The 55,770-nt window shown below is 34.6% G+C and carries 73 protein-coding genes (2 of these 73 cut by a window edge); 10 read left to right on the top strand and 63 right to left on the bottom strand.

What is annotated here, in order from left to right; translation table 11 throughout:
* The 26 genes from CaldiYA01_RS04035 to CaldiYA01_RS03910 all read right to left on the bottom strand — a co-directional run.
* A protein-coding gene (locus CaldiYA01_RS04035) for a KOW domain-containing RNA-binding protein (protein ID WP_013412367.1) crosses the window boundary here: on the bottom strand, positions 1–10 show its 5' end (the start). Its footprint begins 260 nt before the window's first position; only the first 10 of its 270 coding nucleotides appear in the window; it begins with the start codon at positions 8–10; its stop codon lies off the left edge, out of view.
* Positions 11–23: 13 nt separating this feature from the next.
* The gene (map, locus tag CaldiYA01_RS04030; RefSeq protein ID WP_207181678.1) at positions 24–767 is read right to left on the bottom strand and encodes a type I methionyl aminopeptidase; all 744 of its coding nucleotides are present in this window, start codon (positions 765–767) and stop codon (positions 24–26) included.
* A 16-nt stretch (positions 768–783) separates the two neighbouring features.
* On the bottom strand, positions 784–1,431 hold the full coding sequence (locus CaldiYA01_RS04025; RefSeq protein WP_207181669.1) for an adenylate kinase: 648 nt from the start codon (positions 1,429–1,431) through the stop codon (positions 784–786).
* Between the two features lie 37 nt (positions 1,432–1,468).
* Positions 1,469–2,776, bottom strand: coding sequence for a preprotein translocase subunit SecY (gene secY, locus CaldiYA01_RS04020; RefSeq protein ID WP_207181667.1), 1,308 nt, complete (start codon positions 2,774–2,776; stop codon positions 1,469–1,471).
* A gap of 1 nt (position 2,777) precedes the next feature.
* Positions 2,778–3,221, bottom strand: coding sequence for a 50S ribosomal protein L15 (rplO, locus tag CaldiYA01_RS04015; protein WP_207181665.1), 444 nt, complete (start codon positions 3,219–3,221; stop codon positions 2,778–2,780).
* 17 nt (positions 3,222–3,238) lie between these two features.
* The gene (gene rpsE / locus CaldiYA01_RS04010) at positions 3,239–3,745 is read right to left on the bottom strand and encodes a 30S ribosomal protein S5 (protein WP_207181663.1); all 507 of its coding nucleotides are present in this window, start codon (positions 3,743–3,745) and stop codon (positions 3,239–3,241) included.
* 20 nt (positions 3,746–3,765) lie between these two features.
* The gene (gene rplR / locus CaldiYA01_RS04005; RefSeq protein ID WP_207181661.1) at positions 3,766–4,134 is read right to left on the bottom strand and encodes a 50S ribosomal protein L18; all 369 of its coding nucleotides are present in this window, start codon (positions 4,132–4,134) and stop codon (positions 3,766–3,768) included.
* Positions 4,135–4,150: 16 nt separating this feature from the next.
* Positions 4,151–4,699 carry a 50S ribosomal protein L6 gene (rplF, locus tag CaldiYA01_RS04000; protein WP_207181659.1) on the bottom strand — a complete coding sequence of 183 codons (549 nt, stop codon included), beginning with the start codon at positions 4,697–4,699 and terminating at the stop codon, positions 4,151–4,153.
* 30 nt (positions 4,700–4,729) lie between these two features.
* The gene (rpsH, locus tag CaldiYA01_RS03995; protein WP_013429976.1) at positions 4,730–5,128 is read right to left on the bottom strand and encodes a 30S ribosomal protein S8; all 399 of its coding nucleotides are present in this window, start codon (positions 5,126–5,128) and stop codon (positions 4,730–4,732) included.
* A 27-nt stretch (positions 5,129–5,155) separates the two neighbouring features.
* Complete coding sequence (locus tag CaldiYA01_RS03990) at positions 5,156–5,341, bottom strand: type Z 30S ribosomal protein S14 (protein WP_011917778.1); 186 nt, start codon at positions 5,339–5,341, stop codon at positions 5,156–5,158.
* 26 nt (positions 5,342–5,367) lie between these two features.
* Positions 5,368–5,910, bottom strand: coding sequence for a 50S ribosomal protein L5 (gene rplE, locus CaldiYA01_RS03985; protein WP_207181657.1), 543 nt, complete (start codon positions 5,908–5,910; stop codon positions 5,368–5,370).
* Positions 5,911–5,939: 29 nt separating this feature from the next.
* Positions 5,940–6,272: a 50S ribosomal protein L24 gene (gene rplX, locus CaldiYA01_RS03980; RefSeq protein WP_013290161.1), complete on the bottom strand. Its 333-nt coding sequence runs from the start codon at positions 6,270–6,272 to the stop codon at positions 5,940–5,942.
* A 22-nt stretch (positions 6,273–6,294) separates the two neighbouring features.
* Positions 6,295–6,663 carry a 50S ribosomal protein L14 gene (rplN, locus tag CaldiYA01_RS03975; RefSeq protein ID WP_207181655.1) on the bottom strand — a complete coding sequence of 123 codons (369 nt, stop codon included), beginning with the start codon at positions 6,661–6,663 and terminating at the stop codon, positions 6,295–6,297.
* 41 nt (positions 6,664–6,704) lie between these two features.
* Positions 6,705–6,965 carry a 30S ribosomal protein S17 gene (gene rpsQ, locus CaldiYA01_RS03970; protein WP_307729591.1) on the bottom strand — a complete coding sequence of 87 codons (261 nt, stop codon included), beginning with the start codon at positions 6,963–6,965 and terminating at the stop codon, positions 6,705–6,707.
* A gap of 28 nt (positions 6,966–6,993) precedes the next feature.
* A complete protein-coding gene (gene rpmC / locus CaldiYA01_RS03965; RefSeq protein ID WP_207181653.1) occupies positions 6,994–7,212 on the bottom strand; it encodes a 50S ribosomal protein L29 in 219 nt (72 codons plus the stop codon).
* On the bottom strand, positions 7,199–7,642 hold the full coding sequence (rplP, locus tag CaldiYA01_RS03960; protein WP_207181651.1) for a 50S ribosomal protein L16: 444 nt from the start codon (positions 7,640–7,642) through the stop codon (positions 7,199–7,201). The genes rpmC and rplP overlap by 14 nt, the downstream gene beginning before the upstream one ends.
* On the bottom strand, positions 7,642–8,310 hold the full coding sequence (rpsC, locus tag CaldiYA01_RS03955; RefSeq protein WP_207181641.1) for a 30S ribosomal protein S3: 669 nt from the start codon (positions 8,308–8,310) through the stop codon (positions 7,642–7,644). The genes rplP and rpsC overlap by 1 nt, the downstream gene beginning before the upstream one ends.
* A 23-nt stretch (positions 8,311–8,333) precedes the next feature.
* A complete protein-coding gene (gene rplV, locus CaldiYA01_RS03950) occupies positions 8,334–8,696 on the bottom strand; it encodes a 50S ribosomal protein L22 (protein ID WP_207181635.1) in 363 nt (120 codons plus the stop codon).
* Between the two features lie 59 nt (positions 8,697–8,755).
* A complete protein-coding gene (rpsS, locus tag CaldiYA01_RS03945; protein ID WP_013290154.1) occupies positions 8,756–9,040 on the bottom strand; it encodes a 30S ribosomal protein S19 in 285 nt (94 codons plus the stop codon).
* Between the two features lie 46 nt (positions 9,041–9,086).
* Positions 9,087–9,917 carry a 50S ribosomal protein L2 gene (rplB, locus tag CaldiYA01_RS03940; RefSeq protein ID WP_207181626.1) on the bottom strand — a complete coding sequence of 277 codons (831 nt, stop codon included), beginning with the start codon at positions 9,915–9,917 and terminating at the stop codon, positions 9,087–9,089.
* A gap of 38 nt (positions 9,918–9,955) precedes the next feature.
* Positions 9,956–10,246 (bottom strand): 50S ribosomal protein L23, encoded by a 291-nt coding sequence (gene rplW, locus CaldiYA01_RS03935; RefSeq protein WP_207181618.1) that lies wholly within the window; start codon positions 10,244–10,246, stop codon positions 9,956–9,958.
* Position 10,247: 1 nt separating this feature from the next.
* Positions 10,248–10,874: a 50S ribosomal protein L4 gene (rplD, locus tag CaldiYA01_RS03930; RefSeq protein WP_207181616.1), complete on the bottom strand. Its 627-nt coding sequence runs from the start codon at positions 10,872–10,874 to the stop codon at positions 10,248–10,250.
* A 29-nt stretch (positions 10,875–10,903) separates the two neighbouring features.
* Complete coding sequence (gene rplC / locus CaldiYA01_RS03925) at positions 10,904–11,536, bottom strand: 50S ribosomal protein L3 (RefSeq protein WP_207181613.1); 633 nt, start codon at positions 11,534–11,536, stop codon at positions 10,904–10,906.
* A gap of 6 nt (positions 11,537–11,542) precedes the next feature.
* Positions 11,543–11,863, bottom strand: coding sequence for a 30S ribosomal protein S10 (gene rpsJ / locus CaldiYA01_RS03920; protein ID WP_013290149.1), 321 nt, complete (start codon positions 11,861–11,863; stop codon positions 11,543–11,545).
* A gap of 336 nt (positions 11,864–12,199) precedes the next feature.
* Positions 12,200–12,361: a hypothetical protein gene (locus tag CaldiYA01_RS03915; protein ID WP_013402921.1), complete on the bottom strand. Its 162-nt coding sequence runs from the start codon at positions 12,359–12,361 to the stop codon at positions 12,200–12,202.
* Positions 12,362–12,420: 59 nt separating this feature from the next.
* Positions 12,421–12,927, bottom strand: a complete 507-nt coding sequence (locus tag CaldiYA01_RS03910; protein ID WP_207181611.1) for a ferritin-like domain-containing protein — start codon at positions 12,925–12,927, stop codon at positions 12,421–12,423.
* A 220-nt stretch (positions 12,928–13,147) separates the two neighbouring features.
* On the opposite strand from CaldiYA01_RS03910, the gene CaldiYA01_RS03905 reads away from it, so the two are divergent.
* Positions 13,148–14,326 carry an HD-GYP domain-containing protein gene (locus CaldiYA01_RS03905; RefSeq protein ID WP_207181601.1) on the top strand — a complete coding sequence of 393 codons (1,179 nt, stop codon included), beginning with the start codon at positions 13,148–13,150 and terminating at the stop codon, positions 14,324–14,326.
* 6 nt (positions 14,327–14,332) lie between these two features.
* Here the strand turns inward: CaldiYA01_RS03905 and CaldiYA01_RS03900 are convergent, their stop codons facing one another.
* On the bottom strand, positions 14,333–15,697 hold the full coding sequence (locus tag CaldiYA01_RS03900) for a sensor histidine kinase (RefSeq protein ID WP_207181599.1): 1,365 nt from the start codon (positions 15,695–15,697) through the stop codon (positions 14,333–14,335).
* Positions 15,681–16,385, bottom strand: coding sequence for a response regulator transcription factor (locus tag CaldiYA01_RS03895; RefSeq protein ID WP_207181596.1), 705 nt, complete (start codon positions 16,383–16,385; stop codon positions 15,681–15,683). The genes CaldiYA01_RS03900 and CaldiYA01_RS03895 overlap by 17 nt, the downstream gene beginning before the upstream one ends.
* A 140-nt stretch (positions 16,386–16,525) precedes the next feature.
* Between CaldiYA01_RS03895 and CaldiYA01_RS03890 the strand changes: the two genes are divergently transcribed.
* The 6 genes from CaldiYA01_RS03890 to CaldiYA01_RS03865 all read left to right on the top strand — a co-directional run bounded on the left by CaldiYA01_RS03890 (position 16,526) and on the right by CaldiYA01_RS03865 (position 20,758).
* Positions 16,526–17,917 carry a phosphoglucomutase/phosphomannomutase family protein gene (locus tag CaldiYA01_RS03890; RefSeq protein ID WP_207181594.1) on the top strand — a complete coding sequence of 464 codons (1,392 nt, stop codon included), beginning with the start codon at positions 16,526–16,528 and terminating at the stop codon, positions 17,915–17,917.
* Between the two features lie 323 nt (positions 17,918–18,240).
* Positions 18,241–18,585, top strand: a complete 345-nt coding sequence (locus tag CaldiYA01_RS03885) for a radical SAM protein (protein ID WP_207181592.1) — start codon at positions 18,241–18,243, stop codon at positions 18,583–18,585.
* A 143-nt stretch (positions 18,586–18,728) separates the two neighbouring features.
* Complete coding sequence (locus CaldiYA01_RS03880) at positions 18,729–18,950, top strand: hypothetical protein (RefSeq protein ID WP_207181582.1); 222 nt, start codon at positions 18,729–18,731, stop codon at positions 18,948–18,950.
* A 106-nt stretch (positions 18,951–19,056) separates the two neighbouring features.
* The gene (locus CaldiYA01_RS03875; RefSeq protein WP_207181580.1) at positions 19,057–19,284 is read left to right on the top strand and encodes an SPASM domain-containing protein; all 228 of its coding nucleotides are present in this window, start codon (positions 19,057–19,059) and stop codon (positions 19,282–19,284) included.
* A 23-nt stretch (positions 19,285–19,307) separates the two neighbouring features.
* Positions 19,308–19,457, top strand: a complete 150-nt coding sequence (locus CaldiYA01_RS12260; protein WP_238480587.1) for a hypothetical protein — start codon at positions 19,308–19,310, stop codon at positions 19,455–19,457.
* Between the two features lie 119 nt (positions 19,458–19,576).
* Complete coding sequence (locus CaldiYA01_RS03865; RefSeq protein ID WP_207181566.1) at positions 19,577–20,758, top strand: MFS transporter; 1,182 nt, start codon at positions 19,577–19,579, stop codon at positions 20,756–20,758.
* Between the two features lie 61 nt (positions 20,759–20,819).
* Here the strand turns inward: CaldiYA01_RS03865 and CaldiYA01_RS03860 are convergent, their stop codons facing one another.
* Positions 20,820–22,247 carry an aminopeptidase gene (locus CaldiYA01_RS03860; RefSeq protein ID WP_207181564.1) on the bottom strand — a complete coding sequence of 476 codons (1,428 nt, stop codon included), beginning with the start codon at positions 22,245–22,247 and terminating at the stop codon, positions 20,820–20,822.
* A 210-nt stretch (positions 22,248–22,457) separates the two neighbouring features.
* On the opposite strand from CaldiYA01_RS03860, the gene CaldiYA01_RS03855 reads away from it, so the two are divergent.
* Positions 22,458–23,672: an Nramp family divalent metal transporter gene (locus CaldiYA01_RS03855; RefSeq protein WP_207181555.1), complete on the top strand. Its 1,215-nt coding sequence runs from the start codon at positions 22,458–22,460 to the stop codon at positions 23,670–23,672.
* Positions 23,673–23,730: 58 nt separating this feature from the next.
* On the opposite strand, the gene CaldiYA01_RS03850 is transcribed toward CaldiYA01_RS03855, so the two are convergent.
* From CaldiYA01_RS03850 to CaldiYA01_RS03825, 6 genes are all read right to left on the bottom strand, one after another.
* The gene (locus tag CaldiYA01_RS03850) at positions 23,731–23,931 is read right to left on the bottom strand and encodes a DUF6485 family protein (protein WP_013290141.1); all 201 of its coding nucleotides are present in this window, start codon (positions 23,929–23,931) and stop codon (positions 23,731–23,733) included.
* Positions 23,932–23,950: 19 nt separating this feature from the next.
* Positions 23,951–25,561 (bottom strand): B12-binding domain-containing radical SAM protein, encoded by a 1,611-nt coding sequence (locus CaldiYA01_RS03845; RefSeq protein ID WP_207181546.1) that lies wholly within the window; start codon positions 25,559–25,561, stop codon positions 23,951–23,953.
* Positions 25,562–25,685: 124 nt separating this feature from the next.
* The gene (locus CaldiYA01_RS03840) at positions 25,686–26,162 is read right to left on the bottom strand and encodes a DsrE/DsrF/DrsH-like family protein (RefSeq protein WP_207181538.1); all 477 of its coding nucleotides are present in this window, start codon (positions 26,160–26,162) and stop codon (positions 25,686–25,688) included.
* 17 nt (positions 26,163–26,179) lie between these two features.
* Positions 26,180–26,404 carry a sulfurtransferase TusA family protein gene (locus tag CaldiYA01_RS03835; protein ID WP_207181536.1) on the bottom strand — a complete coding sequence of 75 codons (225 nt, stop codon included), beginning with the start codon at positions 26,402–26,404 and terminating at the stop codon, positions 26,180–26,182.
* 181 nt (positions 26,405–26,585) lie between these two features.
* Positions 26,586–26,843 carry a metal-sensitive transcriptional regulator gene (locus CaldiYA01_RS03830; RefSeq protein WP_207181534.1) on the bottom strand — a complete coding sequence of 86 codons (258 nt, stop codon included), beginning with the start codon at positions 26,841–26,843 and terminating at the stop codon, positions 26,586–26,588.
* A 10-nt stretch (positions 26,844–26,853) separates the two neighbouring features.
* Positions 26,854–27,057: a 4Fe-4S binding protein gene (locus CaldiYA01_RS03825; RefSeq protein WP_207181532.1), complete on the bottom strand. Its 204-nt coding sequence runs from the start codon at positions 27,055–27,057 to the stop codon at positions 26,854–26,856.
* Positions 27,058–27,260: 203 nt separating this feature from the next.
* Here CaldiYA01_RS03825 and CaldiYA01_RS03820 point away from each other — a divergent pair, with 203 nt between their 5' ends.
* Positions 27,261–28,373, top strand: a complete 1,113-nt coding sequence (locus tag CaldiYA01_RS03820; RefSeq protein WP_207181530.1) for a S1C family serine protease — start codon at positions 27,261–27,263, stop codon at positions 28,371–28,373.
* A gap of 30 nt (positions 28,374–28,403) precedes the next feature.
* Positions 28,404–30,272, top strand: a complete 1,869-nt coding sequence (locus CaldiYA01_RS03815) for a hypothetical protein (RefSeq protein WP_207181528.1) — start codon at positions 28,404–28,406, stop codon at positions 30,270–30,272.
* Between the two features lie 80 nt (positions 30,273–30,352).
* Here CaldiYA01_RS03815 and CaldiYA01_RS03810 read toward each other — a convergent pair whose 3' ends face one another.
* The 28 genes from CaldiYA01_RS03810 to gpr all read right to left on the bottom strand — a co-directional run.
* Complete coding sequence (locus CaldiYA01_RS03810) at positions 30,353–31,471, bottom strand: THUMP domain-containing class I SAM-dependent RNA methyltransferase (RefSeq protein WP_207181525.1); 1,119 nt, start codon at positions 31,469–31,471, stop codon at positions 30,353–30,355.
* Positions 31,468–31,779, bottom strand: coding sequence for a YerC/YecD family TrpR-related protein (locus tag CaldiYA01_RS03805; protein ID WP_207181523.1), 312 nt, complete (start codon positions 31,777–31,779; stop codon positions 31,468–31,470). Before CaldiYA01_RS03805 ends, CaldiYA01_RS03810 begins: the two co-directional genes overlap by 4 nt.
* 100 nt (positions 31,780–31,879) lie before the next feature.
* A complete protein-coding gene (gene ytxC, locus CaldiYA01_RS03800; protein ID WP_207181521.1) occupies positions 31,880–32,776 on the bottom strand; it encodes a putative sporulation protein YtxC in 897 nt (298 codons plus the stop codon).
* Positions 32,777–32,864: 88 nt separating this feature from the next.
* Positions 32,865–33,617 (bottom strand): DUF6873 family GME fold protein, encoded by a 753-nt coding sequence (locus CaldiYA01_RS03795; RefSeq protein WP_207181519.1) that lies wholly within the window; start codon positions 33,615–33,617, stop codon positions 32,865–32,867.
* Positions 33,614–34,168 carry an ECF transporter S component gene (locus CaldiYA01_RS03790; protein WP_207181518.1) on the bottom strand — a complete coding sequence of 185 codons (555 nt, stop codon included), beginning with the start codon at positions 34,166–34,168 and terminating at the stop codon, positions 33,614–33,616. Before CaldiYA01_RS03790 ends, CaldiYA01_RS03795 begins: the two co-directional genes overlap by 4 nt.
* Before the next feature lie 141 nt (positions 34,169–34,309).
* Complete coding sequence (locus CaldiYA01_RS03785) at positions 34,310–35,860, bottom strand: methyl-accepting chemotaxis protein (RefSeq protein WP_207181516.1); 1,551 nt, start codon at positions 35,858–35,860, stop codon at positions 34,310–34,312.
* Positions 35,861–35,891: 31 nt separating this feature from the next.
* The gene (locus tag CaldiYA01_RS03780) at positions 35,892–36,374 is read right to left on the bottom strand and encodes a chemotaxis protein CheW (RefSeq protein WP_207181514.1); all 483 of its coding nucleotides are present in this window, start codon (positions 36,372–36,374) and stop codon (positions 35,892–35,894) included.
* 9 nt (positions 36,375–36,383) lie between these two features.
* Complete coding sequence (locus tag CaldiYA01_RS03775; RefSeq protein ID WP_207181513.1) at positions 36,384–38,285, bottom strand: chemotaxis protein CheA; 1,902 nt, start codon at positions 38,283–38,285, stop codon at positions 36,384–36,386.
* Positions 38,286–38,305: 20 nt separating this feature from the next.
* Positions 38,306–38,659, bottom strand: a complete 354-nt coding sequence (locus CaldiYA01_RS03770; protein ID WP_013290864.1) for a response regulator — start codon at positions 38,657–38,659, stop codon at positions 38,306–38,308.
* A gap of 137 nt (positions 38,660–38,796) precedes the next feature.
* Complete coding sequence (locus CaldiYA01_RS03765) at positions 38,797–39,615, bottom strand: purine-nucleoside phosphorylase (RefSeq protein ID WP_207181511.1); 819 nt, start codon at positions 39,613–39,615, stop codon at positions 38,797–38,799.
* Positions 39,616–39,632: 17 nt separating this feature from the next.
* Positions 39,633–40,802 (bottom strand): phosphopentomutase, encoded by a 1,170-nt coding sequence (locus CaldiYA01_RS03760; protein ID WP_207181509.1) that lies wholly within the window; start codon positions 40,800–40,802, stop codon positions 39,633–39,635.
* 41 nt (positions 40,803–40,843) lie between these two features.
* Positions 40,844–41,506 (bottom strand): deoxyribose-phosphate aldolase, encoded by a 663-nt coding sequence (deoC, locus tag CaldiYA01_RS03755; RefSeq protein WP_207181507.1) that lies wholly within the window; start codon positions 41,504–41,506, stop codon positions 40,844–40,846.
* 21 nt (positions 41,507–41,527) lie between these two features.
* Positions 41,528–42,853: a pyrimidine-nucleoside phosphorylase gene (locus CaldiYA01_RS03750; protein WP_207181505.1), complete on the bottom strand. Its 1,326-nt coding sequence runs from the start codon at positions 42,851–42,853 to the stop codon at positions 41,528–41,530.
* An 18-nt stretch (positions 42,854–42,871) separates the two neighbouring features.
* Positions 42,872–43,042: a XapX domain-containing protein gene (locus CaldiYA01_RS03745; RefSeq protein WP_207181503.1), complete on the bottom strand. Its 171-nt coding sequence runs from the start codon at positions 43,040–43,042 to the stop codon at positions 42,872–42,874.
* A 50-nt stretch (positions 43,043–43,092) separates the two neighbouring features.
* Positions 43,093–43,509 (bottom strand): cytidine deaminase, encoded by a 417-nt coding sequence (gene cdd, locus CaldiYA01_RS03740; protein WP_207181501.1) that lies wholly within the window; start codon positions 43,507–43,509, stop codon positions 43,093–43,095.
* 3 nt (positions 43,510–43,512) lie between these two features.
* Positions 43,513–44,244 carry a GntR family transcriptional regulator gene (locus CaldiYA01_RS03735; protein ID WP_207181499.1) on the bottom strand — a complete coding sequence of 244 codons (732 nt, stop codon included), beginning with the start codon at positions 44,242–44,244 and terminating at the stop codon, positions 43,513–43,515.
* Between the two features lie 20 nt (positions 44,245–44,264).
* On the bottom strand, positions 44,265–45,194 hold the full coding sequence (locus CaldiYA01_RS03730; protein WP_207181497.1) for an ABC transporter permease: 930 nt from the start codon (positions 45,192–45,194) through the stop codon (positions 44,265–44,267).
* 2 nt (positions 45,195–45,196) lie between these two features.
* Positions 45,197–46,270: an ABC transporter permease gene (locus tag CaldiYA01_RS03725; protein WP_207182717.1), complete on the bottom strand. Its 1,074-nt coding sequence runs from the start codon at positions 46,268–46,270 to the stop codon at positions 45,197–45,199.
* Between the two features lie 6 nt (positions 46,271–46,276).
* Positions 46,277–47,788, bottom strand: coding sequence for an ABC transporter ATP-binding protein (locus CaldiYA01_RS03720; protein ID WP_207181495.1), 1,512 nt, complete (start codon positions 47,786–47,788; stop codon positions 46,277–46,279).
* Between the two features lie 19 nt (positions 47,789–47,807).
* Entirely contained in the window at positions 47,808–48,542 is a 735-nt protein-coding gene (locus CaldiYA01_RS03715) for an S-methyl-5'-thioadenosine phosphorylase (protein ID WP_207181493.1), read from the bottom strand.
* 103 nt (positions 48,543–48,645) lie between these two features.
* Positions 48,646–49,668 (bottom strand): BMP family lipoprotein, encoded by a 1,023-nt coding sequence (locus tag CaldiYA01_RS03710; protein ID WP_207181491.1) that lies wholly within the window; start codon positions 49,666–49,668, stop codon positions 48,646–48,648.
* Positions 49,669–49,839: 171 nt separating this feature from the next.
* On the bottom strand, positions 49,840–50,568 hold the full coding sequence (locus tag CaldiYA01_RS03705; RefSeq protein ID WP_207181490.1) for a type 1 glutamine amidotransferase: 729 nt from the start codon (positions 50,566–50,568) through the stop codon (positions 49,840–49,842).
* Positions 50,549–51,913, bottom strand: coding sequence for a MurT ligase domain-containing protein (locus tag CaldiYA01_RS03700; protein ID WP_207181488.1), 1,365 nt, complete (start codon positions 51,911–51,913; stop codon positions 50,549–50,551). The genes CaldiYA01_RS03705 and CaldiYA01_RS03700 overlap by 20 nt, the downstream gene beginning before the upstream one ends.
* Positions 51,914–52,006: 93 nt before the next feature.
* Positions 52,007–52,882, bottom strand: coding sequence for a site-specific tyrosine recombinase XerD (gene xerD / locus CaldiYA01_RS03695; RefSeq protein ID WP_207181486.1), 876 nt, complete (start codon positions 52,880–52,882; stop codon positions 52,007–52,009).
* A 53-nt stretch (positions 52,883–52,935) separates the two neighbouring features.
* Entirely contained in the window at positions 52,936–53,499 is a 564-nt protein-coding gene (locus CaldiYA01_RS03690; RefSeq protein ID WP_207181484.1) for a hypothetical protein, read from the bottom strand.
* Positions 53,500–53,551: 52 nt separating this feature from the next.
* Entirely contained in the window at positions 53,552–53,866 is a 315-nt protein-coding gene (locus CaldiYA01_RS03685; RefSeq protein ID WP_238480586.1) for a hypothetical protein, read from the bottom strand.
* Between the two features lie 8 nt (positions 53,867–53,874).
* Entirely contained in the window at positions 53,875–55,008 is a 1,134-nt protein-coding gene (spoIIP, locus tag CaldiYA01_RS03680; RefSeq protein ID WP_207181479.1) for a stage II sporulation protein P, read from the bottom strand.
* 100 nt (positions 55,009–55,108) lie between these two features.
* Positions 55,109–55,770, bottom strand: partial view of a GPR endopeptidase gene (gene gpr, locus CaldiYA01_RS03675; RefSeq protein WP_207181477.1) — the 3' portion only. It continues 322 nt past the right edge of the window; the window shows 662 of its 984 coding nt (coding positions 323–984); its start codon lies off the right edge, out of view — the gene reads right to left on this strand; the stop codon is at positions 55,109–55,111.

Here is a 55,770-nt window from a genome sequence, read left to right as displayed (position 1 = left end):
GAAGATCCATCTCTATTAACACCTCATAATGTAATTATCTCTGGTAAACTCTCTGTTATAATTATTGTATTTTCATAATGAGCAGAGAGCCTACCGTCGATCGTCTTTACAGTCCAACCGTCCTTGTCAGTATACACTTTGTAACTTCCTTCATTTACCATAGGTTCAACTGCCAAGGTCATGTTCTTGATAAGCCTTATCCCAACTCCAGCCTTGCCAAAGTTAGGGACCTGAGGTGACTCATGAAATTTTCTACCTATTCCATGCCCCACCAAATCCCTCACAACACTGAAGCCACGGCTTTCAACATATGTTTGTATACTATTTGAAATATCTCCAATTCTCTTGCCAGCAACCGCGTTTTTAATACCTTCAAAAAAGCTTTCTTCTGTAACCTTTATCAAAAACCTTGCTGTCTCAGAAATCTTTCCAACAGCAAAGGTTCTTGCAGCATCAGCATGAAGTCCGTCAACACAAACTCCTACGTCTATACTGATAATATCTCCATCTTCCAGCCTTCTCATACCTGGAATTCCATGAACTACCTCGTCGTTGACTGAGGTACATATGGAGGCAGGATACCCATACAATCCCTTAAATGATGGTATCCCGCCATTTTTAATTATATACTCTTCAGCGAATTCATCAAGCTCTTTTGTAGTGATACCTGGCCGTATCAGTTTTTCCAATTCTTTTAAAACCATAGCAACAATTCTGCCAGCTGCTCTCATACTATCAAGCTCAGCTTCTGATTTTATAGTAATCATTTTCGGTCTTTGCTCCTTATTCTATGCCAAGTGCTTTTAAGACCTCTTTTGTTGTATCAGCTATTTCTTCCTGACCATAAGCCACAACAAGCAAACCTTTTGCTTTGTAATAATCAATCACTGGCTGTGTTTGTGCATGGTAAACTTCCAGTCTCTTTTTGACAGTTTCTTCTTTATCATCTTCTCTTTGATAAAGCTCTCCACCACATACATCACATACACCTTCTTTTTGTGGTGGCCTGTAGATGACATGGAAGCTTGCACCACAGTTTTTGCAAATCCTTCGTCCAGACATTCTCTCTAAAATCTTTTCGTCCGGAACTTCAATGCTCAAAACTTTATCAATTTTTTGACCAATTTCTTCAAGTACCTTATCAAGTGCCTCTGCTTGAGCAATAGTACGTGGAAAACCATCTAGTAAAAATCCGTTTTTGCAATCTTCTTTTGAAAGTCTATCCTTGACAATCTCAATCACTATCTCATCCGGTACCAAAAGACCTTTGTCCATATACTCTTTTGCTTTTTTGCCAAGATCAGTTTCGTTCTTTACATTTTCTCTTAAAATGTCACCCGTTGAGATATGAGGTATCGAGAATCTCTTGCTCAAAAATTCTGCCTGAGTACCCTTTCCAGCACCAGGTGCACCTAAAAGTATGAGTCTCATATTTACTATACCTCCATACTAACAATAATCTGCTTTTTTAGCTCAAAAATCCTTTATAATGCCGCATCAACATTTGAGCTTCCATCTGTCTTATTGTCTCCAGTGCAACACCAACAACAATCAGCAAGCTTGTTCCACCAAAGTATATGTTAAGTTGGTGTTTGAACATGATACCAACCAAAGTTGGCAAAATGGCAATGAAGGCTAAAAACAACGCACCCGCAAAGGTAACTTTTGAGAGCACTCTTGTTATAAAATCTACAGTTGGTTTACCAGGTCTAATACCTGGAATGAACCCTCCATTGTTTTTCAAATTGTTAGCAATCTCAACAGGATTAAATACAATTGCTGTGTAAAAATAAGTAAACCCTATTATGAATAGTGCATAAAAGAATGTATACCAGAACGAACCTGATGAAAAGTATGCTTTCACAAACTTATAAAAGCCTGAATTTGGGAAAAATTGAGCAACTGTTGTTGGAAGCATCACAAGTGAAATTGCAAAGATTATAGGAATAACACCAGCAATATTGACCTTTATAGGAATATGTGTGCTCTGTCCACCATATACTCTTCTTCCAACCACTCTCTTTGCATATTGTACAGGTATTCTTCTTTCTCCTTCCTGAATAACGATGATAAACACAATAATTGCAAGTGCCATTACTATAAATAGAATTACACCAATAATACTTGTAAGTGAAAACTCGTTTAGTTTTGCAACATAGTTCCAAAGAGATACTGCTCCATTTGGAATTCTTGAAATAATACCTGCAAATATCAAAAGCGAAATACCATTTCCTATACCATTTTCTGTTATCTGCTCGCCAATCCACATTAAAAACACAGTTCCAGCTGTAAGTGTAATAGTAATGGTAATAAAACCTAAAAATCCTTGACCCTGCTCTGTAATAACAGGAACGCCCCCGGTAAGCCCACTTGCATTTTTAAGTCCAAAATAGATACCAACAGCCTGAATAAATGCCAGAATGGCAGTTCCATATCGTGTCCATTCTGCAAGTTTTTTTCTTCCTTCTTCGCCCTGTTTTGCTAGTTCTTCAAGTGCAGGTATCGCAATTGTCAAAAGCTGCATAATGATGGAGGAGTTAATGTATGGAGTTACGCTCATGGCAAATATACTCATATTTTTAAATGTTCCACCTGCAACTACGTCAAAAAAACCAAGCATTGTAAGGTCGTTTATAACCTTTGCCAAAGCATCCCTATCAATATAGGGGACTGGGATAAACGCCCCCAGTCTGAAAACAAGTATCATGAAAAGTGTAAACAGAATCTTTCTACGAAGGTCAGGCAACCTCCACGCGTTCTTTATAGTTTCAAACACTTTAAATCACCTCTACCTTTCCTCCGGCAGCTTCTATCTTCTTCTTTGCACCTTCTGAAACTTTCTGTACTCTCACTATCAACCTCTTAGTCAGTTCTCCTCTTCCAAGTATCTTCACACCATCTTTTTCTATCTTACTTATAACCCTTTCTTTCAAAAGAAGCTCAGGTGTGATTACTGTGTCGTTGTCAAACCTCTCAAGTTTTTCTACATTAACTTCAGTATACACCTTTTTATTTATATTTTTAAAGCCCCTCTTAGGAATTCTTCTGGTAAGTGGCATCTGCCCACCTTCAAAACCAGGTCTAACGCCACCGCCAGAACGTGCCCACTGACCTTTGTGGCCTCTTGTTGAGGTCTTACCGTGACCAGAGCTTTCCCCACGGCCTACTCGTTTTCTGCTTTTCTTTGAACCTGGTGCAGGTCTGAGTTCATATAGCTTCATAGCAAAAGCCCTCCTTTTTACTTGAGTATCTCTTCTAATGTCTTTCCTCTGATTCTTGCAACCTCTTCTGGACGTCTGAGTTGTTTTAATGCCTCAATTGTTGCATGAACAACATTTGCAGGATTATTAGAGCCAAGGCTCTTTGTTCTTATATCTTTTATTCCAGCAAGCTCACATACTGCTCTCACAGCACCACCTGCAATAACACCAGTACCCTCTGGAGCAGGTTTTATTAAAACTTTTGATGCTCCAAAATCACCTATTGCCTCATGTGGAATTGTAGTTCCAACCATTGGAACCTCAATTAGATGCTTTTTGGCATCCTCGATAGCTTTTCGGATAGCATCAGGAATTTCCGCAGCTTTTCCATGTCCTGCACCAACATGACCATTTTCATCGCCAACAACCACTATAGCAGAAAACTTTAGTCTCTTTCCACCCTTTACAACCTTTGCAACTCTGTTTATGTTTACAACTCTTTCTTTTAAATTTAACCCTTTTGGATCAATTCTTCTTTGCGCCAAGCCATATCCCTCCTTTAAAATTAGAACTCAAGACCGCCTTGCCTTGCAGCTTCAGCAAGCGCTTTTACTCTTCCATGATATGGATAACCGCCTCTGTCAAACACAACCTTAGTAATTCCCTTTTCTTTTGCTCTTTCAGCTATTATTTTTCCTACATACTCTGCTGCTTCAACAGATTTTGTTGAAGATAATCTTGATTTTATTTCAGGCTCAAGTGACGATGCTGCAACAAGTGTGTGACCTTTCTCATCGTCGATTATTTGAGCATAAATATATTTCAAGCTTTTGTAAACACAAAGTCGAGGTCTTTCACTTGTGCCAAAAACCTTTTTTCTAATTCTTTTGTGACGTATTAGTCTTTTTTCATTTCTATTCACCTTTTTATACAAGCCCAATCACTCCCCTCTATTTCTTACCGCCTTTGCCGGCTTTTCCTTCTTTGAGTCTTAAAACTTCATCAGCATATTTGATACCTTTTCCAAGATATGGGTCTGGTTCTCTTACCTTTCTAATATTTGCAGCAAAGTTACCAACCTGTTGTTTGTCAATTCCCTTTACAATTATTCTGTTTTGGTCAGGAACTTCAATAGTAATGCCAGCAGGCTCTTCAATTTCAACAGGGTGTGAATATCCGACATTGAGTATAAGTTTCTTGCCCTGTTTTTGAGCTCTGTAACCTATCCCGACAACTTCTAATACTTTTTCATAACCTTTAGTTACCCCTTCTACCATGTTTGCAATAAGTGTTCGAGTAAGACCATGTAATGCCTTGTGGAACCTCTCATCAGACGGTCTTTGCACTATAATTTGGTTATTCTCAATTTTAACAATCATATCAGGATGTACTTCCTTTGTCAGTGTCCCTTTGGGGCCTTTTACTGTAATAACATTCCCATCTATCTTAACATCAACACCGCTGGGTATATCAATAGGTTTTCTACCTATTCTTGACATCATTTCACCTCCAACAAAAATAAAGTGTTGTTACCACACATAGCAGAGAACCTCTCCGCCAACTCCTTCTTTCCTTGCTTTTTTATCTGTCATTATTCCTTTTGATGTAGAAATGATTGCAATACCAAGTCCACCTAACACTCTTGGAAGCTCATCTTTTCCAGCATATACTCTTCTTCCTGGCTTTGATATTCTTTTTAGTCCTGTTATTGCTCTTTCCTTATTAGGACCATATTTTAGTCTTATTCTGATAATCCCATTCTTTCCATCATCAATTATCTCATAATCTTTTATAAACCCTTCTTCTAACAAAATTTGGGCAATTGCTTTCTTCATTTTTGATGCTGGAATGTCTACAATTTCATGGCGAGCATTGTTTGCATTTCTAATACGTGTAAGCATATCTGCAATCGGGTCTATTACGTACATCTTATTACCTCCTTCCGAATTAAAAAATTACCAGCTCGCTTTCTTAACACCCGGTATCTCGCCATTGTGTGCAAGCTTTCTAAAGCACAGTCTGCAAACACCAAATTTTCTTAAATATGCTCTTGGTCTTCCGCATATCTTACATCTATTATAGTACCTCGTGGAGAACTTTTGAGGTCTTTGCTGTTTTATAATAAGAGCTTTTCTTGCCATTTATAATATACCTCCTCTTTCATTTCTTAACTTGCAAATGGCATTCCTAAAAGTCTCAAAAGCTCTTTAGCTTCTTCATCAGTCTTTGCTGAGGTTACAATAGTAACTTCAAGTCCTCTTATCTTATCTACCTTATCATAATCAATCTCTGGAAAAACAAGTTGTTCTTTAAACCCTATTGAATAATTTCCTCTACCATCGAAAGACTTGTCTGATACACCTCTAAAATCCCTTACTCTTGGAAGAGCAAGGTTTATCATCTTATCCAAAAACTCATACATTCTATCGCCTCTTAACGTTACCATACATCCTATAGGCATTCCTTTTCTGAGCTTGAAGTTTGCTATAGACTTTTTTGCACGTGTAACCACTGGTTTTTGTCCAGTAATTGCCATCAAATCATTTACTGCTGCTTCCAAAGCCTTAGGATTGTCTTTACCTTCTCCAATACCAATATTAACAACAATCTTTGCAAGTCTTGGAACTTGCATAACATTTTTGTATCCAAACTTTTGCATCATAGCAGGAACAACTTCTTGAAAATACTTTTCTTTGAGTCTTGGTGCCATGAACAATTTACCTCCCTTCACTTTGCCAATTAGTCAATTATCTCACCACATTTTTTGCATGTTCTAACCTTTCTTTCCTCTTCACCTTCTTGGATAAATCTGTGACCAATTCTTGTTGGCTTACCACACTTTGGACATACAAGCATTACCTTGCACGCCCAAATAGGTGCTTCTTGAGTTATAATACCACCCTGTGGCATTTTTGGATTTGGTCTTACGTGCTTTTTAACTATGTTAACACCCTCAACTACCACTTTTTTATCTTTCGGCAGTACCGTAAGCACCTTGCCTTGTTTGCCTTTATATTTGCCAGAAATAACTACAACAGTGTCTCCTTTTTTTACATGAACCTTGTTCGGCATAACCTTCCCTCCTCAAAATAGCTTATAGAACTTCTGGTGCAAGAGATACTATCTTCATAAAATCCTTGTCACGGAGTTCTCTCGCAACAGGCCCAAAAATACGTGTTCCTCTTGGAGTCCCATCTTCCCTTATTAACACTGCAGCATTATCATCAAATCTTATATATGTTCCATCTTCTCTTCTTATACCTTTACGAGTCCTGACTATAACTGCTTTTACTACATCACCTTTTTTAACAACGCCACCTGGTGTTGCATCTTTGACAGAACAAACTATTACATCTCCTATATTTGCAAACTTCCTATTCGAACCACCTAAAACCCTTATACACATTACTTCTTTAGCACCCGTGTTGTCAGCAACCTTCAGTCTTGACTGTGGTTGAATCATCTTTTACTTTCCCTCCTTTTAAAAGCTAAGCTGTTATTTAATTATTTTGCTCTTTCCAAAATTTGAACAACTCTCCATCTCTTTTCTTTTGAGAGTGGTCTTGTCTCCATAATCAAAACCTTATCTCCAACTCGACATTCATTGTTTTCATCATGAGCTTTAAACTTTGTTGTTCTTTTTATAGTCTTCTTATAAAGAGGATGTTGAACAAGCCTTTCAACTGCAACTACTACTGTTTTGTCCATTTTGTCACTTACAACAAAACCAACTCTTGTTTTTCTCATACCTCTTTTTTGTTCCACTTACATTCCCTCCCTACTCAATTCTACTTTACTTTGCATTTTTATTTGATTTTTCTTGTTCAATTTCTCTTTCTCTCATTATTGTTTTTATTCTTGCAATTGTTCTTTTTACCTCTCGAATTCTCATTGGGTTTTCAAGTTGATTTGTTGCAAGCTGGAACCTTAAATTGAAAAGCTCTCTCTTTAGCTTCTTAAGTTCATTATGAAGTTCTTGTGTTGTCATCTCTCTAATCTTAGACGCCTTCATTTACCTCACCACCCACTTTAGCTTCTTCTCTTGAAACAATCTTACATTTTATAGGCAATTTGTGTATTGCAAGCCTTAAAGCCTCTTTTGCAACCTCTTCGTCGACACCACCAACTTCAAACATCACTCTTCCTGGCTTTACAACTGCAACCCAATACTCAGGTGAACCTTTACCAGAACCCATACGAGTTTCTGCAGGTTTTCTTGTAACAGGCTTATCAGGGAATATCTTTATCCACACTTTTCCGCCTCTTTTAATATGTCTTGCAATTGCAACTCTGGCTGCCTCAATCTGGTTGCTTGTAATCCAGCCAGGTTCAAGTGCCATGATACCAAAATCACCATACGCAACAAAGTTACCCCTTGTTGCTTTTCCTTTCATTCTACCTCTTTGCTGTTTTCTCCACTTAACACGCTTTGGCATAAGCATTACTTATCTCCCCCTTTTTCAGAAGCTGCTGCTTTTTGTGGCAGGATATCACCTTTATATATCCATGTTTTTACACCAATTCTACCATATGTTGTATGAGCCTCTGCAAAGCCATAGTCGATATCTGCCCTGAGAGTTTGGAGAGGAATTCTTCCTTCCTTGTACCACTCTGTTCTTGCAATGTCAGCACCACCAAGCCGCCCAGATACCATTGTTTTGATACCTTTTGCACCACTTCTCAAAGCTCTTGCCATCGCCTGTTTCATAGCTTTTCTGAAAGACACTCTCTTTTCAAGCTGAGCAGCAATATTCTCAGCAACAAGCTGAGCATCAAGCTCCGGTACTTTAATCTCTTTTATATCAAGTGATATTGTCTTTCCACCTGTTAATTTTTCAAGTTCTTTTCTAAGAGCTTCAACACCAGAACCTGCTCTTCCAATAACAATACCTGGTTTTGCAGTGTGGATAATAACCTTTACTCTCTTTGCTGCCCTTTCTATCTCAATTCTCGAAATACCTGCATGGTAAAGTTTTTCTTTAATGTGACGTCTGATTTTAAAATCTTCAAGAACATACTTTTGAAAATCTTTGTCATTTGCAAACCATCTTGAATCCCAGTCTCTAATAATTCCAATTCTAAACCCCTTTGGATGAACCTTTTGACCCATTTATTTCCCTCCTTTTTAAAAGTTTACTCTCTTTCTTTGAGGACAACAGTAATATGGCTTGTTCTTTTTCTTATTAAAAATGCTCTCCCCTGTGCTCTCGGTCTAATTCTTTTGAGCATTGGTCCACCATTTGCATAAATCTCTGCTATATATAGCTTATCAACATTCATATTGTGATTGTTCTCTGCATTTGCAATCGCACTTTTTACAAGCTTTTCTACTATTCTTGCTGCTCTTTTAGGTAAAAATTTCAAAATATTCAACGCTTCATTCACAGGTTTATTTCTTATAAGATCAATGACAACTCTAACCTTTCGTGGAGATATCATAGCATACCTCAATGTTGCCGTTGCCTTCTTTACTTCTGTATTTATAGCCTTTTCCAATAGCTTCTCCTCCCTTCTAAATCACAATTAAACTAAATTTACAAAAGCTTGTGAAAACTTTATTTCAAAGCTGTTGACCTCTCAGTATGATGACCATGACCTTTGAATGTTCTTGTCGGAGCAAACTCACCAAGTTTATGTCCAACCATCTCCTCAGTTATATATACAGGAACATGTTTCCTGCCATCATATACAGCTATTGTATGACCAACCATCTGTGGTAAAATTGTTGATCTTCTTGACCATGTTTTAATAACCTTTTTTTCGTTGTTTTGGTTCATCTTTTCAATCTTCTTTAAAAGTTTTGGGTCACAGTATGGACCTTTCTTCAAAGACCTTCCCACACTCAATCCCTCCTCAAGCAATCTTTATTAAGAATGTGCACAAATTTTATTTTCTTCTCTTGACAATAAACTTATTTGAAGGTTTGTTTTTCTTTCTGGTCTTGTAACCAAGTGTTGGTTTACCCCATGGTGTAAGTGGTCCTGGATGACCAATTGGTGCCTTACCTTCACCACCACCGTGTGGATGGTCAACCGGGTTCATTGCAGAACCTCTCACAGTTGGCCTGATTCCCATCCATCTCTTACGTCCAGCTTTTCCTATTCTGACATTTTCATGGTCTAAGTTGCCAACCTGACCAATTGTAGCCCTGCACTCTTGGCTCACATACCTGAGCTCACCAGACGGAAGCTTTATTAGAGCATATTTTCCTTCCTTTGCCATGAGCTGAGCAACGCTACCTGCTGAACGGCAAAGCTGTGCACCTCTTCCTGGCTTTAGCTCAATGTTGTGTATCATTGTACCAACAGGAATGTTTTTCAGCGGCAGTGCATTTCCAACCTTAATATCTGCATCTGGTCCAGACATAACAGTATCGCCAACTTTTAAACCTTCAGGTGCTATAATATATCTTCTTTCACCATCAGCATAGCACAAAAGTGCCAGAAAAGCTGTTCTATTTGGGTCATATTCAATTGCCTCAACCTTTGCAGGAATTCCATCTTTATCTCTCTTGAAATCTACAATTCTTATCTTCTTTTTATGACCGCCACCTCTGTGACGAACAGTTATTCTGCCTTGATTGTTTCTACCTGCCCACTTCTTTTCTGTAAAAACCAATGATTTTTCAGGTTCTGTCTTGGTTATGATCTCTTTGTAGTTTAGAAGCGATGCATTTCTTCGTCCTGGTGATGTAGGCTTGTAGACTATTATACCCACTTTTGTTTCCCTCCTTAAACTCAGCATTTATATTGGCATTAGATCAAGCTATCAAAGAACTCTATTGTTTTGCTTCTATCTGTCAACTTCACAATTGCTTTTTTCCATGCCTTTGTTCTTCCTTCAAATCTTCCCATTCTTTTTCTCTTTGGTTTTACATTCATTGTCCATACTTTTTCGACCTCAACACCAAAAAGCTGCTCAACAGCTTTCTTTATTTCAATCTTGTTAGCTCTTCTATCAACCTCAAATGTGTATTTTTTCTGAGGAATCATGCTCATACTCTTTTCTGTAATTATAGGTCTTTTGATTATTTCTTCTGGCAACATATTATGCGTACACCTCCTCAACTTTCTTCACTGCATCCTGGAGGATAACAAACTTGTCATATTTGAGTATGTCAAATACATTTAAGTTACCAACCTGCAAAGTTTTTACCTCTGGAAGATTTTTTGTTGACTTTTGCAAATACTCGTTTTTCTCAGGAATGACAATAAGCGCTTTTTGGTTTTCAAGCCCTAAATTTTTCAAAACTCTTAAAACCTCCTTTGTCTTATACTGGTTCATATCCCACCTATCAAGCACAATAAGATTGTTTTCTTTTACCTTTGATGACAGCGCACACTTTAGAGCAAGTCTTTTTACCTTCTTTGGTAAGTCTATTGAGAAATCTCTCGGCTTTTTAGCAAATACAACGCCACCTTTTCTCCATGTTGGAGCCCTGATAGAACCTTGTCTTGCTCTACCAGTTCCTTTTTGTCTCCAAGGTTTTCTTCCACCACCGCGAACTTCTGCTCTTGTCTTTGCAGCAAACGTTCCTTGACGTCTGTTCGCCAAGTGTGCAATAACAGCTTGGTGCAGAACATGGGTATTTATCGGTACATTGAAGATTGAGTCATTTAGCTCAATTTCACCAATCTGCTGCCCTTCTATATTGTAAACCGGCACCTTTGCCATTCTGTTTCCTCCTTCCTAAAACTCAAAACTTATTTACTTTTGACAGAATCTCTGATGATTAAAAGAGAATTCTTATTTCCGGGAACACTTCCCTTAACAAGCAGCAGGTTTCTTTCTGGATCAACCTTTACAACCTGCAAATTCAAAACTGTGACCCTTTCACCGCCCATTCTACCAGGCATTTTCTTGCCAGGGAATGTTCTTGCTGGGAATGTGTTTGAACCCATTGAACCAACTCTTCTGTGATACATGGAACCATGACTCATAGGACCTCTTTGCTGGCCATGTCTTTTGATAACGCCCTGAAATCCTTTTGCTTTTGAAATTCCAGTAACATCTACTTTTTCACCTGGCTGGAAAATATCAACTCTTATCTCCTGACCAACTTCATACTTATCCGCATCTTTAAGTCTTAATTCTCTCAAAAATCTTTTAGGTTTTACCCCATGTTTCGCAAAATGACCTCTTAATGGTTTATTAAGTTTACTTTCTTTTATATCCTCAAAACCAACTTGAATTGCAGAGTATCCATCTTTTTCAATAGTTTTCTTCTGAACAACAACACATGGCCCTGCTTCAATTACAGTAACAGGTATTGCTCTTCCTGCTTCGTCAAATATCTGGGTCATACCTATTTTTTTGCCAAGTATCCCTTTTGTCATTTACATCTACACCTCCTTCAGCTTAATCTCGATGTCTACACCTGCTGGAAGTTCAACACGCATCAGTGCATCAACAGTTTTTTGTGTGGGCTTGATTATGTCAATAAGTCTTTTGTGAGTTTTGATTTCAAACTGTTCACGTGAATCTTTGTACTTGTGCGGAGCTCTGATGATTGTAATTACCTCTCTGTCTGTTGGCAGAGGAACTGGACCTGATACCTCTGCTCCTGTGTTTTTAGCTGTTTCAACTATCTTTTTTGCTGACTGTTCTAACAACTTGTAGTCAAATGATTTAAGCTTTATTCGCATTCTCTGTGCTTTTGACATACATTCCCCTCCTCTAGAATAATGTAATTCTAAGATCTTTCAAGCTATTTGCGACAGGGGAACTTTGCAACTTAGCCGTGTGTATCCACAACCTTTATATAAAAATACCCGGAGTTTTTTTTTCGGGCATAAAAACACCGGGCATGAAATATTCGTTCATACCTTCCCCGTGTCGCCCGTCTCAAAGGACAAGACATACTCAGCAAAAATTCCCTGCAAAGTGGCTTTGCACCTTGCAGCAACCTTTTGCCTCATCGCAGTATATAAATATTATTTTTCACCCACACAACGACTTTATAATTTTATAATAAAAAAAGGCGGTTTGCAAGAGAAATTTTAATAAGTTGCCCCGCCTTCTTGATAGATTTTTTTAATTAGCTCAACATCAACTTCATCCGCCCTAACAAAATGGTTTGGTTCAGCACCACAGTATGGACAGGGGGAATTTAAATCTACAATTTCATAACCACAAATGCCGCACACATATTTTTCTTGCATATCGAAATTCCCTCCTCAGTATATTGTACTTCTTTTGTTATTTATTTAATACCCACAAATCAAAACTTTCTATCAAGATAATCTTTTAACAATTTTATGTGTTTTTCCTCATCTAAAATTATTCTTTCCAACAGTTTTTTGATGTACCTATCATCTATCATTTCAATGTGTCTCTTGTAATTCTTGATAGCCTCTTTCTCCGATTGGATATCAATCCTTATCATATCTTTTAAATCTTTATCGTAGTTCACAAAGTATCCGTTCCAGTACTGACCATAGGTTGTGTAAGAACCTCTATACTTTGGCAGTGCACCAAGTAGATAAATTGTTGTGCCAAGAAGGTCCAAATGTTTCATCTCAACCTGAGCAATACCAATTATTAGGTCTGCAAAATCTCTGTGTTTTACATCGCTTATAAAATGCTGATACGAATATAGAGCAATTGCGGTAAACTCACTCGCGTATCCTGCATAGTCATCAAGCAAAATTTCTGCATAGTGTCTATTGGGTTCTTCTACCTTGGGTTCAGGATAAGGTGCATCATATGCAAATTTCGTTAAGTCCATTTTAATTTTTTACCTCCTCTATCCACACAGTTTGTGCTTTTAATACATTATATTGTCTAAAGAGATTTTTGCTACCCAAGTTACTTTTCAGTTGTGCAAAGTCTTAAATAAAAATTGAAGTGAAAATTTAAAAAAATTTGTCAAAAAATTTTTGAGCTTTTGAGTTATAATATGCTTACGAAAAAACAGTACTTTATGAAAAGGTGGTTGGTCTTTCAATATGAAAATTAGTGTTGGAAATCTTCTTTCAGCTATATCACATCTTATCGACATAGCCCAAGGAAGAAGAGAACACGCACCAAAAGTTACATATATATCTTTACAGCTTTCAAACCTTTTAGGACTTAAGCCTGTTGAAAAAAAGAAAATATACTATGCAGCTTTTTTTCACGACATAGGAATAACAGTTGCAGATAAAAAATTTATCACATCCCATATTGACCTAAACCTTGCTAAAAATCACTGTCTACTTGGCTATGAATTTTTACAAAAACTTCCTATAGATAAAGATATTGCTGATTTTGTAAAATATCATCATGAATTTTATAATGGTTCTGGTGCATTTGGATATGACCACTCGACTACACCGTTTGCATCTCAGATTATAAACCTTGCTGACCAGATTGATATTACCTTAGATTTTTCACACCCATATTTTCAACAGATTGAGGAGATAACAAACTGGGTGTTAAAAAAGAAAGGCGAACTTTTCAACCCTATCATTGTTGAAGCTTTTTTGGAGCTTTCTCAAAAAGATAGATTCTGGTTGGACCTTTACAACCCTCATTTGAGGCAAATTGTAATGGCTTTATCACCTGAAGATGAGATTTATTTTGATATAGAGCAAATGCTAAAGTTCTCTGAAGCAATTTCTTTGCTTATTGACAACAAAAGTCCTTTTACTCATGTTCACTCCCAGCAGCTTTCACAAACAGTTTATACAATCGCTAAAATTATAGGGTTGGATAAAGAGACAGCAAACAAACTTAAAATCGCAGGTTACCTACACGATATTGGTAAAATGGTTGTTCCAAATGAAATTCTTAACAAAGAAGGGAAGTTAACAAAAGAGGAGTTTTATATCATAAAATCCCATCCTTATTATACAAAATTGATTCTTTCTCAAATCCCAGCTTTTAAAGATGATATTGCCAACTGGGCAGGAAATCACCACGAGAGGGTAGACTCAAGTGGGTATCCCGAAAAACTTGGAAAAGATGAGCTCTCGCTTTTAGATAGAATAGTAGGCATTTGTGATGTTTATCAGGCTTTAATAGAGGATAGACCCTACCGAAGAGGACTTCCACAATCTACAGCAGTTAGCATTATTTCTGACATGGTCAAAAATGGTTTATTTTTAGAAGAAGAATTTTTGCTTCTACAAAGAGCAATAAGCTAAAAAAACTTACTGCTCTTTGTAGATTTCTCCTTTTATTCTAAAGCGTGCACCTTTATTTATTTTGTTCTCAGCTTCTATCACAAACCCATGTTTGTCGAATATTGCTTTTGCAATTGAAAGTCCAAGTCCGCTTTCGCCTCTTTTTCCTTTATAAAATCTTTCAAAGATTTTATCAATTTCTTCTTGCCCAAAACCCTCTCCGTCATCCTCAATTATCACCTCAAACTCTTCTTTTTCAGACTTTATCTCAATTGTAACCTTATTATTCGCATATTTTATACAGTTTGAAATAATATTTGAAAAAGCTTCTTTCAATCTAAGCTTGTCGCACAGAACACAAGTGTTTGTCTGCGGGACAAATTCGATAACTACTCCTTTAGAAAGTCCATAACCTTCATTTTCCAGAATGCTTTCAAAAATAATCTCTTCGAGCACATTTTTCTTAAAATTAAAATAGTTCTCAAGTGACTCAATCTTTGTAAGATCTATAATTTGGTTTATCAATCTTTTTAATCTATCAACATGCCAAATTATTTTCTCTGCAGCAGATTCCATCTTGCTTTTTTCTAAAATTCCTTCTTTAAGCATCTCTGCATATCCTCGCACTGAGGTAAGAGGAGTTTTGAGTTCATGAGAGATATTTTGCAAAAACCTTATCTGTGCTTGATTATATTCATCAATCTTTTCTATAAGTCTATTAAATTCAGTGGCAATTAAACCAATTTCGTCTTTTGAAGTTACTTCAACTTTTTTGTTGAACCTAAGCTGAGAAGCCTGCTTTATTGCCTCTTTGAGCTGTAAAAGCCCTCCAATCATCCTACGGGATATAAAAATTGCAACAGTAGCAGCAAATAGGCTACTCAGACCAGCTGTTTGCAAAATGAGAAGAAAAAACCTTCTCTCAAAGCTCAAAACTCTTTCAAGATCAGTGATAATAATTACAAAAATACTTTTTGATTTTCCGCCATATATTGTAAACAAACAGGGCTTTTCCCTAATACTGCCCACTTCAAATCCATATTGAGCATCTTTATTTTCGTCAAAAAGTTTCATTATTTTTACCTTTGCCTCAATGTCCAGCTCTTTATTTGAATATTCTATTACACCGTCATTACTGACAATTATAATATAGTCCTGTAACATTTTTGATTCAAAGCTTTCAAAGTACAACTCAAATGGTTTCAAATTAACTCTGCTCTTGTTTTGGGTTGTTACAACAAATTCTATAAGCTTTGCGAAACGAAGGTTATCTTCTTTCATCTGGTCAACCAAACTTTTTTCAAACCAAGCATAAAAAAGGATAACAAAAACTATAAATATGAATAAAATTATACCCACATACGACAAATAAATCTTAATTCTTATGCTCATCTTTTTTCTCCTCAAGCTTGTATCCTAAACCCCACATTGTCTTTATCTCAACAGGCAGGTTGTATTGCAAAATCTTTCTCCTGATCCTTTTGATAACATCGTCAACCATCCTTTCATCATATAAAGCAGGGTCTCCCCATATTCTTTCTAATATATATCTTCTCTTTAAAACCTTGTTTGACTCTCTTAAAAGAAGTGCAAATGTTTCAAACTCCTTCGGTGAAAGTTCAATCTGTGTGCTATTATAAAAAATATTTCGCTGATTAAAATCAACCTTTATACCAAACGTTTCTATAACATTATCTTGTTTTATTGAACCTTTATTTACCCGTCGCAAAATTTTTTTTATTCTTGCTTCAAGTTCTGAAAGAGAAAACGGTTTTGATATGTAATCGTCACTTCCAAGTTCAAGTCCCAAAACTTTGTCAAGTTCTTCGCCTTTTGCAGACAGCATTATTATCGGTACTTCGCTATTTTTTCTTATTCTTTTACAAATCTCATAACCATCAATGTCAGGAAGCATAATATCAAGTATAACTATATCAGGCTCACTTTTTTCAAATTCCCTAAGAAAGCTTTCACCATTCTCAAAGATTTTAACAGCATAGCCTTTTTGGGTCAAATACTCACAGATAAGTTCTAATATATCCTTTTCGTCATCAACTACAAACACAGTATAAGCAGACATCTTAAAATTCCCTTTCTTTATAAAATTTTAGACAATTCCTTTCAAATATTTGAAAAAATTCTGAAACTCTTGTATACTATATAGTGGTTTCAAGATTTATTATAGCACAATCACTATTTCTTTGCAGGAGGTGAAGAATCATGATAAAATTTGGCACGGATGGCTGGAGAGCTGTGATTAGCAAAGATTACACCTTTGACAATGTAAAGATTGTCGCCCAAGCAATTGCTGATTATATCAAAGAAATTGATGACAAAAGACCTATTTTGGTAGGATATGACACAAGGTTTATGTCGGAAGAGTATGCTCGGCTTTGTGCAGGGGTTCTTGTTGCAAATGGGATAAAGACATATCTTACAAAAAAGCCAACACCCACACCTGTTGTATCATTTACTGTCAAGAACATGAATTTAGCAGGAGCTATAATGATTACAGCAAGCCACAATCCACCCCAGTGGAATGGTATAAAATTTAAAAGTGATTATGGTGGGTCTGCTCTTCCGTCTATTATTAGCGAGATAGAAAAACATTTATATAAAAATAAAGCAAAATTTGTTGAACCCGAAAGTAGTGATATTTTTTCTTATATAGACCCTGACAAAGAGTATTTTGAACACATTGAAAAGCTTGTAGATTTTAATCTAATTGCAAAAGTAAAGCCATTTGCAATAATCGACCCAATGCACGGCGCAGGAGTTGGATATGTTAAAACCTTGTTAGAAAAATATGGAATTAAACACATCCAGATAAGAGATGAGCGAAACCCGTACTTTGGTGGAGTCAACCCAGAACCTATTTATAAAAACCTTGGAAAATTGATTGATACTGTTGTCCAAAACAAAGCAGACATTGGCCTTGCAACAGATGGAGATGCAGATAGAGTTGGCGCTGTTGATGAAAAAGGAGAGTTTATTGATTCACACAGAATATATGCACTGCTTCTGAGACATTTAGTTGAAGTAAAAGGTTTAAAGGGTGGTGTTGTAAAAACATTTTCAACAACCAATATGGTTCCTATTTTGGCAAACAAGTACGGGCTCAAAATCTACGAAACACCGATTGGTTTTAAATATATCTGCGAACTTTTCTTAAAAGAAGACATTCTCATTGGTGGCGAGGAAAGCGGAGGTATTGGAATTAAAAATCATATACCTGAAAGAGATGGAATTTTGTGTAGCTTGCTGCTTCTTGAGATTATGGCTTATTATCAAAAACCAATTGGTCAAATACTTGATGAACTTTTTAAGGAAATTGGCTACCATTACTATGACAGGGTTGACCTGCATTTGCCAAACGAAATTAAAGAAAAGACGTTGAAGATGATTTCCCAAAACACAGAGTTTGCAGGCAGAAAGATTAAAGAGATTCAAACATTGGACGGCTATAAATATATCTTTGAAGATGGCTCATGGATACTCTTTAGGGCATCTGGCACAGAACCTGTTTTGAGGGTCTACACAGAACAGTTTTCCAAAAACGAGGTCAAAAGACTTTTAGATGAGGCTGTGAAGTTGATAGAGGAGATGAAATAAAAAGGATTTAATAATTGGTCTATTAGTTCTAGATATGCAGCACAATAAATATATCTATAATTTATGCATTTTGTATATTGCTTTTTTTTTTTACAATTATTATGTAAAACTATTGAACTGCTGAATATTAAAGCTTAAAGTCTATATCAAAAGGAAGGAGTGGGGTTTGATGAAAAAACAACCTATTATTGTAGAGATGTTTGCAGGTTGTGATAATATACATTAAATTATGCATACTTTCTTCAGGAGGTTCGCACCTTTAACGAACCTCCTTCTTCACAAAAAAATCAACAATTATTTCAAATTGAGGAAGTGAAAATACAATGAACAGAATTTTAAGAGCTCCAGAACTTGCAAGTTGGGAAATAACAAATCAATGCAATTTAAGATGCAATTATTGTTCAAATGATGATAATTTTTATGCTTCATCCCTATCTCTTTCTATTGAGGATTGCAAAAAAGTTATAGATATTCTACATAAAACCGAAGTCTTTAGAATAAACATTGAAGGCGGAGAACCTTTTTTGAGAAACGATCTGTTAGAAATAATAGGATATTTAAATGAAAAAGGCTATATCCCTAAAATAACAACAAACGGAACATTAATTACAAGAGAATTAGCTAAAGAGCTTGCAAATTATAAAATATTAACATTACAAATAAGTTAGATGCCCCAAATAAAGAATGCTATTCTAATATAAGAGGTTCAGAAACTTATTTTGATAGAATTTTAGAAAGCATTGAATATTTAAAAGAATTTAAAATCCCGATTTGCCTTTCAATGGTATTGTTGAAGACGAATATAAATTTAGTGGAGGATTTTATAATATTTGCTAAAAAAATTAAAGTAAATAGTGTTAGATTTATAGATTTTATCCCTAATTCAAATGAAAAAATGATGTTAGTTCCTTCAAACGAAGAAATTAAAAAAGCTTATATTACAATGAACAAATTTGAAAATACACCTGAGTTTAAAATCATAAAACCATATAAGTTACTAAGCACTTTAGTATTTGACAAAAAAATGAAATAAATTATTCGAACTTTACTTTACTGCAATGGATTAACAGGGAAAAAAAGGTTATATGTGAAGCAGCAAATATTATAGTTCACATAAAAGCTAATGGAGATATTACACCGTGTGTTTTTTTTTTAGAGAAAAAAAATTTATTGCTGGAAACATACTGCAAAATGATTTTTTATCTATATGGAACCATTCCCAAGTCTTTAATCTCTTTAGAGAACTTTCCAATGACAATTGCCCCCTTTGTGCTCATTTTAGTACTTGTATGGGTGGTTGTAGGGCTCTTGCTTATTATGTTAATAAAAATCTTAATGGTATTGACAGTCGATGCTGGCATAATTAATATGAATGGAGGAACAAATTGAAATGTTTAAGAAAAATGAATTTATCAATGTAAGGCAAGAAACTGAAGAAGAGTATATTTTCTTTAATACAAAAACAGGTGAAACTTTCTTACTAAATGATATAGGGTATATCATTTTTGAGTGTGCTCTCAAATCCAAGAGTATGCCTTAACTGGTAAAATTTGTATGTCAAAAGACTAACGATGATATTAAAGCGGCTACTAAAACTATAGAAAACTTTATAAAAATTCTATTAGAGAAAAACATTCTAATTCAGGGAGATACTAAAGAATGAAAAAGAATAGAAATGCTATTAACTTGTTATGCTCTCAATTTATATCAGAGATTGGAAATTGGATTGATAGGGTTGCTTTACTTACATTAGTGTATAACGTTAGTAAGTCAAGTTTACAAATGTCTATTCTTTCTATTTTAATATTATCACCTGCTATTATATTTGGTATTCCATTTGGGAAAATAATTGATTTATCAAACAAAAAAACAATTTTGGTATTTGGAGATATTTCGAGAGCGTTATTAGTAATATTATTGCCATATTTCACCAATTATGTGTTTTTGATTGTGTTTATTATATCTTCTGTCACCGCTATTTATGAAAATACAAGAAATAGTATTATACCAGAACTAACCACCAAAGAAGAAATACGTAAAATTAACAGTCTCAGTAGCTCATTAAATTCCATTATGATGGTTATTGGTCCCTCAATAGGTGGGTTATTAACTTCTTATCTTAATTTGAAATATTGTTTTTTTATTGATTCATTTACCTTTCTTGTTTCTGCCATTTTTATTTCTCAGATTTCGTACCATAAATATGAAAGCACTGAAAATAAAAGTAAAAACATAAGATATTTGGAATTTTTAAAATATTTGAAATCTAACTTTATCATAAAAAGTTTAATAATTCTCAATGGTTTGATTGGTTTATTTGCAGGAATTCTAAACGGACTGTTAATCGTTTATGTGATTAACTATTTACATACTGATTCAAAAGGATATGGTTTTATTCTGACATCAAAAGGAACTGCAATGGTTATTACCTCACTTTATGTTTATAAATATATAAAAACAATAAAAAATGAGACTCTCCTTTTAACAGGAGTAATAGGTATTGGTATTTCTACTACTTTATTCTCATTAAGTAATATTTTTGTCTTTGCTCTTTTCATCCATTTTGTGAATGGAATATGTAATTCATTTTATGCTATTGCTCGAACTACTATAATCCAAGAAAATTGTAACAAGAAACTATTAGGAAGAGTTTTTAGCTTTAATTCAATCGTGGGAAATATCTCCTCAATTATTTCATTATTAATTGGAGGAATTATATCTAATACTATATCTGTTAAGATAATCTTCTTAATCTGCGGAATTAACATCACATTAATAGGAATGGTTTATTTTATTAACTTATCAAAAAACTATTATAAAATACTTCAGCACAGTAGATAAAATAATATAAATCTTTTTAAACAGCGAGGCTACACAAATAATTTGTAGCCTCGCAAAACTTTCATTCAAACTTTCTCAAAAACTGGTTATAAAACTTGTATGTCATATAAACATCAACCTTACTTGTTATCTCAAATGTTGAGTGCATAGACAGAACTGGAACGCCTGAGTCTATTACATTTATCATTTTTCTTGCGATAAACATAGCAATTGTACCTCCACCGCCTTGGTCAACTTTACCTAAAAGCCCTGTCTGCCAGCAAATGTTATTTGAGTTCAAAAAGTTTCTGATTTTGCCCACATACTCTGCTGTTGCTTCAGAACCACTGTATTTGCCTCTAACTCCTGTATACTTCTCAATTGTAACACCGTGGCCAATTAGCGTAGAATTGAGCTTATCATAAGCACCTTCATATGTTGGGTCAAGGGCTGCTGCAACATCACCCGAAATTGCTGCTGAGTTTTCAAAGCAAAGAGCCAAATCAAGGCTATTCTCGTACTCACCCAAAGCTTTCATTAGCTTTGCAACTGATATATCAAAAAAGCTTGCCTCAGCGCTTGATATTCCTACACTTCCTATTTCCTCTTTGTCAACCAAGTAGACTATCGCAGCCTTTTCGGGAATTTCATCAATTGAGAATATAGCTTCTGCTGCCAAAAAACTGCATGCTCTGTCATCCTGACCATATGCGCCAATTAGGCTTCTGTCAAGCCCCACATCACGTGCTTTTGCAGCCGGCACAACTTCAATGTCCGCTGAAATAAGATCTTCTTCTGTAATACCATATTTTTCATTCAGAATCTTCAAGACATTAAGTTTTACTTTTTCTTTCACCTTCTCATCATTAAACGGCATACTTCCTATAAGCACATTCAAGTTTTCAGCTGGAATTACCTCACTTGCCTTTTTCTGAAGCTGATCAGAAGACAAGTGAACAAGAAGGTCTGTTATATAAAAAACAGGGTCATTTTCATCTTCACCAATTGTAATCTTTACTTTTGAACCATCACTTTTCACAACAACTCCGTGGATGCTAAGTGGTACATTTACCCAGTGATATTTTTTAATGCCACCATAGTAGTGGGTCTTCAAAAGTGCAAGTTCATTTGACTCATATAGTGGTTTTGGCTTTAAGTCAAGTCGTGGAGAATCTATATGGGTACCTATCAGATTGAATCCTTCCTTTAAAGGTTTTTTCCCTATATGAGCAAGCAAAATGCTTTTGTTATTGTTGACAAAATATACTTTATCACCTGGCTTTAATTCTTGGATATTATTGTTAAATTCTTTATATCCTTTTTCTTTAGCTCTTTCTATGAAATATTCAACTGCTTCTCTTTCTGTCTTTGCACAGTTCAAAAAGTGCTTATACTTTTCTGCCAAATCAAAAACAAAAGGCTTTTCTTCTTCTTTTAAAACTTCCCACGCATTTTTAGAAGTGTAGGATAGCTTTTCGTAAAGCTCTTGGCCGTAAGACTTTTCGATCATTGTTCTACCTCCAATATTTTAGTGTTCAAAATGTCCAGTTCCCATTTAAATATTTTTAGCTTCATACAAACTATGATATCACAATCATCTTTTTTTGGGTATTAATTTTAATATAAGAGCTTGAGATAAGATTTACTATTTATCTATTCACCACTTTAGAAGATATTTCATAAAATTACTTGAGAAGAAAGGTGTGAAAGGCAGCACAAAATGAAAAACGCAAGGGAAATACTCAAATACATAGGACCGGGCCTTCTTGTCACAGTGGGATTTATCGACCCTGGAAACTGGGCATCAAACGTGGCTGCAGGAAGCCAGTTTGGTTTAAAACTTTTGTGGGTAGTTTTACTATCAACCTTAATTTTGATAGTACTTCAGCACAACGCAGCTCATCTTGGCATTGCAACAGGTCTTTGCTTGGCTGAAGCAACTTCAATCTATCTTAATAAATCTCTTGCCACAGTGGTGCTTTCATCTGCCATGCTCGCAACAGTCTCAACTGCTATGGCAGAAATCTTAGGCGCGGCAATTGCCCTTGAGATGCTTTTTAAAATTCCTATTAAGTTTGGGTGTTTAATCATCCTGCCTTTTACTATATTTTTCTTATTTTCTAACTCATATAAAAAGGTTGAAAGGTGGATAATTGCGTTTGTGTCGCTGATAGGTCTTTCCTTTTTGATAGAGCTTTTTCTTGTGAAGGTCCCTGTAAAAGATGTGGTCTTTGGCTGGATAACTCCAAGCATACCTTCTGGTTCACTGGTTGTTGTTCTTTCAATACTTGGTGCGGTTGTCATGCCACACAATTTGTTTTTGCATTCTGAAATAATTCAGAGCAGGCAATGGAACACTCAAGATGAAAAGGTAATAAAACATCAGCTCAAATTTGAGTTTGTTGATACACTTTTTTCAATGTTTATAGGATTTTTAATTAACAGCAGCATGATTATAATAGCTCACGCAACCTTTTACAAAAAAGGTATCCTTGTTGAATCGCTACCACAGGCTCAGCAGATGTTAAAACCCATTTTGGGAAGTTTATCTGCAACAATTTTTGCATTTGCTCTATTGCTTTCTGGCATATCCTCAAGCATCACAGCTGCATATACAGGTGGAACAATCATGGCAGGCTTTTATAGAAGACCTTACAACATAGAAGAGTTGCCAACTAAGATTGGAATTACCATTCCATTAGTTTTAGCATCCATTATCATACTTTTTATTTCCAACCCATTCAAAGCTCTGATAATCTCACAGATGCTATTGAGTGTTCAGCTGCCAATTACAATTCTTCTTCAAATTTATCTGACGTCATCCAAAAAAGTCATGGGTAAGTTCGCAAACTCTTTAGTTGATAAAATAATTCTTTTGACAGTGGCAGCTTTAGTAATTGGACTTGATGTTTTTTTACTTGTTGCATCTTTATAAAGAATAAAAGTGGGCAGATGAAAACAAAAATAGTTTGTCTGCCCACTTTTTTTAATTTTTATTTTCTCGAAGAATAGTCACGAATGAAGTTTTCTATTGAACGGTCATATGTCCTTTCTGCTTCTTTTGAAAAATAGCAAGCAGGAAGCTGTCCATTTTTCCTGTGATAGTGCAAACACTCGCAACATCTTCCCTTTCTTGAACACGGCTCATAAGTACATGTGCAGATAGAAAGATTTTTGGAAAGTGTACACTCCATATTACCCTTTTCCCCCTTTTTACTGAAGTTTTATTTTCTTTACTTTCTCTTCGAAAAAGATGTATAAAAAATCTCCCTTTTCAATACTATTATCTTCTATAAACTTTTCAATGTCAAATTCAAATATACAAGCTCTAGATCTTCTTAGAATCTCTTTTGGTTCTCCAATATCTTGGTATTCTGGGCTGACTCTGTATATTGCTTGTTTAATTTTCTCTTTTTCCTCTTTCGCCACTGTCAATTCTTCAGGCAAAAATTCTTCTGGAAATCTTCTTAGAATGTCAAATCTGAACAAGCTATCAAATACATCCTTGTCAAAATCAAAATTCTCTTTTATGGCGCTGTAAAGCTCTTTTATAAACTCCCTTGTGTTTAAATTGCTATTCACTTTGCTTGAGAGCTTTTCAAAAAATTCTGAGGGAGAGATTTTTTGAAAGATGTATCTTAAAGTAAAATAGAGGTACTGCCTATTGTAAACTTTGTCTATCAAATCTTCTATCTTTTTAAGCTTATAAATCTCTTCAAAGCTAATAAAGCTATTTGAGATAACCTCATACGGTGGGTCTTTGAAAAATTCATAATTGTATTTAGTTGCTTCATTTCTTATCTTTGTTCCTTTTAACATTTTTAAAAACCCAAGCTGAACTTCATCGGCAAAATACAATATGGTCTTGTCAAGACTTCTTTTAAAACTCAAAAAATCTTCATATGGCAGGCCCGCTATCAAGTCAAGATGAACAATGGCCTTTTTGTTTTCCATAAGCTTTTTCAAGTTTTTATCAATTTTATCTATATCATGAAACCTATCTATTGCATCAAGAGTTTGTGGGTTGAAACTCTGAAGACCTATTTCAAGTCTGAAAAGGTTATCTTTAGAATCATTTATTGCAGTGATAATGTCACTATCTAAAAGTGTTGGGTCTATTTCAAAGTGTACTTGAGTAGACTGCGACTTTTGTTTGCAAAACTCTATTATTTTTATTGCTCTTTCTTTGTTTGTGTTAAATGTCCTGTCAACAAACTTTATGAGTCTCACTTGCTTTTTAAAAAGATAGTCAAGCTCTTCAAAGACCTTTTCAAGAGGTGCAAATCGAACACCTTTTTCAATGGAAGAAAGACAATACGAACATCTAAAAGGGCAGCCTCTGCTGCTTTCATAATAATAGATTCTGCTTTGGTCTAACTTCTCGTCCTTGTATGCAAAAGGAAGCTTGTTCAAATCAAACGGAGGATATTCTTTTTGAGTATATTGCCTCCCAGCTGCAAGATGATTACATAAATCTAAAAAAGGATGCTCTCCCTCTCCTCTGATTATAAAGTCCACAAACTTCCATTCATCAAGGCTGTCAAAATATACCTCTGGCCCGCCAAGAATTATTTTTATCCTTTTTTGTGCCTTTTTTAATCCTTCAACAAGTTTTTCAACATAACTTCTGTTCCAGATATATGTTGATATTGCAACATATTCAGGTTTTTTACTCAAAATCTCATAGATCACATCATGCAAAGGCTGATTAATATTAAACTCAATATACTCACATGGATAGTTTTCTTTGCACAGCTGATAAAGGTATCTGACTGCTAAATTTGTATGAACATACTTTGAGTTTATCGCCACAAGCAAGATCATAGCGATTTTCCTTTCTGATACTAATAATTATCGTTCCACTATTATATCACAGTTTTTTTCAAAAGTGCAAAAAAAATAAAAAGGCAGGTTTTCTCCTGCCGCTATTAATTAAGGTTTCCATGATTCAGATAAACAGATTCACACCTGCTTCACTTGCCTCACCAAGGTATGTGGCAACACCACCAATTTCAACACCATCGATTAACTCTTCTTTCTTTATTCCCATAACATCCATAGACATTGAACAAGCTACCATCTTTATACCAAGCTCCTGTGCCTGTTTTATCATCTCAGGTAACATCATCACATTTTTCTTTCTCATCATATATTTCATAAGTTTTGGACCAATTCCTAAAAAGTTCATCTTGGAAAGTGGAAGCTTTTCAACCCCTTTTGGCATCATAGCACCAAACATTTTCTCCAAAAAAGATTTTCCCTGTGCTTTCTTTTTAGCATCTCTTAGAACATTCAAACCCCAGAATGTAAAGAACATTGTAACCTCATCACCCATCGCAGCAGCACCAGTTGCAATTACAAATGCTGCCATAACCTTGTCCATATCGTTTGAAAATACAATAATTGTCTTTTTGTCTTCTCTCATAATCATCTCACTTCCTTTTATCCTTTTTTAATCTTTGCTATAATTACACTGTTTTCTTCTTTTAATTCTAAAAGTTCATTCTTAGTCTTTTTACACCAGCTCTCAATATCACGCTTAAAACCTTGGTCTGTCACTTCAATTGTTACAACATCGCCACTTTGTGCTTCCCTCATCTGTTTAAAAAGCTGGGTAATAGGCCCTGGACACTGAAGACCTTTAGCATCAATAAAATATTCTGCCATCTTGACCGCACCTCCATAAATTTTTATTTTTACCTTTTATATTGTTACCCTATTTGCATGAGATTTATTAAAAAACTTATGAAAAAATTTCTTAAAATCAGATTGTTAAAATAATAACATTTTTGAACACAAATACTTTTAAGCACTCACAAAAGAGAAAAATAAATATCAACTTTACCTTTCAACTTAAAAATTTCATCATTATATTCAATATTTTTTGGACTTGAGCCTTGTTTTCAACATCAGACAAACACTTTTCAGCATGGCTTTCAATAATATAATACCCTACTTTTTCCAAAGCTTTCTTAACAGCAATTATCTGAAGCATTATATCTTCACATTCTTTTTCTTCTTCTACCATTTTAATAATTCCTTCTATGTGCCCTTTGATATTTTTAAGTCTTGAAAGAACCTCATCTTTCCTTTCATTCTCAGACACAAAGAATCACCTACTCTTCAACCATCTTTATAGCCCCTTGCGGACAAAACCTCGTACATACACCGCATCCTGTACACTTTTCTTTGTCAATTACAATTTCTACATCAAAAAATCCTCTTACATTTCTTTTTATTGCACCAAACTTACATGACCGCGAAGCAGGACAAAAAGGAGACCTATCACACATTTCTTTGTCCAATACTGCTTTTCTCATTACTCAGAATATTCTCCTTCCTCAGCAAATTTATCCCTATACCATGGGGGTGTATTGCATTTACAAGTATATTATAAAGCAAAAGATAAAAATAATCAAGTATAAAAATTGCAACCAAAATTTTTTATTTTAATAGATAACATTTTTGGCTAAAATACGTTATAATTATATAGTGACAAATTATTGGTATGGGAGGTTCTGCTATGAAAAATATTGCTAAAATGTTTATTTTTGAGCTTATTGTAATATTTATTCTCTCAAACATTGTATTCGCCCAAACTATTGTAGTTACTCCAAAAGAGATTGACGGAAAAACCTATGTTGATATTGACTCTTTAAAAGATTTCTTAAACTTTGATTACACCAAAATGCAAAATAGCTTGATAATTCAGAAAAAAGACCTGTCCATAAGTGAAGTAATTGACAAAGTGAACAAGTCTGTTGTAGCAATCATTGGTGATAGTAAAAAGATAAAAGCTGATGACTTTTACTACAGTAAAATTCCAGCGGGACTTTCTCATGGCTCTGGCGTTGTAGTTGACAAAAATGGACTAATTTTGACAAACAACCATGTAATTGAAGACTTAAAACAACCTTATGTTATCTTCTACGATGCCAAGGCTTACAAGGCAACTGTACTTTATAGCGACAAAGAAATTGACCTTGCAATTTTGAAAGTCAACCGAAGCAATCTTACCCCAATTGAAATTGAAAGCCCTAAAAATATTTATGTAGGTCAGGAAGTTTTGGCAATAGGCACACCGCTTTTTTTGGGATGGCGAAATAGCGTCACAAAAGGAATAATTAGCGGGCTTAACAGACCTGTAGATGAAGTCTATACATTTTTGCAAACAGATGCAAGTATCAATCCAGGCAACAGCGGCGGTCCACTTGTTAACATGCAGGGAAAACTTGTAGGAATAAATACTCTCGGTATTGATTACTGGCAAGGAATTAACTTTGCAATCCCTGCAGAAAATATACTTTATTTTCTTGACCATTACAAAAAGTTTGGTAGAATCAGAAGATGTTACTCAGGTCTTGAGTTTGAAGACAGTTGGCTCTCGTATGTTGGGCTTCCGTCTAACCTTGGTCTTAAAATTATAGATGTAAAAGCAGATAGTCCTTTAAAAGGATTTGCTCAAGAAAATGATATACTTGTTTCAATTGACAACTACCCTATCAATTCAATTGCAGAATACAATCAAACCCTTATGAAATATCTTCCTGGTGACAAGGTAAAGATAAAAATCAAAAGAAACGGCAAAATTCTCGAAAAAGAAGTTATTTTGAAAGAGTGGCCAACAAGCAAATAGTTAAAAACATATAGAAAGGGTGATAGTTATATGTCAAAAAGGTTTAAAATAGCAATTTGCATTTTTACAATAGTTGCTTTCGTTCTCACATCTTCTAGCTTCGCACTTGCACAAGAAGATAGTGGTGTTATTGACTTTTACACAGTCTTTTCAAAAGATGACATCAATAAGAACAGGGTTGGAAACAGTGTTTACAACTGGTCTATCTATATGCCACAGGATGCCTATATAAACAAAGACCCAAAAGGAAGCTATTTTTCAATGTCAAGCAATAGCTACAAGGCAAATATCAATGTTGAGGCAATTTTAAACAAAGAAGGCTACACATCATTAGATGAGATTTTGCTGTATGGTCAAGACCTGATTTCAGGTTATTATTCTGGTTCAAAGCTATATTCGCTCAAAAAAGGAAAAGACAAGCAAGGCCAAGAATATATTGAAGCTACAAGTGTTTATACCGACTCCTTTTATGTATTTGTTGACGAAGAAGAAAGTTCTGGCACTTTCAATCTCATGCGAATATACTTGAGCAAAAATAAGAGATACAACTACATTTATAGACTTACGATTAGCATGGATTTAAATTTCTATTCACAACACCAAAATCTTTTATACAAGATTGCTGATTCTTTTGAAACAAACTTTGACAGAAACAATCCCAACATAAAAGATTTAGCAGACAACGTAACATCGTGGAGAGTTCACAAAAACACAAGTTATGGATGGCAGATTGATCTTCCACCCTATTGGAAATCTACAGACATTTATAATCTTGAGTACAATTCATCAACACAATCATTTGCTCCACTTTACACAGATGAGGAGATGGGAATCTCAACCCAAAAACAGCAGCAGGATACCTCAAGTATAATACCTTCAGATAGCCAGCAAGAATATGACGAATATCTATCTGTCAGTTTTGTGACAAACTCGAATGTCAGTTTTGACAAATGGGTTTCTCAGGAAATAAAAAGTATTGAACTTTACAACAAAGAGCTTTTAAAAGTCATCTCAACCAAAAGCTTAAATATTGGAACAAGTAATGCAAAAATTTATGACCTCAGAATTAGAAAAAGTCTTAATAAGACATTCGTTGAAAAAAGACTTTATGTTGACTCAAATAATAATAAATATGTGGTAAGATTGTATGCTGCAGAAGATAAATATAACAAAGATAAACAAAAATATGAGAGGATAATTAATTCGTTCAAAGTATTGCCAGATAAAAGCAGATATTTTGATATTATTCTTTGGTCTGGAAATTTAAAACCACAAAGCAATTTAAAAACAATAAAGCTCAACAAAGCTCCATTTGAAATGAAGATTTCAAAGGATTACAAAACAAATATGCCATATTACTACTATAGCTACTTTAGTCAGATAATAGGATCCTCAATTCCATCTGCACAGGGTATTTCAGACATTGAAACAGTGATGCTTTACAATACTCCATACTCAATCTTGACAATAAATGGTGGAATAAACGTAGACCCTGCCGAAAAAATTATAAAAAATACTATGCAAGCATGGGTTGAAAGCAATGAATATAAAAGTAAAACTGTGAATATGAGCCTTTTAAAATATGCTGACAAAAATCTTTCTATTTATAAGTTTACTTATGTGTATAACATTTCTAAGCTTTCAGAACTCGCAAAGGGAACTCCAAATAGAGACTTCAATTTCATGAACCTTCAGAATAGAATTATTTATATGGTAAAATACAATCAATATTATTACACCATCGACCTGTCAATTCCTGTTTTGTATTATAACAGCTTTACAGTTTCTGACTTTGAAAACTTTGTGAAAAGCATAAAGATAGACAAGATTGAGTTTTCAAAGCTGAATATAAAATTTGTAAAAGAGGATTTGGAAAAATTCAAGAAAAAAGAGGAATAAAACTATACAGGGCTTGCCAAAAATACATATGCTTTTTCAGATGGCAAGCCCTTTTTATTTACTCCCGGTAAAAACTCATTTTATTTTAAAGTGAAATAGAAATAAAGATAAGTTTTTATCTTCCCATTATAAATCTTCCTGTTTTTATCTGCTTTTCTGCCAAATGCTTTTTCAATTTTGCTATATGCCGATAACACAAAAAAGCGCCAGTTATCAAATGTTTTAAGACATCTGCCAAAATCCCTATAAAGCTCAAATATATCCATGTCGTCAATCCTCTGTCCATACGGCGGGTTTGTTACAATTATACCTTTATTTGATGGTTTTTTAATTTTCCTTGCATCTGCCCTGAAAAATCTTATGTCTTTATCTACACCAATCTCCTTTGCGTTTGCCTTTGCAATGTGTATCATACTCTCCTCAATATCAGAAGATAGTATCTCAAACTTTTTTTGATAATCAATCCTTTCAATTGCCTCAAGCCTTGATCTTTTCCATTCCTGCTGTGAAATAAAGCCATTTTTTTCAGCCAAAAATGTCCTGTTAATCCCAGGAGCTATGTTTCTGGCAATCATTGCTGCTTCAATCGCTATGGTTCCACAGCCGCAAAATGGGTCCCAAAATACTTCTTCATCGTCTTGCCATCTGGTAAGAAAAATTATAGTTGCTGCAATGTTTTCTTTCAAAGGCGCTTTAGAAATAAGTTTACGATAACCTCTTTTGTGAAGAGAATCGCCTGTTGTATCAAAAAGCAGATAAGCCCAGTCATTTATCATGGCAATTTCTATCTTGAATAGCTGTCCAGTCTCTTCAAGCAAGTTTACATTGTATTTTGATTTTAGTTTTTCAACTATTGCTTTTTTAGTTATAGATTGACATGACCTTATACTAAACAGTTTGGATTTTTCTGTTCTGCCAGTTACCAAAATCTTCGCATCTTTTGGTAGTATTTCGTGCCAAGAGTAGCTGTACACTCCATCAAATAGTTCATCAAAAGTCTGAGCCTTGAACTTATCCAAGATAGCAAAAATTCTATTTGGCGTTCTTAAATTTATATTGAGCTTTGGAATGTCTTCAAGCTCAGCTGACACAAAAATTCTCCCATTTTCAACTTTTAAGTTTTTATACCCCAACCTTATTAGCTCTCCCCTTGTAACTGACTCTGTACCTAAAGGCGTCGCCACAAAAAGTTCTATCACTTTTCATCATCCAATCCTGATTTTTGTTTAAGTCTGATAAGCACAGTTCTGTAGCCGTCAGCTCCATAGTTTAGACACCTGTTTACTCTGCTAATTGTAGCAGGAGATGCACCTGTTCTTTTTGTAATGTCACTATACTTTGTACCCTCAAATAGAAGTTTTGCAACCTCAAATCTTTGAGAAAGCTCCTGAATCTCCTTTACCGTACACAAATCTTCAAAAAAATTATAACATTCCTCTATTGTCCTCAGTTCAAGTATTGCTTCAAAAAGATGATCTGTCATCTCACTCTTTAGTTTTTCATTCATGCGCTTTTACACCTCTTTGTAACTACACTTGTACCATTCCTCTTTAAGATTATATCACTTTAAATAATTGAAGTAAACATGAGAAAACAAAAGTGAGGAACTAATCCTCACTTTTAGACGAAAAACTATCTACATATTTTTTCTTACAAGAAGAGCAAAATTGAAGTTTCTTATCAAATACAAGAGAAAGAATCTCAAGTACATCAGATGGAATAGTTACATCATGGTGATTGTGAAAAACAATATTTTGAGGGGAGAGCGAAATTAGTCTACTTAGAAGTATATCTTCTTTTGAAAGATTTAATTTGAAATTTCTTGATAAAATATCATAAAACTCGTCTTTTATCTCATTTCCTTCCTTGTCAATAATCAAATACATTTTAGTAGTCGGAATGACATCTACATACTCTATTTTCGATTCTTGAACGTCGGTAAAATATCTCAAAAGATTTATAAATTGAAAATATTCCCTTTCCAGCAGATATTTATTTGTAACATCTTCCACAATACTTTGAATTGTCTTTATATATTCTTTTAATCTGAAGGTCAAGAAACCTTCAAAATTAAATTCAAAATTAGAGTCTAAATAGTCAAGAACCTTCTTTATTATTTCAAACTTTACCTTTGAAAAACTCTGTGAATGTGTCAGTTCATTTAATCTTTTTTGACTTTCTTGAAATATTTTTTTCGCTTCTATTTCGTCTAAAAAATAATAATCTTGCTTTATAAGTTTAAAAAGAAACTTTTCTCTGGTGTACTCAATAATTACATTTGCTATAGCATCAGCAATAAAATATTTTACTCTCTCATAAGCATTTAAATCGAAATTTTTTTTGAGTTCATCGTCGCTTAAAAAAATACCATAAAACGTAATACTACCACATTGATTTGGCTCAATGAAAAGTCCTTTTACATTTTCGTTTCTATCCAACTGTCTTTTTAAACTCTCATATACAAAAACAGGGTCATCTGCCACTCCCAAACTCAATATTTGCATTTTCTTCACATCCCTGAATATAAGCTTTAACTTTTTAGCACAATAATAAATATACCCTCAAATAATCTTTTTCAATATGCTCTTTTTTCTACTCCTGACACAAAGGAATGATAGAACCTATATCTGAAAGCTGCAAACCCGCAACACTCAAGATTTCAATATCATACTTTTTAAGAAAATTCTTTATACTCAAATAATCTGGATGCATTGAAATATCACCATTAAAAGCCATAAGATTTTTGTTAATTAATCCCCCACATCCACCAATAAAGCCATAGTTAAGTCCTTCCAATTTAATAAAACCGGGAGATATAAGCAAACAATCTATCCTATTTTCTAAAGCTTTTTTATAAATCCCTCTATCAGAGGTAATAATTGCATTTGTATTTACAATCAAGGTTGAACATTTAGTATACCCTTGTTTTATATGAATCCTTTGAAGGTTATCTTCTTCGATTTTTTTTGCTACTATTCTATCAGTAAATTCAAAATTGTGAAAGACTTTTGTGCTAACTTTTGCGATATTGTACCTTACATCCTCAGGATATTTTCCCAAAACAGCTTTCTCTCCAAATATTATATTAAACCCAAGTTTTCTTAGTTCATCTGTGGTTTTTCTCGGCGAATTGGGAGCGGCAAAGATTAAATTTCCTTCATAATGAAAATAAAATATGTCAGGGTGAGAAGATATTGCAGGATAAAGGTCATCACAGCTTTCACAAATCACTATTTTTACACCCAAATCTTCCAACGCATAGATAAACTTATTATACGCTCTTTTATCAAGCAAAACGTGCGTAACTTTATGTTCTGGTATATATGGAAATTTTAAGTATCTCAAGTTTTCATCTTCCCAATAAATTTATTATTATAAAGAGGAACAGCTAATATTATGGAAATTATTGCAGATAAAACACCCTGTAGCAAATTAAAAGGCAAATTCGCAAGAGCTACTTTAAGTCCAAATTGTAAACTTCTATTAATATTTAATGCTGATGAAAGATATTTTAACACAAAAGCTTCTGACAAAAAATATCCCATTGCCATAAAAATGCCACTTAGCATTGTCGAAATAATAAAAGGTGTCCACTTCTTCTGTTTCACTTTTAATTTTTCGAAAATCAGTCCACAGATAAACCCTTCAAGTCCCTTGATGACAAAAGTAAAAGGAGCATAAATGGTATAACCAGAAGCAATATCCGCAAGGGCAGAACCAAAACTTCCGCCCATAAACCCTATACTTTTTCCAAATAAAATAGAAGAAAGTATTATTACAATGTCGCCAATGTTAAAATATCCTGTCATAAGTGGTATTCGGATTGTAAATGTTAAAACAAAAACAAGAGCAATTATTACCCCAGAAAATACCCAAAACCTCACTCCGTTTTTCATAAAACCACCTCTGCAAAAATATTTTCTTCAGCTAATTCTACACAAAAAATTCTAAAAATCAAATTTTTAAGCCAAAATTGTATCGATACAAAAATAAAGGGAGCTGGTTCCCCCAGCCCCGATTAACCTTACACAATATTATTAGTTTTTTGTCTTAAATTTTTCAACAAGGTTTTTAAGAACATCTGCCTGGCTAAAAAGTTCTTCTGAAGCTGCAGCTGTCTCTTGAGAGTTTGCTGAATTACTCTGTACCACATTGGCAACTTGGTTTATTCCCTCTGTAATCTGAGCTATTGCTTCAGATTGTTCTTTTGAAGAATACATTATATCATTCATAATCATGGCCATTTTATCGATGTTCTTTGTAATCCTATCTAACGAGGTATATGTCTGTTTTGCAATGCTATCTCCTACTTCAATCTTTTTGATGGTAGATTCAATAAGACTACTTGTCTCTTTTGCTGCATTTGCGCTCCTTGTTGCCAAATTTCTTACCTCTTCGGCTACAACAGCGAAACCTTTTCCATAGGTTCCTGCCCTTGCTGCTTCAACCGCAGCGTTGAGCGCTAATATATTTGTCTGAAAAGCAATTTCATCTATTGTCTTAATTATTTTTGATATATTGGACGAAGCAGTATTAATTTCTTCCATAGCCTTCATCATTTCTTCCATTTGCTGCATACCTATTTTTGCATCATCCCTAATCTGGTTAGCAAAATTAGTTGCTTCTTCTACGTTTTTGCTATTCTGTTTTGTTTGAGCAGATACCTCTTCTATTGAAGCATTTAGCTCCTCGATAGAGCTTGCCTGGTCAGTTGCACCCTGAGCAAGACTTTGACTTGCATCCGCAAGCTGTTTTGCACCAAGTGCAACCTGTTCTGCAGATGATTTTACTGAAAAGATAAGCTGAGATAATGATTCTACCATCTTAGAAAAAGCTTCTGACAAAATCCCAACCTCATCTTTTGAATCAACACTTATATCAACTGTTAAATCTCCATCTGCAATTTTCTGGGCAGCAAAAACCATTTTAGAAAGTGGTCTGCTGATAGCTGAAGAAATAATCAGTCCTAAAAAGAGAGATATTGCTATGCATAGAATAATTATTATTATCATTGATGTTACTGTACTTCTTGCAAGGGCATCATTTTGAAGGTTTGACTCTTCGATGTATTTTTTTTCAAGATCATAGAGGGTATTAATTGAGTTTTGAACTTCAGTCACAAGCTGGGCTGAACTTGGCTTGAACAAAAGGTCAATTGCTGCTTTTTTATCACTTTTTGCAAGTTCAACTATCTGATTTGTTAGACTCTCGTATTCACCAAATAAAGAAATCAACTTTTGATATTCTTTTTTTATGTCCTCTTCATTTATCAATCTTGAAAATTCTTCAAGATTTGTTTTATAAAAATTACTTATCTCATTAGTTTTTTGAAGATACGTATTCATCTCTGTAGAATTTCTCGCAAGTAAAATACTTCTATAGTTTACACGCTGTCGTTCAAAACCTTCAAGCACATTGCCAATTGCAATAAATGCTTTCACATTAGCTTGATAAACCTTTTTATATGCATTGTTTATTCTGTTGATATTTGTAACAGCAATTGTACCCATTAAAAGTATCAAAATTAAAACTATTCCAAACCCCGCTAAAATCTTTGTAGAAATCTTAAGATTTCTAAATAACCTCATAAACCATTTATCCCCTTTCATATTAGATTTTTTAAAGATTTATCCTATCTGGCTTAACAAAAGTTTCACAATCAATTATCAACACAAGTCTTTCGTTTAAGTTTGCAACACCTCTAAAAAACCTTTCGTCTATTTTCTCATATGTGGGTGGCAAAGGACTAATTTGGTCCTTATTTATCACAGCAACCTCGCTCACATGGTCAACAATAATACCAGCTAAAAAATCATCTATACTTATAACAATTACACAGGTCCTTTCGTTATATTCTTTTTGTGGTTTGGAAAGTCTCATTCTTGCGTCTATCACAGGAATGATTTTCCCCCTCAAATTAATTATTCCTTTGACATATTCCTCTTGATTTGGCACATAGGTTATGGGTAAAAGTCCTATAATCTCTATGACATACTTAATCTCTATCCCATATAACTGGTCATCTACTTTGAATATAAGATACATATCTTTCATAGTTTCTTCAAACTCAGCTACTTTATTACTTAACAATTCTTCTTGCATTTTTCTCACCTACCTTTCAAGTAAAGCATCAATATCCAAAATAAATGCTATATTCCCACTTCCAAGGAGTGTACATCCTGAAATGCCTCTTACCTGCTTTAAAATAGCAGGCAGAGTTTTTATAACTATCTGCTGTTGCGAAATCATATTGTCAACAAGCAAAATACCATTTTTTTCACCATTCGTAATAAGTATTCCTAAATAATATGTTTTTTCTTTATTACGTATATCATTTCCATAAAAAATCTTGTTCAAATCAATTACACTAAAACATGTGCCTCTTCTGTACACAAACGGAACTTCGTTTTCCAATACTATCTGCTGCTTTTCAAGTTTAAATGTCTCTACTATTGAGCTCAATGGTACAACAAAAACATTGCCGTCAACATCAATTAACATTCCATCAATTATTGCTAAAGTGAGAGGGATTCTAATTGTAAATCTTGTACCTCTGTCCTTTTCAGACTCAACAAAAATTCTTCCCCCAATTTTTTGAATGCTATTTTTAACAATGTCAAGACCCACACCTCTTCCTGAATATTCTGTAGCTTCTTCTTTTGTAGAAAATCCTGGCTGAAATATTAATTCAAAAATCTCATCTTCTCCAATATCATCAGGTGAGTTTATAATACCTCTTTCTAAAGCTCTTTGTAATATTTTCTCTTTATTAAGACCTCTACCATCATCCTCAATGCTAATAACCACTTCAGACCCGCTATTTTTAGCACTTATATATACATTACCAGTTATATTTTTGCCTTTTTTTAATCTTTCTTCTTTGTCTTCTATTCCATGATCTACAGCATTTCTAATTATATGAATCAGTGGATCTGTTAAGTGTTCTATCAAAACTTTGTCAAGCTCAGTTTCCTCACCGGTGATATGAACATCAACTGGTTTTTGAAGTTTTGCAGACATCTCAATAACGGTCCTTTTTAGCCTTTGAAATGTTGAAGAAAGCGGTAGCATACGCATCGACATTGCAACTTCTTGAAGTTCTCTTATTAGCTTTGACATCTGAAGCGTTAAATTTTTGAAACTGCTATTCTCATCAGTTTTTATTTCTTGGTGTTGTACAATCATTGAAAAGGTTATTACCACTTCGCCAATGAGGTCTATTAGCTTATCAACTTTTTCAATATTAACATTTATCAGTTTATGAGTAGATTGTACAGCATTCTGCCATGAACTTATCTCTTTTGTTAAAGAAGCTTTTTCTGATACTTCTTCAATTTTAATATCTTTTACCCATGCAAAGTTTTCAAAAAGTTTAACTATATCTTCCTTTTTAAGTAAAGTTTCAATTGAAATAAAAAAACCATCTTTTTTGATTTTTTCTGAAGATGCCATATTAACCTCAATATCAGAAGGCAGGTATTCTAATACCTTGACATACTGTTTCAAATTTTGGACAATTAGAAAGGCCCTCAAATTCTCCATTTCCCAGCCTTCTTCAAAAAGCAACCTTATGTGATATCTTTTCTCGCTTTCGGTTTGCGCCTTACCATTTTCTGCTAAACTCATTTCAATCTTTTCTAAAACCTCTTCGATATTTTCTGCATCTTGAGGCTGCTGCAAGTTTTCTATACGATTTATCTGAATGGTTAAAAAATCCACTAACTTCAACATGTCTAAAATAAAATTATCAAGGTTTATTGGTAGTTTACCTTCATCTCTCATACAAACAAAGATGTCTTCAACTCTGTGACAAACCTTAGATATGTTGTCAAACCCCATCATCGCTGAGGAACCTTTTAATGTATGGAAAAATCTTAGAGCTTCTGTTACTGCTACATCAAAGTTTCTGTTTCCTTCTTTGAGTTCGATAAAAATCCTCTCAAGTGAATTTACTATCTCTTTTGCTTCGCTCATAAATACCTCAAACATGGGGTCTTTTTGTACTTCATTCACAGTCTCACCTTCTCATCCTTTTATAAAGAGGCCAAGACCTTAACCAAATGTTCTTCTTTGTATGGCTTTACTATAAACCCTTTTGCTCCATTTAATACTGCCTCTTTTACTTTTTCTTCTTGTCCTAAAGCAGTTATCATGACAACTTTTGCATTCTTGTCAATCTCCATAATCTTTTTCAAAACCTCTATACCGTTCATCTCAGGCATTGTAATATCAAGAGTTACAATATCTGGATGGAGTTGCTGAAAAAGTTTTATGCAGCTTTTCCCATCACATGCTTCACCCACAACTTCAAACCCATATTTTTCTAATGTCTGTCTTAGAGAATACCTTACAAATGCTGCATCGTCTACTATTAAAACTTTTTTCATACAGCAATTTTCCCTCCCCGCAGGAAAAATAATATTCCAAATTTATTTTTACCCGAATTTTCTGTATAATAAACAAAAATCCTACACTGCACAAAAACTTTGCAGTGTAGGATTTTTAAGTATTTACCTTTCTTTATTTAAATAATCTCTATCAAATCCCTAATTATTTTTATAAACTTTTCCTCAACTAACTTTGTAACTTCTATGACCTCTTGATGTGAAAGTTTTTTTTCAAGAATCCCTGCTGCCATGTTTGTTATACATGAAACTCCAAATACTCTCATGTTCATTTGTCGTGCTGCAATAACTTCCAAAACTGTTGACATACCAACAGCATCTGCACCAATAATTTTTAGCATCTTTATCTCCGAAGGCGTTTCATACGAAGGACCTTTTAAAAATGCATATACACCTTCTTTATAATCAACTCTATTTTTTTTGTAGACATCTTTTGCTTTTTCAATCATTTCTCTGTCATATGCATATGTCATATCAAAAAATCTTTCACCAAATCTCTCTGCTTCAGGTCCAATTGCCGGATTTTCACCTGAAAGATTTATATGGTCTTTTATCACCATCAAGTCTCCAGGAGAAAGCAGAGGTGAAATTCCCCCTGCCGCGTTTGTAACAATTAGGTTTTTCACACCCAAAAGTCCAGCTGCCCTCACACCAATTACAACCTCTTGAGCCTTATACCCTTCATAAAGATGAAATCTTCCCTGGAATGCTAAAACCTTTCTTCCTTTTACTATTCCAAAAACCAAGTTGCCTTTGTGCCCTTTGACAGTAGACACAGGAAAATGAGGTATCTCTGAATAGTTAATCTCAATTCTATCTTCCATTGCCTCAACAAAGTTGCCAAGTCCACTGCCCAGAATAATAGCAACCTCTGGCACACTTGGAATCTTACCTTTTATAAACTCTGATGCTTCTTTTACTTTCTCATAATACGACATAAAAATCACCTCAATAGCTATTTTATCATAATTTTTAAAAAACTCTCTCCAAACTTTAAAGGTTTTATATTCAAATATTCTGCTATTGTCTGACCAATATCAGCAAAGCTTTTTCTTGTTCCAAGGTCATGTCCTTTTTTAACATTCTGACCATATACAATAATTGGCACATATTCACGCGAATGGTCTGTTGAAGGTGTTGTCGGGTCACAACCATGGTCTGCAGTGATTATCAAAATATCATCTTCTTTAAGCTTTTTCATGATTTCGGGAAGCCTTGTGTCAAAGTCTATTAAAGCCTTTGCATAACCATAAGGGTCATTTCTGTGACCATACAGCATATCATAGTCAACAAGGTTTGTAAAAATTAATCCTTTATCAACTTCATCCATTGTTTTCAACGTCTTGTCAACTCCGTCCATGTTTCCTTCTGTGTGAATACTCTTTGTCAATCCTCTTTTAGCAAAAATATCCTCTATCTTACCTATTCCCACACATTCAAAACCTGCTTCTTTAACATTATCAAGTAGAGTATTATAAGGAGGCTCAACTGCAAAATCTCTTCTGTTATAAGTTCTTACAAAACTGTTTTTATCTTTTCCCACAAATGGCCTTGCAATTACCCTGGCAACAAGATATTTTCCAACAAGAAGCTGCCTTGCTATCTGGCATATTCTATATAACTCCTCAAGAGGAATTATTTCTTCGTGAGCAGCTATTTGAAATACAGAGTCAGCAGAAGTATAAACAATTGGATAGCCAGTTTTTATATGCTCTTCTCCCAGCTCTTTTATTATTTCTGTACCAGATGCAACTTTGTTGCCAAGAACTTTTCTCCCAATCTTTTTTTCAAATTCACGAATCAAATCTTCAGGAAAACCATTTGGAAATGTCTTGAAAGGTTCCTCTAACACAACACCAGCTATCTCCCAGTGGCCGGTTATAGTGTCCTTGCCCTTTGACATTTCCCTGCTCTTACCAAAAACTCCAATAGGATTAGGATTTGGCGGTGTACCTTTTATACTTGTTATGTTTCCTATCCCAAGTTTATATAAGTTCTTAAGTTCAAGGCCTCCAACTACATAAGAAGTATTTGAAAGAGTATTACTCCCTTCATCCCCGTAAAGATATGCATCGTCAAGTGCACCGACACCCACACTGTCAAGAACAATTAATATAACTCTCATTTAAAAATCTTCCCTCCAATAACAAATACTTGAGATTATTTTTATTTCCCACCAACAATTGCTACACCGCTGCTTGTACCTATCCTGCTTGCGCCTGCTTGTATCATCAAAAGAGCATCCTCAAACGTTCTAATTCCACCTGAAGCCTTAATTTTCAACTTGTCTCCTACAACTTTTCTCAAAAGGAGAATATCCTCATACTTTGCACCGCTTTTAGAAAACCCTGTAGAAGTTTTTATAAAATCTGCGCCCGCTTCGGCTACAATTTTGCATGCTTCGATCTTCTTTTCATCGTCAAGTTCAGATGTTTCTATTATCACTTTCACTATTTTACTTGAATATTCTCTTGCAACATCAACAACACTTTTTATCTCTTCATAAACATAATCTGTGTCACCACTTAGCATAGATCCAATATTTATAACCATATCTATCTCATCAGCACCATTTTCAAAAGCTTCTTTTGCTTCAAACACCTTTGTTTTGAGAGTGTTTGCACCAAGTGGAAAACCTATCACAGTTGCCACTTTGACATTTGACTCTTTCAAGTATTCCTTACATAATCTTACATAATAAGGATTCACACAAACAGAGGCAAATGAGTATTTCAGAGCCTCATCACATATTTTTTTTATATCTGCAGGTGTTGCAGAAGACCTCAAAAGAGTATGGTCAATAAACTTTGCAATTTCTTGTCTGGTCATCATATTCCCCTCCATGTAATTTTAATATTCAAAGACATTATCTTTCGTTATCTTTGCAAATATTACTTTTCTTTTTGGAACAGGCGCTTTTGAAAACTCAAATGCAGTTTTCACATCTAAGATGGCTTCTTCAAGCCTTTTTTCATCATTTGCATAGATTTTAGCAAACGGCATATTCTTACCTATTTTGTCGCCTATTTTACCAAAAAGTTGAATTCCAACTGCATAGTCAATTCTGTCTTCTTTTCTTTGCCTTCCTGCACCAAGTTTTAGCGCACAAAGTCCAAGCTTTAGCGCATCGATGTCTTTTATATACATATCTTCATTGCATTTTAGTTCATAAGTATATTTTGCTTGTGGCAGCAAAGAATAATTGTTAACTATTTCAGGGTTCCCACCTTGGTTTTTTATAATTTCTTTAAACTTTTCAAGAGCATGTCCTTTTTCAATGCTCTCAATTATTCTTTCTTGTGCTAATTTTTTATCTTTTTCAATTCCAGAGATAATCATCATCTCAGATGCAAATTCAACACAAAGATTCTTCAAATCTTCATGTCCTCTGCCTTTTAAGACCTCTATTGCTTCAATAACCTCAAGAGCGTTTCCAATCATAAGACCAAGTGGCTGGTTCATATCTGTAACATATGCGATGGTTTCTCTTCCTGCCAAAGTTCCAATCTCAACCATAGTATTAGCAAGTTCTTTTGCCCTTCCATACTCTTTCATAAAAGCGCCCTTACCAAATTTCACATCAAGTATTATCTTATCACTACCAGCTGCAATCTTTTTGCTCATGATAGAAGATGCTATAAGTGGTATAGATTCAACTGTACATGTGACATCTCTTAAAGCATATATCTTTTTGTCTGCAGGAACAAGGCTTTCTGACTGTCCAACAATTGCCGCACCAACTTTATTTACAGCTTCTATAAACTCATCTTCTGAAAGCTCTGTTTTCAAACCTGGAATTGACTCCAACTTGTCAATTGTCCCACCTGTGTGAGAAAGTCCTCGTCCTGACATCTTTGCAACTTTTACACCGCAAGATGCTGCCAGTGGTATTAAGACCAGGGTTGTTGTGTCAGCAATACCACCACTTGAGTGTTTGTCAACCTTGATTCCCTCTATACTGCCGAGGTCTACCATCTTGCCTGATTTTGCCATGAGCATGGTAAGTTCTACAAGCTCATCTTTTGACATCCCTCTAAAATATATAGCCATCAAGAAAGCAGCCATCTGATAGTCTGGAATTTCGCCTTTTACATATCCATTCACAATAAATTCAAGCTCTTCTTTGCTCAAGATTTCACCATCTCTTTTTTTCCTAATAATTTCTGTTACCAGCATGCTTTTCACCTTCTTGTTTTACTTTGTTAAAAACTTGAGAATCTGGTTAGCAAAAACAGAACCCAAAAATATTCCAAATATACCCATTACACCTGCAAGAGCATTTGGAGCAGGAATTGGAAGCTTAAGAATCCTGAATATAGCACCGACAACAAACCCTGTGATAAAAGAAAGTAATATTGATTTCACCTTTATCAGTCGCCCTCCTATCTTATTATCTTACTTAATTTATCTTAATTTTATCTTTTTTGTAATCCAAATCCATATGGCAAAAGTTCTTTGATATTAGTTTCAACTATTTTTGTCAAATCATGATTTGAAAGATAAATGATGGCATCTTTTGCAAGTTCAAATATTACCTGTCTACACGCACCACATGGCGATATAGGCCCATTTTCTGGACCAATGATATAAAGAGCTTTTATTTCACTTTCACCTTCTGATATCGCTTTAAAAAGTGCAACTCTTTCTGCACACATGGAAAGTGGATATGAAGCATTTTCTATGTTGCACCCTGTATATGCCTTGTTACTTTTTCCAACAGCTACTGCACCAACCCTGAAACGCGAATATGGTGCATATGCCCTTTTTTGAGCTTCTTGGGCCAAGGTCAAAAAATATATAATTGTATCATCAACTTTGTCCAAATACTTCATTTTTTATACCCTCTTTCGTACAATATAGAATCTGAACTTCTTGGGTGAAAAATAATTCGAAGAATACAAAATTGGAATGTCGTTTTGGTCAAAATGGACTTGGTCAAGCAAAAGAACAACATCATTCTTTTCAAGGTCAAGCTTTTTGTACACATTATTTTTCTCAGCAAGCATTGGAATAATATCAGAGATTGCGTACGCAATATATATTCCCAATTTGTCATTTAAATAGTCAAATAATGATTCTCCTATAAATTTAAATTCAGATGAAAATAGCTTTGCAGGAAGTCTATCAACACAATAAACAACGGGAATACTCTCAGCAAGTCGTACTCTTTCTATTTTAATAATCTCTTCAGTTGATGGTATTCTGAGCATATGAGCCTCTTTTGCGTTGGGATAGGTTTTGGTCACGACAATATCTTTGGTATGTGGTTTGTATCCCTGTTTTTCCATTAGTTTTGTTATACTCTGAAGTTCTTCCATTCCAGATTGTAAAATTGGCCGTGATGACACAAAAGTCCCAACACCATGTTTTCTTACAACATATCCTTCTTCTTCTAATATCCTTAAAGCCTCTCTAAGTGTTGCTCTGCTCACACCAAAAAACCTTGCCAGTTCCAGCTCAGAAGGAAGTTTGTCACCTTCTTTAAATTTTTCTTCTATGAGTTGTTTTAATCTCTTCAACACAACCTCATACCTTTGGGGGTATCCTACTAATTCAAAATTTTCCATTGCTCGCACCCGCCTTTTTTCTATTTTTTAGGCCTGTAAGGAATACCATCGGCAGCAGGCGCAACGCTCTTGCCGCCTATTCCAATCAATGCTAATATTGTAACTACATATGGTAACATCATTATAATGTTTTTTGAAATTGAGGATTCTTGCAATGTATAGCTCAGAGCTGTTGCAAAACCAAACAAAAGTGATGCTAAGAATGAGCCAACTGGTGTCCATTTGCCAAAAATCATAGCAGCCAAAGCTATATAACCTCTTCCTGACGACATCTCAGGTGAAAAACTGTTCAAAACACCAATTGAAAGATAAGCACCACCAAGAGCTGAAAACGCCCCACCCAGAATAACACCCAAGTATTTCATCTTTACAACATCAATACCTGCTGTCTCAGCAGCTTCTGGATTTTCGCCAACGGCTCTTAGTCTCAAACCTATGGTTGTTTTGAACAAAAACCACTGGCTAAGTATTATCAAAACAAACATTATATAAACCATCACATTTTGTCCGCTCAAAATTTGACCAATTACAGGAACCTCATCAATAATAGGTATTCTAACATCAGGAAGTTTAGGCGTATCAAAAGGTGTCCCTTCTGGTCCATATATAGCATTGAAAAGGTAAGCTGTAATGCCAGATGCAAATATATTAAAAGCCATACCAAGGACTATCTGGTTTGCGTACATCTTTGCAGCTGCCCATGCAAATACATATGCTACCAAAATACCAGAGATTACTCCCGCTAAAAGTCCAAGCCATGCATTGTGAAAGTATGCCGAAAATGCAACAGAAACAAATGCCGAAATTAGCATTATTCCTTCCATAGAAATATTGACAACGCCAGCTCGTTCAGAAAAAGTTCCGCCAATTGCCGGAAATGCAAGCGGTACTGCCATTGCAATGGTTGACGCCCACAAATATGGATTTGTAAAAATATGGAGTATGTTCATCTTTACTTTTGCCCTCCTACTGGTTGTAACTTTGTTTTTCTGTTTTTTATTTTTTCAATAACAATCCTATAAAGCTCTTCAATTGCAATAAAGAATATTATAAGCCCCACAACAACATCGGCAAGCTGACCAGAGATATTTGTTTGCATCTGCATCTCTTGTGCACCTGTTGACAGTCCTGCCAGGAAAAGTGCTGCTATTACAACACCAATGGGATTGTTATTCGCAAGAAGTGCAACAACTATAGCAGTATAACCATAACCTGAAGTAAAGCTATCATAGAGTCTGTACTGCACACCCATTATCTGAACAGCACCAGCAAGGCCAGCAAATGCCCCAGAAAGTCCCATTGCTAAAACAAGTTTTTGAGCAACATTAATTCCAGCATATTTTGCAGCTTTGACGTTAAACCCTACTGCTCTAAGTTCGTAACCCAATGTCGTTTTGTACATGAGAATATATACTATTACAACTGCCAAGATTGCAATGAAAAGTCCACTTGACAGCTGTGTATTTGGTACCAAAGTACTTAACTTTGCACTGTTTTGAATCACTGGTGATTGTGGTATTGTTCCTTTGTCCATCATTGGACCGCCTTCTAACAAATAGTGGCTAAAATAAATGGCTATATAGCTCATCATCATAGTTGTGATAACCTCATGAGCACCAGTGTAAACTTTCGCAAGACCAGGAACAACTCCACCCCACAGCGCACCCGCTATCATAGCACATATAATTATCAATGGAATGTGTAAAAACCACGGAAGACCTTTTACCTGGTACCCAAGATAGGTTGCAACAATTGCGCCTATCCAAAACTGTCCTTCGGCACCAATATTAAAAAGCCCAGAAGAAAATGCTATCGCAACCCCAAGTCCGGTTATTATGAGGGGTATTGCATTTGTCAGGGTTGTTGCAAAGTTCATTAGATTCCCATAAGCGCCGCTAAAAAGTGCCAAATACGCATATATAGGATTTTGTTTTGCTGTGATTAATATTACTATTCCACCTACTATCATGGATATAAAAATAGCAATAAGCGGCATTAAAATACTCTGCAAAACCTTTTTAACCATCACAATTTAAGCCTCCTTCTTTTTCTTGCCTATCATCAAAAGTCCTATTTCTTCTTTTGTTGCACTTTTACTTTCCAAAATATCCATAATCCGGCCCGAATACATAACAGCAATTCTGTCAGAAAGGTTCAAAATCTCATCAAGCTCTAACGAAACAAGTAGTATTGCTTTGCCACTGTCTCGAAGTTCAATCAGCTTTTTATGGATATACTCTATAGCTCCCACATCCATTCCTCTTGTTGGCTGGACAGCAATTAAAAGGTCTGGATTGCTTGAAAACTCCCTTGCCAAGATTACCTTTTGCTGATTACCACCTGAAAGGTTCTTTGCAAACAGCTTGTAATCAGGTGGACGCACATCAAATTCATGTATGAGTCTATCAGCTTCAAGAGTTATAACCTTGAAATTTAAAAATCCTTTATTAGAATATGGTTTTTTGTAGTATCTTTTGAGCACAATGTTTTCTGCCACAGTAAAGTTCAAAACAAGTCCGTCCTTCTGCCTATCTGCTGGAATATAAGCAATCCCTTTTTCATAACGTTTGCGTGAAGGAAGATTTTGAATCTCCTGTCCATTAAAAATTATCTTCCCTGTTGATGAAATAAGCCCAACAATAGCTTCAACAAGCTCATTTTGACCGTTTCCATCAACACCTGCTATGCCAAAAATCTCTCCTCTTCTTATTTCAAAACTTACATCTTTGACCTTTTCAACACCGTTTTTCAATTTAACTGAAAGGTTTTCAACCTTTAATACAGTCTCTCCTATCCTTGGTTCAGCCTTTTCAACAACAAGTTTAACTTCTCTTCCAACCATCAAATTTGCAAGTTCCTGTTCGTTGGTTTCTTTTGTATTCAAGGTATTTATTGTCTTTCCTCTTCTCATAACAGTTACTCTATCTGAAATTTCCATAACCTCATCAAGCTTGTGGCTTATAAACAGTATGGATATTCCCTGAGCTTTGAGGTTATTTATAATTTTAAAAAGCTCTCTTGTCTCTTGGGGTGTTAGCATTGCTGTTGGTTCATCAAGTATCAAAAGCCTTGCATCTCTATAAAAAGCCTTTAATATCTCTACTCTTTGTTGCATACCTACACTTAAATCTCCAACTTTTGCTTTTGGGTCAATTTCTAAATTGTATTTCTTCGAAATCTCAAGAATTTTCTTCTCAGCTTCTTGAACATTAAACCTAAAACCTTTTGGCTCAAATCCCAAAACAATATTTTCAGCCACCGTAAATACAGGTATCAACATAAAATGCTGATGAACCATTCCTATTCCTTTTTCAATTGCTTCATGAGGTCCTTTGACCTCAAGTTTTTGCCCTTCAAAATATATCTCACCAGAATCAGGAGTATAAAGACTATAGATTATATTCATTAAAGTAGACTTTCCAGCACCATTTTCTCCAAGTATGGCATGTACCTCACCTTTTTTAACATCTAAATACACATTATCGTTTGCTTGAATATTACCAAACCTCTTAGAAATACCTTTGATTTGCAAAATATACTCCATATCCCTGTCCCACCTGTCTTTATATTCTTTTTATTATTTCAATGACAACCTTTTTTAGCTTTTCTATATTTTCTGAAAACACTCTCAAAACCTCTTCATGCGAAACAGGTTTTACACCCGGGTCATCTTCTAAACCCGCATCATAGTCCGTCACAAGAGTTACATTTAAATACTTTATTCCAAGTTCATTTGCCAAAACAACTTCAGGATATTGAGTCATTCCAATAACGTCAAATCCCATTTTAGAATACCATCTGCTCTCAGCTAAAGTAGAAAATCGCGGTCCCTGAATAACTACACATGTACCTTTTTTATGAAATCTATATCCAAGTTCTTCTAAAACATTAATTGCAATTTCTCTCATCTGCTCATCATAAGGCTGTGCCATTGAGGTGTGCTTTACATTTCCAATATCCGAAAATGTGTCCTCTCGTCCCCATGTTCTGTCAACAAATTGGTCAACAATCACGAAATCACCTGGTGAAATTTCTTTTTTTAGACTCCCACAAGCTGTTGTGGATATAATCCTGTCAACACCAAGTTGTTTTAATGCATATATGTTTGCTTTGTATGGAACTTTGTGTGGGGGATAAATATGCTTTTTACCATGTCTCGGAATAAACGCAACTTCTTTTCCTTCCACCATGGAAATTGCTATTTTATCACTTGGTTTACCATAAGGTGTTTCCATCTCGATTTCCTTAAAATTTTCCAGAAAAGAGTAAAATCCAGAACCACCTATTATACCTATCATGTGGATTAGAACTCCTCTCTATTTGTATTACAAACTTGCGTATTGTTAAAAGGCCTGCTGTGATATTTCATATTGTCAGCAGGCCTTTAAAATGTATATGGAACTACTTTACTTCTGTTGGTATCTTTATCTTACCAGCTTTTATATCAGAAATTATCTTGTTTATTTTATCACTCACATTCTTTGGAACACCTTTCATAAAAGGAGCAAGTCCAACACCATTGTTTTTTAAATCAAAGTAAATTACACCACTTTTGAATTTTTTATTTAATGTATCTTTTATAACGCTATATGTCGCAACATCAACTCTCTTCATCGCAGAGGTAACAACAGTGGTTGGTGCAACATAGCTTTGGTCTGAGTCAACACCAATTGCATAAATTCCTTTTTCTTTTGCAGCCTGGATAACACCAAGCCCTGTCTGACCTGCAACTTGGAACACAAAGTCAGCACCTTCTGAAATTTCTGAAAGGGCTACTTGTTTTCCTGATGCTGGGTCATCAAATTTACCAGTGTACTTAATTATAACCTTTGCTTTTGGAATCTCACTCAATACACCAGCTTTAAAACCTGCAATGTATCTATCAACAGGTGGAATCTTCATACCACCTACAACTCCAAATACATTCTTTCCAGTTGTTTTGCCAAACTTGGCTTTCTCAAGTAAGGCTGCAGCAACACCAGCTAAATAACCTGCTTGTTCCTCTCTGAACATAGCTGAGGCCACATTAGGAAGGTCAGAAATCTCAGAGTCGATAATTAAAAATTTTGTCTTTGGGAACTGTTTTGCAACTGTGACAACTGCATCGTGCATCATAAAACCAACAGCAATAATCAAATCATAATTTGCTTTAGCAAGCTTTTGTAGATTCGGAATGTAGTCTGTCATCTGCTTAGACTGAATAAGAGTTGTTTTGATTTTGAGTTCTTTTTCGGCCTTTTTCATCCCCTCATATGCAGACTGGTTGAAACTTCTGTCATTTACACCACCTACATCAGTTACAAGCCCTACTTTAAAAGTTTTTTGTGATGTAGAGCCATTTACCATATTCCAAGATACATTTAAGCTTAATAAAAGAGCTACAATTACAACAAGACTTAAAACTGCATATAAACTTCTCTTCATAAAAAGCAACCTCCTTTTATATTTTTAGATGTCAGACATCTAACATCTGACATCTGACATTACTATTTTATAATATATGTTCAAAAAAGTCAATATGAAAATTTATAAATTTGTGAATTATAATTATAAAAGGCTGCCTCTAAATTGCAGCCTTTTTTCTCAATCTTTGTTTTACATATACAATTCTTTTACCCTATTGTGAGCTAAATACTCTAATGTATCGTCTAATTTTTGAAATTCTAAGTTATCTAAAGTATACTTTCTTTCAAGAGCTTTTTTTATCATAAAGTCCGCAATATGCGGATTTTTTGGGAGAAGTGGTCCGTGCAGATAGGTACCTATGACATTTTTATAAATCAGCCCTTCAAACCCATCCTTCCCGTTGTTACCATAACCTTTTAATACCTTGCCAAAAGGTTGATAATTATGATAGGTTCTTCCACCATGATTTTCATATCCCACAACTGTTTTTGGAAAAACATCCAAGCTTGTTTCGATTATAATGTTACCAATAAGTCTTTTTCCCTCAGCTTTTGTTACAAAGTCCAAAAGATGAAGACCTTTTATTACTCTACCGTTTGCATCAATATAAGCCTCTCCTAAGAGTTGATATCCACCACAGATTGCAAGTACAACCACTCCATCTTCAATAAGGTCTTTAATAAGCCCTCTCAAACTCAAAAGATGTGAATATACAATAGATTGTTCTCTATCTGATGCCCCACCAAGTAAAATTATATCAGCATCTTTCAGGATTTCTTGGTTTGCACCCAACGTATATTCAAACACATTTGCTTTAATTCCTCTCCAAACAGATCTTTTCTGAAGACATATAATGTTGCCTCTATCACCGTACAAGTTCAAAACCTCAGGGAACATATTAACAATGTTTATTTCCATTTTTTATCCCATCCTTTTTTGAAAGGTTATCTACTATTTTTCTAACTTCAAAAAGAGCAGTGTATGTTGGAAGAATATAGATTTTCTTTATATCATTTTGATCAAAAACACAGTTTAATTCTTCTTTGTAGTCAATAAACTCAAAATTAGAAAGTACAAATTCGCTGTATTTTACTCTCAAGGCCATATCTTCTTTCCTCTTTCCGCTAAAATACAAAGCTTTGATATTTTCTATTTTACACAAGATATCAAAATCAGCATCCCAAATCCATGAAATATCCCTGCCATCTGCAGCATTGTCGTTCAGTATAAACACAATAACCTTAGGATCAGGATCCTGACTAATTACATTTAATGTCTCGCTCATGCCTATAGGATTTTTTACGAGCGATATTATTACATCTTTGTCACCAACTTCTTTCTTTTCTAATCGACCAAGTCTGTTTTCAAATGTTTCAATTCTTTCTCTTATTTTTTCTTTATCAATCCCAATAATCATTGCTACTGAAATAGCTGCACATACATTGTATAGATTATAAACTCCACCCATTTTCCATTTTATATTCTCAATGTTTATACCTGTCTCTCTGTCAACAAAATCAAAAACAAACCCGGTTAAGTCTTCTCTTATATTTGTAATTACAAACCGGCTTTCAGGATTCCTATAACCACACATCAAACATTCATATTTGCCAAGATGTCCAACATTATAAAATGAATATTCAAGCTTGGCATTGCAAATAGGACAGAAGCGCGAATCCAATGTAACATTAGTTCTTCGACTAAACATGTTCTCATCAACACTATAAAACACCCTTTTTACGCCACTAAAACTTGCTAAGTTTGGATCATCTGCGTTTATTATAGCGATAGCCTGTCCAATATGGTTTAAAATCAGCTCCTTTACTCTGTCAAGTTCACCATATCTGTCAAGCTGGTCTCTGAACACATTGGTTGTAACAAATATGTCTGGTTTTAAGTATCTTGTTACAATTGGCAGGGAGCCTTCATCAACTTCAAAACATGCAATATCATAATTTGACTTTAGATTATTTATAAAAGCACTTACAATCCCGTTTGCCATGTTTGAACCCTTTAAATTAGAAAGAACAACTCTATCGTCCGCAATTAACCAGTTTATTATGTTGTTTGTTGTTGTCTTCCCATTTGTACCCGAGATAAGTATCTTCAATTTGCACCTTTTATCAATTTCTTTTATAATTTTTGGATAAATCTTTAAGGCAATCTTACCTGGAGCGCTTGTTGCATCTTTTCCAAAAAGTTTTAGGATAAGTTTAAACATCATTCCAAGTAAAATAGCAACATAAAGTTTTAAATTTTTCAATTATCTCATCCCCTACTTTCTGAAAAGATTTGTAAAATATAAAAAGCAAGGCACTGCCTTGCCCTACGTATTTTCAAAATAAAAAATTTAATTTTAGGCACGTGGATGAGTTTTTTGATACACTTCTTTAAGCTTAATATTTGCAACTTGAAGGTATTTCTGTGTTGTTGAAATATCAGCATGACCAAGCATTTGCTGAACAGCCCTCACATCTGCACCATTTTCAATTAAATGAGTAGCAAAGGAATGTCTGAGTATATGCGGTGTTATTTCTTTTTCTATCCTCGCATTTTGTGCATAGAACTTTACTATCTTCCAAAATCCCTGTCTGGTCATTCTTTCTCCGCTAAAGTTCAAAAAAAGAGCCTCTTCATCTTTACTTTTTGCAAGGTAGGGTCGTGAATGACGCAAATACTTCTCCACTGCCGAAATAGCGTACGAACCAATAGGAATAACCCTATCTCTTTTCTTATTTTTGCAAATAATATACCCATGCTCAAGATTAATATCGTCAAGATTGAGATTTATAAGTTCGCTTACCCTGATACCTGTTGCATACAAAAGTTCAAGCATTGCTTTGTCTCTAATCCCTTTAATATCATCCTCTTTCGGACATGAAAGAAGCCTTTCCACCTCATCTTTTGTAAGTATCTGAGGTGGGTTTTTTTCAAGTTTCGGAGGTTCAATCTCAATTTTCCCAATATCAACAATATTTTGTATTTTTAGAAATTCATAAAAGATTTTTAATGACACAATTGCTCGTGCAATAGTGCTGTTTGATTTCCCAGCTTTTTGCATACTGATAATGTATGCTATTAAGGTTGCCTGAGAAGTATTTTCAAGTTTTATTTTTATGCTATCTAAAAACTCTATATATTTTTTGGCATCTCGTAAATACGAACTTATAGTATTCTGTGAAAATTTATTTTGTTTCTGGAGGTAATTGCCAAAAACTTCTATAATGCTCATCTATGCCCAAATCCCCTTATATATAAATAAATTCCTGCCATCCTATATTAACGTTATATTAGCTTACAAGCAAGTTTTGCTACCATGTTGTCAATAATAAGTATTCCAAATAGTAAAAATATTATAATAATTCCTACAATTGTAAATAACCTTTTGTCTATTCTTACCATTCTATCTTTAAAGAATAACACTATAAATGAATACAAAATAAGTATAATCAAAAATATAAAAACAATCAATTCCTTTAATAGTATATAAGACAAAAAGAACGTAATCCCATTTAACTTATACGCGTAAAAAAAGATAGCAGTAGAAAGCCCAAATGAAAATCCTTTAAATATTATAACCCCTACATTCAAAAGCTGCATATATCTATGTAGGTTAGAAAGTCCCCATATGCAGAGACAAAGTAGTATCATTCCCAGTGAGAAAATTAAAACATTCTTCCAATAATCTTCATTTCCTTGTTTTGCCCTGTTTATTGAAATTAATACAAAGTTAGATAATTGTCTTTTTTGATTTGTGTTCATTCCTAAGAAAAATCTTATGCCAAAAAACATACTAAGAATATACAAAACAGAAACTAATACAACCAAAAGTTTTATTCTTGTCCTCATAGTTATCTTCTCTTTTGCAAATTTTATAGTAAAATAATATGTCAATCTTTTCTTAATTATTCCCAACCAAAGAGAATAGATGCCCTTTTGATTTAAAAATGAGATAGTTCGTTTTCTTATAAAAGCAGTTAGGCAAGCTTTTGCTAACTTTGATTGATAATCTTCCACTTGCAAATTTCAAATTTACATTGTCATAGCTAAAAAGTATTTTGAGGATGTACTTGTCGTTAGGCAATATCTTTTGTTTGCCTAACTCAACAGTGAAGAACATGATTAAAAATATAGCAAATATTAAAATTAACCCTTTTCTTATCTTTCTTATAAAAATTTTGTATTCACAATATCTTCTGTATCTGCTTCTTCTCAAACCAAAACTCACCTTCCCATGATGGTATCATCCAATGCTTTTGCAACAATCTGACAACTTCTTAAAGCTTCCTCTAATGTATTTCCATTACTACCAATTTCAATAATTATTGCATATGGCGATATATGTTGATTGTATCGTGCAACAGAGAGAGTTATAGGTCTTGTAATCTGAGGACATATTTTTTTGAGATTCTTTTGAAGATGCACAGCAAATAAAAGGTTCTGTCGCCAAAACGGATGATAAAGCCCAAGCTTGTCTGTCCCCACAACAAGCATAACCTTTGCAACCTCATATCCAAACGCAATTGTTGAAACTTTCACCTTATTTGAACCGTTTCCAATAGCATCCCTGTGCAAATCTATAAAAACTTTTATATCAGGATGTTTACTTTTATATTTCTCCATAACTTTTAATGATCGTGCATAAGAGCCCTTGTATTCTGGATAATCGTTTATCTCTTTGCTGTGAAAAACCTTATAACCATACTGTTTCTCCAAAATCCTCTTCAGCTCTTCCCCTACTCTCACAACATTGTAATTAAAATCAAGTGTTCTATCTGTTGTACCAGAAGTGTATACAAGTTTTTGGGAAAAGGTATTGTAACTTTCTGTTGTGTGAGTATGGTAAATTAAGATGGAAGGTTTTTCCCCATTGAAAATTTTGAATTTGGTCATCAAAAGTTCATTGGCATCAACTTTATAGTCTGTCTGATTTATAATCTCTATTTTGTTGTATGTTCCTAACTTTTGGGAACTATTTTCAAAGTATTTCTGAAATTCGATGTTTTCATCCTGACTTTGAGCTTGACCATTTTTCTTCTCTTCTTGGATTTGCTGGTTGTAATTTATCACAATAGCATCATCTTCATATACAGCTGTATTTGCAGCTTCTCGAAAGTTTATTTCTGTAAACATTGGATAAGAAAATCTTACTATGTTCTCAATTTTAAAAGCCTCACTTACAAAATGGTCAGAAAAAATGGGTATATTGCATGAAATAATCTCTTTTGAGTACCTGAAAAGCAGAGTTGTGGCTGTTTGATTTAAAAAGATTAATCTTTCAACTAAAAAGCCAACACCAAACACAAAAAGTATAGTGGTTACCAATACTATCCTTTTAAAATCAAAAACCTTCACCATTTTAAATTATTCAAAACTCCTTTTTAAAACTTTTGATATTATTCTAAAAACTTTCTTTTAAAATTCTTATTCTTCAGTCCCCACTTTTATTACAACTCATTCAATTTACATATCTGTACTCTTCATTCTCTTTTACTTCCGGATGAATTGCCTTATTTATTCCATCGGCTATAACAGTCGAAATATTTTCAACAATCCTGTCGATGTCTTTCGGCGTTACAAAAAGATTCCCATAGTAAGGGAATATAACTTCTTTAATAAGATTAAACCTGTCTTCATCGGGAATACTCTCTAAAAGCATATAAAGCGGCGATGACCTGTCTGTTTCATTTTTAAGTCTTTCAAGCAGAAGGTCTATGGCATCATTTGCAATAATTGCTGCATCAACCACCATAGGAACACCAATTGCCACAACAGGAACACCAACTGTATCTTTTGTGATACCTTTTCTTTCATTTCCAATACCCGATCCAGGAACAATACCTGTATCTGTTATCTGGATAGCAGTTGATATCCTTTCAAGTCTTCGTGAAGCAAGTGCGTCAATTGCAATTATTAAATCAGGGTGTATTCTCTGAACTATACCGCTTATTATTTCACTGGTTTCGATTCCAGTTATACCTAAAACACCTGGCGATATTGCACAAACAGAACGTACTCGTCTGTCTTTTATCTTGTCGGGAACAAATTCAAACAAATGACGTGTAATCAACACCTTTGACACCACTTTGGGCCCTAAAGAGTCGGGCGTGACATTCCAGT

It is taken from the genome of Caldicellulosiruptor diazotrophicus (assembly GCF_017347585.1).
Classification (GTDB): domain Bacteria; phylum Bacillota; class Thermoanaerobacteria; order Caldicellulosiruptorales; family Caldicellulosiruptoraceae; genus Caldicellulosiruptor; species Caldicellulosiruptor diazotrophicus.
The sequence above is the reverse complement of the archived record's forward strand: the minus strand, read 5'-3'. Positions and strand labels throughout refer to the sequence as shown.

Coding starts and splice junctions, on each gene's coding strand:
- map (WP_207181678.1), bottom strand. CDS start 767: ATGATTACTATAAAATCAGAAGCTGAGCTTGATAGTATGAGAGCAGCT.
- CaldiYA01_RS04025 (WP_207181669.1), bottom strand. CDS start 1,431: ATGAGACTCATACTTTTAGGTGCACCTGGTGCTGGAAAGGGTACTCAG.
- rplO (WP_207181665.1), bottom strand. CDS start 3,221: ATGAAGCTATATGAACTCAGACCTGCACCAGGTTCAAAGAAAAGCAGA.
- rplF (WP_207181659.1), bottom strand. CDS start 4,699: ATGTCAAGAATAGGTAGAAAACCTATTGATATACCCAGCGGTGTTGAT.
- rpsH (WP_013429976.1), bottom strand. CDS start 5,128: ATGTACGTAATAGACCCGATTGCAGATATGCTTACACGTATTAGAAAT.
- CaldiYA01_RS03990 (WP_011917778.1), bottom strand. CDS start 5,341: ATGGCAAGAAAAGCTCTTATTATAAAACAGCAAAGACCTCAAAAGTTC.
- rplE (WP_207181657.1), bottom strand. CDS start 5,910: ATGGCACCAAGACTCAAAGAAAAGTATTTTCAAGAAGTTGTTCCTGCT.
- rplX (WP_013290161.1), bottom strand. CDS start 6,272: ATGCCGAACAAGGTTCATGTAAAAAAAGGAGACACTGTTGTAGTTATT.
- rplN (WP_207181655.1), bottom strand. CDS start 6,663: ATGATTCAACCACAGTCAAGACTGAAGGTTGCTGACAACACGGGTGCT.
- rpmC (WP_207181653.1), bottom strand. CDS start 7,212: ATGAAGGCGTCTAAGATTAGAGAGATGACAACACAAGAACTTCATAAT.
- rplP (WP_207181651.1), bottom strand. CDS start 7,642: ATGCTTATGCCAAAGCGTGTTAAGTGGAGAAAACAGCAAAGAGGTAGA.
- rpsC (WP_207181641.1), bottom strand. CDS start 8,310: ATGGGTCAAAAGGTTCATCCAAAGGGGTTTAGAATTGGAATTATTAGA.
- rplW (WP_207181618.1), bottom strand. CDS start 10,246: ATGTTGCCAGAAGAAATAATCAAAAGACCTATAATTACAGAAAAGAGT.
- rplD (WP_207181616.1), bottom strand. CDS start 10,874: ATGGCAAAGGTGCCGGTTTACAATATAGAAGGGCAGCAGATTGGTGAA.
- rplC (WP_207181613.1), bottom strand. CDS start 11,536: ATGACAAAAGGGATACTTGGCAAAAAAATAGGTATGACCCAGATATTT.
- rpsJ (WP_013290149.1), bottom strand. CDS start 11,863: ATGTCAAAAGCACAGAGAATGCGAATAAAGCTTAAATCATTTGACTAC.
- CaldiYA01_RS03915 (WP_013402921.1), bottom strand. CDS start 12,361: ATGCAAGAAAAATATGTGTGCGGCATTTGTGGTTATGAAATTGTAGAT.
- CaldiYA01_RS03910 (WP_207181611.1), bottom strand. CDS start 12,927: ATGGACTTAACGAAATTTGCATATGATGCACCTTATCCTGAACCCAAG.
- CaldiYA01_RS03905 (WP_207181601.1), top strand. CDS start 13,148: ATGAAAATTAGTGTTGGAAATCTTCTTTCAGCTATATCACATCTTATC.
- CaldiYA01_RS03900 (WP_207181599.1), bottom strand. CDS start 15,697: ATGAGCATAAGAATTAAGATTTATTTGTCGTATGTGGGTATAATTTTA.
- CaldiYA01_RS03895 (WP_207181596.1), bottom strand. CDS start 16,385: ATGTCTGCTTATACTGTGTTTGTAGTTGATGACGAAAAGGATATATTA.
- CaldiYA01_RS03890 (WP_207181594.1), top strand. CDS start 16,526: ATGATAAAATTTGGCACGGATGGCTGGAGAGCTGTGATTAGCAAAGAT.
- CaldiYA01_RS03885 (WP_207181592.1), top strand. CDS start 18,241: ATGAACAGAATTTTAAGAGCTCCAGAACTTGCAAGTTGGGAAATAACA.
- CaldiYA01_RS12260 (WP_238480587.1), top strand. CDS start 19,308: ATGTTTAAGAAAAATGAATTTATCAATGTAAGGCAAGAAACTGAAGAA.
- CaldiYA01_RS03865 (WP_207181566.1), top strand. CDS start 19,577: ATGAAAAAGAATAGAAATGCTATTAACTTGTTATGCTCTCAATTTATA.
- CaldiYA01_RS03860 (WP_207181564.1), bottom strand. CDS start 22,247: ATGATCGAAAAGTCTTACGGCCAAGAGCTTTACGAAAAGCTATCCTAC.
- CaldiYA01_RS03855 (WP_207181555.1), top strand. CDS start 22,458: ATGAAAAACGCAAGGGAAATACTCAAATACATAGGACCGGGCCTTCTT.
- CaldiYA01_RS03850 (WP_013290141.1), bottom strand. CDS start 23,931: ATGGAGTGTACACTTTCCAAAAATCTTTCTATCTGCACATGTACTTAT.
- CaldiYA01_RS03845 (WP_207181546.1), bottom strand. CDS start 25,561: ATGATCTTGCTTGTGGCGATAAACTCAAAGTATGTTCATACAAATTTA.
- CaldiYA01_RS03840 (WP_207181538.1), bottom strand. CDS start 26,162: ATGAGAGAAGACAAAAAGACAATTATTGTATTTTCAAACGATATGGAC.
- CaldiYA01_RS03835 (WP_207181536.1), bottom strand. CDS start 26,404: ATGGCAGAATATTTTATTGATGCTAAAGGTCTTCAGTGTCCAGGGCCT.
- CaldiYA01_RS03825 (WP_207181532.1), bottom strand. CDS start 27,057: ATGAGAAAAGCAGTATTGGACAAAGAAATGTGTGATAGGTCTCCTTTT.
- CaldiYA01_RS03820 (WP_207181530.1), top strand. CDS start 27,261: ATGAAAAATATTGCTAAAATGTTTATTTTTGAGCTTATTGTAATATTT.
- CaldiYA01_RS03815 (WP_207181528.1), top strand. CDS start 28,404: ATGTCAAAAAGGTTTAAAATAGCAATTTGCATTTTTACAATAGTTGCT.
- CaldiYA01_RS03805 (WP_207181523.1), bottom strand. CDS start 31,779: ATGAATGAAAAACTAAAGAGTGAGATGACAGATCATCTTTTTGAAGCA.
- ytxC (WP_207181521.1), bottom strand. CDS start 32,776: ATGCAAATATTGAGTTTGGGAGTGGCAGATGACCCTGTTTTTGTATAT.
- CaldiYA01_RS03790 (WP_207181518.1), bottom strand. CDS start 34,168: ATGAAAAACGGAGTGAGGTTTTGGGTATTTTCTGGGGTAATAATTGCT.
- CaldiYA01_RS03785 (WP_207181516.1), bottom strand. CDS start 35,860: ATGAGGTTATTTAGAAATCTTAAGATTTCTACAAAGATTTTAGCGGGG.
- CaldiYA01_RS03780 (WP_207181514.1), bottom strand. CDS start 36,374: ATGCAAGAAGAATTGTTAAGTAATAAAGTAGCTGAGTTTGAAGAAACT.
- CaldiYA01_RS03770 (WP_013290864.1), bottom strand. CDS start 38,659: ATGAAAAAAGTTTTAATAGTAGACGATGCAGCATTTGTAAGGTATTCT.
- CaldiYA01_RS03765 (WP_207181511.1), bottom strand. CDS start 39,615: ATGTCGTATTATGAGAAAGTAAAAGAAGCATCAGAGTTTATAAAAGGT.
- CaldiYA01_RS03760 (WP_207181509.1), bottom strand. CDS start 40,802: ATGAGAGTTATATTAATTGTTCTTGACAGTGTGGGTGTCGGTGCACTT.
- deoC (WP_207181507.1), bottom strand. CDS start 41,506: ATGACCAGACAAGAAATTGCAAAGTTTATTGACCATACTCTTTTGAGG.
- CaldiYA01_RS03750 (WP_207181505.1), bottom strand. CDS start 42,853: ATGCTGGTAACAGAAATTATTAGGAAAAAAAGAGATGGTGAAATCTTG.
- cdd (WP_207181501.1), bottom strand. CDS start 43,509: ATGAAGTATTTGGACAAAGTTGATGATACAATTATATATTTTTTGACC.
- CaldiYA01_RS03735 (WP_207181499.1), bottom strand. CDS start 44,244: ATGGAAAATTTTGAATTAGTAGGATACCCCCAAAGGTATGAGGTTGTG.
- CaldiYA01_RS03730 (WP_207181497.1), bottom strand. CDS start 45,194: ATGAACATACTCCATATTTTTACAAATCCATATTTGTGGGCGTCAACC.
- CaldiYA01_RS03725 (WP_207182717.1), bottom strand. CDS start 46,270: ATGGTTAAAAAGGTTTTGCAGAGTATTTTAATGCCGCTTATTGCTATT.
- CaldiYA01_RS03720 (WP_207181495.1), bottom strand. CDS start 47,788: ATGGAGTATATTTTGCAAATCAAAGGTATTTCTAAGAGGTTTGGTAAT.
- CaldiYA01_RS03715 (WP_207181493.1), bottom strand. CDS start 48,542: ATGATAGGTATAATAGGTGGTTCTGGATTTTACTCTTTTCTGGAAAAT.
- CaldiYA01_RS03710 (WP_207181491.1), bottom strand. CDS start 49,668: ATGAAGAGAAGTTTATATGCAGTTTTAAGTCTTGTTGTAATTGTAGCT.
- CaldiYA01_RS03705 (WP_207181490.1), bottom strand. CDS start 50,568: ATGGAAATAAACATTGTTAATATGTTCCCTGAGGTTTTGAACTTGTAC.
- xerD (WP_207181486.1), bottom strand. CDS start 52,882: ATGAGCATTATAGAAGTTTTTGGCAATTACCTCCAGAAACAAAATAAA.
- CaldiYA01_RS03690 (WP_207181484.1), bottom strand. CDS start 53,499: ATGAGGACAAGAATAAAACTTTTGGTTGTATTAGTTTCTGTTTTGTAT.
- spoIIP (WP_207181479.1), bottom strand. CDS start 55,008: ATGGTGAAGGTTTTTGATTTTAAAAGGATAGTATTGGTAACCACTATA.